The sequence below is a fragment of the Polaribacter sp. genome (genome assembly GCF_049276715.1).
Lineage (GTDB): Bacteria > Bacteroidota > Bacteroidia > Flavobacteriales > Flavobacteriaceae > Polaribacter.
On sequence record NZ_JBASWY010000006.1, the window covers coordinates 1 to 57,671 of the forward strand.

Sequence of the window (57,671 nt, forward strand, 5' to 3'; positions counted from 1 at the left end):
TCTTGTAAAGACCTATAAAAATAATCCCTAAAATTAATAGGGTAGAGGTTAAAAGAATGGCATATAAATTTCTGTTTTTTATGGCTAATTCTTGTGCTAAAAGTTCTTCTTTTTGTTGTGCAATTTCCTTTTCTTTTTCTGTTGTTTGATATTTTATTTCTAATTCAGCAATTTTAGAATTGGTTTCTGTGTTTAAAATACTATCTTTTAAAAGGTTAAATTTTGTTTGATATTCAAAAGCATTTTTATAGTCTTGAAGGTTTTGATAACTTTTATAAATGTATTCTGATGCATATTTTTTAAGAGGAAAATAAGAATTTTTAACTGCCAATTCTTCACCTTTTTTAAAATAGAATATAGCTTTTTTATAGTTTTTTTTAGCATAAAACAAATCACCCAAATACAAATAACTATCAGTTATTCCATAAATATCATTCCTTTTTTTTCTTATTTCTAATGCCGCTATAAAGTATTTTTCTGCAGTACTAAAGTCTTTCTTTTTTACAAAAACTTCACCTATATGCGTTTGTGCAAAAGGAATAGCCAAACTATCATTCTTTTTAAGAGATAAGTCTAACGATTTTTTATGAAAAAGATAAGCACTATCTAGCTCGTTTTTTCGCTGTTTTAAAACGCCATAATTGTTAAAAGCTGCAATTAATTTTGTGGATTCTGTATCGGTTTTTTCTAAAATAGTAATCCCTTTATTCATGTAATAAAGAGCTTTAGATAAATCGTTATTTTTTATCTGCCAGCCCAAAGCAGTATACAAACTTGCCGAATTTTCTGTATTATTTGATTGCTCATAGATTTCTATTGCCTTTAAAGTATACGCTATACTATTTTCATGTTTTGAAGAGAAATGAAGTGCTAAAGATTTAGCAATGTAACTTTTTGCTAGTAGACTTTGATTGTTAATTACAAGAGCTATTTTTTCTGCTTTGTTACATAAAATCAAGTACTTTTTTGTGTCTGTTAAGGCTTTTTCATACTCTATAGTGAGTATAGTGTCTAAAAATTTTTCTTTAGATAATTTAGGTTCCAAAGCTAAAATAGTATCTAAATAATTTTCAGTTTGAAAATAAGAAACAAAAGATATAAAAAGATAAATAAACAGTTTTTTCACAACCTTCCTTTTTTGCTACAATTTACAGTTTTTTTAAGTTAATATTTCTTTCAATGAAAAATTTACATCTAAAACAGCAACTTTTATTTTTTGTAGCTTATTGTGAAAAGAATATTCTAGTTTTTCTATTATTTTGGGTGCATCTTGTAATTCTAATGCTATCCGTTTTTCTAATGCTATTTCTGCATACAAAAGGGCCAATTTTTTAGAATCTACTTCCTTAAACTTTTTAAAAGTGTAATAGAAGTAGACTCCCAAAATAAATAGAAGAGGGATTATAAAATAAGCTGTTTTTGTAATTTGAGTGATCAATAGATTTTAGTTATTTTAGGTAAAATGACATGGAACTTCCGTCTTTTTCTTTCATTAAGAAAAGGCCATTTACATCAAAGCTTGCTCCAGAAGGTGTGTCTTTAAGAGGTTTTAAATTTTTATAAATCCAAAGTAAACCACTTTCGTTATTCTCATTAGAAAATGTGTATTCGTATTTGTCATCTAAAGTAGTAAATGTATTTACTTTTAAATTAAAATTAAAAGTACTTGAAGAAAAGCTAATGGTAAAAGTACCTTCTGTACCAATTTGTAAAGAATTACTATTGATATTTTTTAATGCAACTGTACCAGCTAATTTTTTTACAGCATCACCCACGTAAACATAATCGAAATTCCAAGTTTTGTCATTTACAACAGAAGAGTTTGTGTTTGTTGTGATGGGATTTTCTTTTTTCTCAACTTTTTTTAATTCAACTACAGCTACATTGTCAAAGTTTCCTAATCTGTTTATAAATTGTTCATCAAAATTGGTGCTACCTGTTACGTCTCCATTATCGAAATGAATTTCTCTAAAATAGAAATATTGATATTTACCAGATCTATAATGCTTTTTTATCCAATTATCTTTCTTGTCATATTCATAATCATAGGTGCTTTTAGAATTGGTTGTACCTGAATAATTAGATGCAATTGTATTGCCTTCTTTGTCATATTCGTAAGTTGTTATGGAATTGCCATAGGTGCTTTCAGATTTATAAGATATTAATTTATTGTCTTTAAATATTGATGTGTATGTACCAATTATACTTCCATCTTTGGTACTAAAAGAGGTTCTGTTTTCTGTTTTGTCACCACCATTATAAGAATAATTAATATCAGCTGTTAATTTATTGTCTTTATTGTATTCTTTTTTATTTAGAATTCTCCCTTTTTTATCATTCTTAAAAACACTGTAAAATTTACTACCATCTTTATAAACAGACTCACTTTTTATTAAATAGTCATCTCTATCATAGGTAAATTTATATTCTGTGGAGTAAGCGCCTCTGCTATCGCTAATGTCCTTTGTACTTATTAATAAATCATCAGCATTATAATTGTATAATTTTTTAACAGGTTCGTTATCAGAATATTTACTATTGTAAAGAGAGTAAGTTTCAATTAAATTTTCATCATCATTGTATCTATTAATATCTATAGAAGTTCGAACAAAGCCACCACTTTCATCATCGTATTTGTAATAATGTTCAATAGTTTTTCTAACTTTTTTATGTAAGTTTTGAGAATCTAGGTTATAGTTTTCTGTTTGGCTATATCCTTTAAAAGCTAAGGCCAAAAAAATTAAAATTACAGTTGCTAAATTTTTCATATTTGTTGTTTTAAGGTTTGTTTTTTCATGTTTTAAAGGAGATGGTTGACACTTGATCTAGAAACTGCCAACCATCTGTAACCCTAAAACAATCTTAATATTTTAGTGAAATTGACCATAGAAAGTTTGGCTAAGTGTACCAACATTTATTTCGTTTAATCCACCATTATTTGCAATGGATACAGAATAAATTTGATTGTCTCTGCATGTATCTTTAAATGTAAACTCGTTTAAGTTTCCATTAAAAGTATATGGGTTTTTTAAAAGTAGACATTGTTCTCCATCAATTTCTACGGTTAATTCTTTTGCAGTAATTGTAAACTTTGCTGTTTTACCATCTGCATATTTATAGCCATTTTGAGAGTACTGTAATGTTAAATTGTGAACACCATGTAAAGCTACAGGAACACTACCATCTGTTTCTCCACCTGTAGGAGTGTATGCACAGGTTTCACAACCAGAAGAATCATTACTTGATGAACAAGAAAAGACTATGGTAATGAATAAAAAAAATAATGTAATTTTTTTAAAATTTTTCATGATTTCTGTATTTATGTTATTTAACAAATTTCAAGAAAATAAGAACAAAAAAAAATACGGCAGATGCCGTATTTTCTTCCCTTTCATAGTAATATAATTTAATTTTTTGGAGCAGAAAATGTTCCTTCTGTAACCACTTTATTTGGTGAACCATCATTTACGCCAGTAAAAGAAAATGTTCCTTTAATAGTTGTTGCAGTGTCTTCGGTTATTTGAATGGTTCCTGTACCAATATTAAATGTAGAGATCCAAGTTGCAATAGGATTAACTGTTCCGTAAGAAATTGAGCTGATATTATTAATTGCATTGCCAGTAGAATATGTTCCAACTCCATTGTAGCTCATAATATTTATTCTAATATATTCACCAGCAGAATTAGAACCTTGTATAGCTGCAACACCATTTGTAACAGTTGCACCAACAGCCACTGATAAAGAAGTAAATGTTGCACCATCTACTTTTGCGCTTAAACTACCTTGACCAGAAAGTCCTAAATCTGCATCTGTAGCATCACTGCAAGAAAATAGTACTGCAACAAAAGCAAATAATATTAAGTTTTTTAAAGTTTTCATAAATTTTATTTTAATTATTAATACTACAAATATTTAGAAAAATTAAGAAGTTTGAAATACGGCATTTGCCGTATTTTATTTTTTAGGCTTTAATTTTTTGTATAATAAAAGAATGATCATAAGTGCTAGAATTCCTACTAAAATAGGAATCCCATAAATAGTTAAATAGAACACAAAATTTATTGCACTATTGTCAATTCCGCCAACTTTGTAAGCACTTGGTATTTCTATTTCAGAAAAAGAAAATGAGTTAAAATTACTGTTTGAAAAATTATCCATTTCTTTAAAATAGAAATCACTTTTTTCTGTTATTTTTTTAAAATCAAAATTCTCTAGTTTTTCTTCATAAGTAATTATAAAATTTGCATCTGGTTTTTTTCCATAATCTGATAATGAGAATTTTAGAGTTGATTTATCATCATCAAAAAACAATGTTGATGGAGAGCTAACTTTGGCATTATCAATAGAAATATGATCTTTTAATTGGGTGTAAAAATTGCCTTTTTCGATGGGAGATTTCCAAATAGAGCCTGTTTCAATTAGATATATAAAAGCATTTTTATTCTCTGAATTATAGCCTTCTAAGATTTTTGAATTGTTTGTGTTAACTAAAAAATAAACTGTGAATTCTGTAATTTTATTTGGTGGAAAAGTAATTTCCCAAACGTACCAATTGCTATTTTGGTTATTTGGTTTTTCGTAAATAGGTATTTCTTTCGAGTTTAATAAACCTTTTATTTTATATAAACCATCCACTGAAACTTGGTTCACATATTCATTATAATTTATATTCTCAAAAACATTGTTTATAGGATAACCAACTTTAATTTTTAAGGTATCTTTTCCAGTATTTTTAAAATAATAATTCCCTTTTACAGTAGCAAAACCTTTGTATAATTGAATGAAGATATCTTCAGATTTCATCTGAATTTTTTTGTAAGCCACTGTATCTTCTGGGTATAAAAGAGTAAATGAACCACTGCCACCTGCATTCCAAACTCCAGGTTGTGCTGAGTTAGAGCTTAACAGGAAAATAAGAAATAATAGAAAGAGAAATTTATAAAAGTTTTTCATTTCATTAATGTTTTTAAAACATCACCAAAAGTGATATCTGTTCCATTTGTTTTATGATTAAAATAACTTACAAGACCTTTTGCTTCTTCCATTTTATTTTTAGGAACCAGGACTCGATACTCATCATTTGTGGGTCCTTTTCTAGTGGGCCATTCAATTGTAAACTCTAAAAGTTTTTCCTCTTTTACTTCTATAATTTGTATTGATTTTAGCATTCTAATGTCAGAAAAAAACACTACTTTTTTTGAGTTAATTAGCAAATAATCTCTAAAAATTTTTACTGAAACATTTGATTTTGAGTTTTTTAAAAAAGGATAACTTATTTTCATCCTTAAAAAAGGAATTAAAATTACGAAAACTGTTGCGAACATTAATGCAGCAATAAATGAGGTTTGTCTAAAAACCATTAAAGCAAAAACGCCTACTATAATTATGCCAATTCCAAAATAAATATTGTCTTCTTTTTTATTATCTTTTTCTATGGCTACATATATATTCCATTCTTTAGGACTATATGTCCATTCTGTAATTAAATTTGGGTTATTTTCATCTTTATTCATAGAAGACACCATTAACAAGTCTTCAAAAATCAATTAAAATAAAGGTAAATTCAATACGTCAAATGACGTATTTATTCAGTAAAAATAATAAGTTGCTTTTTCACTTCTTCCTTAGAAGCTTTATCATTGGCAAGTTTTTCAGATAAAAAATCTAAGGTTTTAGAATTTTCTTTAATGGCTTCTAAACACAAGTCTATGAGCAATCTAAAGAAAATTAATAAGATTGCTGCAATGATTCCAGCATTCGAAAAAACAATAAAAAAGAAGGTGATGATTACCACAAATTGCTGAATAAAAATACGGATATAAGGTTTAAACATAATTTCTGAAGCCGTAAATTTTAAATATTTTTTATTGTTTATAAAGTCTGAAATAAACTTACCTAAATGCGTAAAAACAATTGCTGGCAAAGCATATTTTATATCTTCTAAATTTAAAATGATGCTATAATTTTCGAGAATATTAAAAGGTTCTTTTATGGGTGTTGAGCCTTCTATACTAAAAATGGCAAAGGCAAAAATAGACTGAATAGCCACAAAAAAACCATAATGAAATAGAAAAAACAGAATTAATGCATAGCCACCAGATTTGGTAAAAGTGATGCTACAAAACATTTTTAAAGCATTAAAAATACCAATAACAATAGTTTCTAAAAAGTAGACGAAAAGAATGGTAATTGGAGTTGCTTTGCCTAAATATAGTAAGAATAATAAGTAAATAGAACTTAGCCAAACAAAGGCATTTTGAGGAGTAGGATAAAAAATATTTTTCAGCATTTACACATTTTTAGAAAATGTAAATTACTAATAAATTATAAAAACAGGAAATACGACAAATGCCCTATTTTAAAAAACTATATGAGGAAATATTTTTTGAACTTCTCTTTTTTTATTTTCTAATTTTTTTAAAAATTGTTGATGTTCTTCAGAACTTTCATTGAAAGGTTTATGTGAAATTCCTTTTTGGATGGTATCAATTTCTTTCATTATTGCATGTGAATCTTCAGAAAACCAAGTTGCCACAAATTTTTCCCAAATATAGTTGATTGCAGTTTTATTTGGATGAATCATATCTTCTACATAAAAACGATAATCACGTAATTCATCCATCATAATTTCATAAGAAGGAAAATAATGGGTGTTTTGCCTTGCATCTAATACATTATGAATAGCTGCAATTAAATGCGCTTTACTTTGGGAATTTTCTGAAAAACCATCTTTTAAATGTCTTACAGGAGAAACTGTAAAAATGATGTTTACCTCTTTATTTACAGATTTTATTAGGCTAGTGATTGCCTCTAAACTATGGGAAATTTCATCAACAGATAACAACTCTTTTAAGAATTTTTTTTGTGGAATTTTATGACAATTCGCAACAATTTCATCATTTTCAATATATCTATAAACCCAAGAGGTTCCTAAAGTAATTATAATATGACTGGCTATTTCTAAGCTTTTTTGTATTGATAAAATTGCTGAATTTAAACTTTCTACAACATCATTTTTATTTGAAGAACTTAAACTCGAATGTGCATCAAAACAATGCCAACGTTCATTTTGAAAAACTAAATCTTTTTCGGTGTAAACTTTTTCATTAATGGAATTTGTAATCAAATTTTCAATCGCTTTTGGATGAAATAATATTCCAAAAAGATTTTGAGCTGTATGAAACTTAAAATAGTTTAATTTTTCTCCAATATTTTCTGAAAAACAAGAACCTAATAACAAGATTTTAGAATTGTAATCTATAAGATTTCTAGTTTCTTTCTTTATTTTAATATTTGTTTGTAGTATCATTTAAAGCTTAAATTCTTAAGTAAATTTAAGCTAAATTTAATACTTCAACAATTTTTTAGTTTTAGAAATTCCTCTAGTTTGATAATGCACAAAATAATTTCCTTTTGGTAAAGATAGTATATCAACTTTAATGGAATGTTCAATAGAACTATAGGCTTTATTGGTAATTATTTTTACTACTGCACCAATAGAATTATACAACGTAATTTTTATGGGTTCATTTGTGCCAAAGAACTTCATATTTATAAAATCTGAGGTAGGGTTTGGATATACCTTTATTTCAGTTTTATCCAGAAGAAAATCATCGGAAGAAAGTGCAGCAGAACAACCAGATTTAAAGAGTGGAAGTACATCAAATTCTTCAAATAAAACTTTATTTGATTCTTGTTTTGTTGCTCCTAACCAATCTGTTAAAATAGAGCTATATACATTCCTGAAATCAAACTGCATTTGCACACCTTCATTATCATCTACTTGAGTATCAATCTCAGGAGCATCTCCCAAAACTTGATTTTTAGCACAGTTACCAAATAAAAATAATGGAGCTGCAGTTCCATGATCTGTGCCTAAACCAGCATTCGAACGAATTCTTCTTCCAAATTCAGAATACGTCATTCCAAGCACTCTATCATCAATATTTAGAAGTTTTAAATCGTCTTGAAAAGCAGCCATTGCATCAGATAATTCTTTTAATAAATTGGCATGTTTTCCAGTTTTTGTTTCACCTTCTACAACTTGATTATCGTGATTGTCAAAACCACCAATTTGCACAACAAAAACCTTTGTTTTTAATCCACCAGAAATTAATTTTGCTACGGTTTTTAGTTTTTCAGATAAATTTGACGAATTGTATTTAGTTGATAAATTATTTCCAGAACTAGCAGCGTTTTTAATAACATCTGCATAAGCATTTGTTTGTTTTATAGTATTGTTTACAAACTCTAAAACATCTCCATAACAGTTTTCTGGAATAGCGCCAGTATTAGAAACTAAAGCAGTTCCTGGGTTTTCAGGATCTTCTAATGCCATAGAAAAGTTAACACTTGTTCCTTGGCAGGTTTCCGAAACTACTTTGCCAATAGTAATCGCAAATGGATCTGGATTGTTTTCATTAGGGTAATTTTCTGGAAAAGTTGAGTGATTTACATCAAAAAAACGTCCAAGCCAACCTGAAGAAACAAATTCATTTGCATCTGATGCTGAGTTCCAAATATCTGTAGATCTAAAGTGAGAACGATTTTGGTTTGGGTAACCTACATTTTGAATGATTCCTAATTTTTCTTGATCCCAAATTTCTTTTATTCCTGTCATTGATGGATGAAAACGAGTAGCACCATCTATAGTCAATAAATCTGTTTCAGGAATAATTATATTAGAACGAACACTTTGTAAATTATCATATTGGTTTAAGTTGAAAACGGTATTTAGGCCATCATTACCACCTTGTAATTGTATTAAAACGAGTACATTATTATTTTCAGCTAAAAATTGATATTCTTTTGGTTTGTCTTTTGCAAATATTGGAAATCCACTTAACGCAATTGGTAAAGAAGCAGAAGCTATTGTGCTTAATTTTATGAAATCTCTACGATTTAATTTTTTTTGATTTTTCATAATTACATTATTTGAAATTCAGACATTTGAACCATCACAGCAATTAAACTTCGTAATTTTTTATCTACTGATAATGCCAAAGGAATATCTGCAGGATTTGCTAAATGATCAGAATATTCTACAGTCCACTCAAAATCTGGCAAACCAGGAATTAAAATATCTTTTAAACTGGTAATTTGTTCTTGAGTAATTTCGTAATTAAACAACTGATTGGACAATTCTGTTACCAAAATATTAGGGTCTTGTGCATCTTTAATTCCTGCAGTAATTTGCAAAACAGGCACTAAAGGAGGAACTGTATATTTTTTGTTATCGATAATTAAATCTCCACCTGTTACTAAAATTCTACAATAGTCTAATCTTTTTGGAAGTAAATAACTATTTACCCAGCTTTTGTAATATAAAGGAGCTTGATAATAGGCTTTCCAACCAGCAACATCTGGATGATGAAATAAGGATTGGTTCAAGTCTGTACATGCCAAATAAAGTACGAAGGCAAAATCGTATTCTGCTTTTACAGATGTTTTTGGAGCAGATACCATTAGTGATTTAGTTGCTGAAAACATCAAATCAATAGGACTTTTTATCATGCAAAATGTGCTTTCAAAAAAGTGATCAGAAGATAAAAGTGTTTTTAGTGCAGGAGTAATTTCGTAATTATTATCTCTAATAATTTTTGATAAAGGTTCTATAATATTGGTTTCAATTTCTATTGATATTTCTGCATTTACAAACCATATATATAATTGCCTTGTTATAAATCTTGAACACTCATCTTGTTCAAAAATTTTATCAATTAGATCTTTGTATTCTTCAGCACCATTTTCTTGAATTACAGTATTATTAAACCTGTGAGATAAAGTTTTGTTACCTTGTGTATGATTAAAATTTCCAAAATAAGAGTTGTTTGCATCTTGGTGTTGTATACCTCTTGCCTTCCATCCTGTTAATACTTTTGCCATTTGTACAACATCATCTTCTGTGTAGTTGGTATAATCTCCATTACCAATTGCATCTCCTTTTCCAATGGTAAAAAGCTCTAAAAGTTCTCTAGAATAATTTTCATTTGGCGCAGTATTTGTGTTTTGATTTCCACTCAAATAAATGAGCATATTAGGATCTACAGTAATTTTTTTGGTTAGTTCTTTAAAATTACCAAGAGCATTTTTTCTTATGGTATTCATATAGAAATACTCTCTATGCGAATATACATTTTCAGATACAAAATGATTGTGCCAGAATAAAGTCAATTTTTCTATGATAGAAATTCCTGCATCCTGCATTTGCAAAAAAGACCAGGCGTACATAGATCTGTTTCTAGATCTAAATACTCTGTTTCTTTCTTGACTTGTAGGCAAATCAGGATAGATAGGCGCGTTTACCCAAGTTTCTCCATAACTTACATCTGGGTCATTGATGTCCTCATCAAACTCATACTTTAAAGGTGATTCTGGTAAAGGTTTTACTTCAAAAAGTTTTATAATTGTGGCTGATAAGCCTAAAGAAATAACTTCTTCAGTTAGTATTTGCGAAGCTCCAAAAGAAGTTCTTTTAAGTAAGTGTCTTGCTTCTTTTGCAGACCAGTTTCCTGCATAGGTATCTAAATAAGGCATAATTTAGTTTAATAGATGAAAACTAGTATAGAGTTATTTCAAATTTAATTTAATTTCTTTGAAACAACAAAAGTTTAGCTTATGATTATTAGACCTTTATAAGCTTTAAAAGTTTAATTCTAGAACAAAAAAGAGCTAACCTGCCAAATTCCGAAACCAGTAAGAATAAGCATCGCTAATATAACTAGCAGAAAAATGAAGAATGTTAATTTGTTTTTTATTTTTTTCAAATTACCTTAATTTTAAATTAAATAACCTTTTGCTTTTTCTAAAACTTTAGGAATTCCTCCAGGATTTCTTCCTCCAGCAGTTGCAAAGAAAGGTTGGCCACCTCCACCACCATGAATTAGTTTTCCTAATTCTCTAACCACAGTCCCTGCATTATATCCTCTTTTGTCTGCCAATTCTTTAGAGATATAACAGGTAAGAATCGCTTTGTCTTTTTCAGGTACAGAAGCAAATAATAAGAACAGATTTTGATGTTCTTTACCCAAACTAAAAGCTAAGTTTTTAATTCCATTAGCATCTAAATCTACTTTCGTTGCTAAAAATTGAACCCCGTTAATTTCTTGCAATTGATTTTTAATTTCTCCAGATAAATTCGCTGCTTTATCCTTTAGTAATTGTTCTATTTGCTTTTGTAAATCAGCATTTTCGTCTTGTAATTTTTGAACCGCTTTTACAGGATTGTTTGTATTGTTTAAAATTTCTTTAACTTCGGTTAAAACAGTGTTACTTTCAGAATAAAAATCTTTTACAGCATCGTTTGTTATGGCTTCAATTCTTCGAATTCCTGCAGCAACTGCTCCCTCCGATTTTATTTTAAAATGCCAAATATCACTCGTATTTTTAACGTGTGTTCCTCCACAAAGTTCTATTGATTTTCCGAATTTTATAGCTCTTACTGTATCTCCATATTTTTCGCCAAATAAAGCCATTGCTCCATCTGCAATTGCTTTATCCATAGGTATATTTCTGCTTTCTTCTAATGGGAGTTTTCCAGAAATACGAGCATTTACAAAATTTTCTACATCTTGTAATTCATCATTAGTTAATTTAGAAAAGTGAGAAAAATCGAAGCGTAAAGCTTTTGGTTTTACTAAAGATCCTTTTTGTTCTACATGGGTTCCTAAAACTTCTCTCAAAGCTTGGTGTAATAAATGTGTTGCTGTATGATTGCTTGCAGATAAGTTTCTTTGATTTTCATCTACAATAGCTTTAAAACTGCCACTTAAATGTTCTGGAAGATTTTTTGTAAAATGAATAATTACGTTGTTCTCTTTTTTGGTATCTAAAATATAAATAACATCTCCATTAATATCCTCTAAATATCCTGTATCTCCAACTTGACCACCACCTTCTGGATAAAAAGGCGTTAAATTAAAAACCAATTGATACATTTCTCCATCTTTTTTAGAGGTAACTTTTCTGTATCTTGTAATTTTCACGTTTGCCTCTAAAGTATCATAACCTACAAATTCTTCTACATCATCTTTTAATAAAATTGTCCAATCATCTGTAGACATTTCGCTTGCTGCTCTTGATCTATTTTTTTGTTTTTGCAATTCAGCTTCAAAACCTTTTTCGTCTAAAGTGTATCCTTTTTCTGATAAAATTAAAGCAGTTAAATCTATTGGAAAACCAAAAGTATCATACAATTCAAATACTTTATCACCAGAAATTTCTTTTGTTTCTGCTGATGCAATAATGCCATCTAATAAAACCAAACCTTGGTCTAATGTTCTTAAAAAAGAACTTTCTTCTTCTTTAATTACGTTTTCAATTAATTGTTTTTGTGCTTTTAATTCTGGAAAAGCTGTTCCCATTTTATCACTTAAAACGGCTACTAACCTGTAAATAAAAGGTTCTTTTTTATCCAAAAAAGTAAATCCATATCTTAATGCTCTTCTTAATATTCTGCGAATTACATAACCAGCACCTGTATTACTTGGTAACTGACCATCTGCAATAGAAAATGCAACAGCTCTCACATGATCTGAAATTACACGAGTTGCAATATCTTTCTTAGTATTTGAGCCGTATTTTGTGTTGGTAATAGTTTCAATTTCTCTAATTATGGGTGTAAAAACATCTGTATCGTAATTAGATTGTACGTTTTGTAAAACCATACACAAACGCTCAAAACCCATTCCAGTATCTATATGTTTGTTTGGTAAAATTTCTAAAGAACCGTTTGCTTTTCTGTTGTATTGCATAAAAACAAGGTTCCAGATTTCTACCACTTGTGGGTGATCTGCGTTTACCAAAGTTTTACCATCTACTTTGGCTTTTTCTTCTGCAGAACGAATATCAACATGAATTTCAGAACAAGGCCCACAAGGTCCTTGATCGCCCATTTCCCAGAAATTATCTTTTTTATTTCCTTTTAAAATTCTATCTTCAGATATAAATTGTTTCCATAAATCAAAAGCTTCTGTATCCATTTTAAGGTTGTCTTCATCATCAGAACCTTCAAAAATGGTTACATATAAAATGTCTTTATCAATTTTATAAACATCCACTAATAATTCCCAAGCCCAAGCAATTGCTTCTTTTTTAAAATAATCTCCAAAAGACCAATTTCCTAACATTTCAAATAAAGTATGATGATAAGTATCATAACCCACTTCTTCTAAATCGTTATGTTTACCTGAAACACGCAAACATTTTTGAGAATCTGCAATTCTATTTTGCTTCGGAGTTCCATTTCCTAAAAAATACTCTTTAAAAGGTGCCATTCCAGAATTTACAAATAGCAAAGTTGGATCGTCTTTAGTAACCATTGATGCAGATGGAACTATTAAATGATTTTTTTCTTTAAAAAAGTTTAAAAAAGTAGCACGAATATCTTGAGATTTCATAAAAAAAGAAGTTTCCAACTAATTGGATTGTGTTAATTTATTTCTAAAAAAACTACTTAAAAAAAGTAGTTGTAAAACATTTTGTAAATTTGTGAGTTATCTTAAAAGAGTTTCTTTATTGATAAGCAACTTTAAAGAGCAAAAATAGTATATTTAGGTATATGGCAAAAGTAAAATATTATTATGATGAGGATACACTTTCTTACAGGAAAATTGCTGTAAAGAAAAGTGACTATTTCAGACGAATACTATTTAGTTTTTTAGGGGTTTTATTAATTGCTTTTTTTGGATTTATTGGCTTTAGTCAAATTATAATGTCGCCAACAGAAAGAATTCAGAAAAGAGAGTTAGAAAATTTAAAGTTCCATTATGAATTGCTAGATAAAAGAATGGAAGAAAGTTCTAGTATTTTAGGGCAATTACAAGAGAGAGATAATAATATTTATAGAAGTTATTTTGAGGCAAATCCAATTCCAGAAGAACAGCGAAAAGCAGGTTTTGGAGGTGTAAATAGATATAAAAATTTAGAAGGATTTGACAATTCGAGCCTGATAAAAAAATTAACAAAAGAGGTTGATGTTTTATCGAAACAAATGGTGGTTCAGTCCAAGTCTTTAGACGAAATCGTTTCTTTAGCAAAAGAAAAAGAAGATATGTTAGCTTCTATTCCAGCAATTTTACCCATAAAAAAAGGAGATTTTTATGTAGCTTCTGGTTATAAAATGAGAATGCATCCAATTTTAAAAATAAACAAGTTTCATAAGGGAATGGATTTTACAGCTCCAAAAGGAACGCCTGTTTACGCATCTGGTAATGGAAAAGTTATTATTGCACAAAGAAGCAGTACTTTTGGAAATGTTGTATATATAGATCATGGTTATGGATACAAAACCATATATGCACATTTACAGAAATTTGAAACAAGAAAAGGTCAGGAAGTTAAAAGAGGCGATTTAATTGGTTATGTTGGCAACACAGGGCTTTCTGTTGCTGCTCACTTGCATTACGAAGTATTAAAAAACGATGTTTCTTTAAATCCTATTAATTTTTATTACGGAGATTTAACTTTAGAAGAATTTGCAACTTTACAACAAGATTCAGAAGAAAGCCAATCTTATGATTAATATTTTTTTTGAGTTTTAGAAACAGGAAACAGGAGAAAATAAGAAAACACAACTCCTTTGTATCTCTATGTTTTATTTTTTTAATAAGATAAAATAAGATAAGTTAAAATCTAATTTTTTATTTTCGTTTACAAACCACAAACCACAAACCACAAACCACAAACCACAAACCACAAATGCACATAGATTTACCCGAAAAACGATATTACAAAATAGGAGAAGTCGCCAAAGCTTTTTCTGTAAATACTTCGCTAATTCGTTTTTGGGAGAAAGAATTTGATATCATTAAACCCAAAAAAAATGCCAAAGGCAATCGTCTTTTTACCCAGGAAGATGTTTCTAACTTTAAACTTATCTTCAATTTAGTAAAAGAAAGAGGTTTTACTTTAGATGGTGCAAAACAAAAACTAAAGAAAAACCCAGAAGGTATTTTCGGTAATCATGAAATTATTACCAGGTTAGAAGCAGTAAAAGAAGAGCTTTTAAAAATTAAAAATTCACTGTAAATTTTCAATTTTATATTTTTATCTATATTACATTAATTTGTTTTCAATATTTGTTATGCACGCATAGCATTTTTTGTTATATTTGAAAAACAATAGCTGTTTAACAAAATATTTTTAAAAAACTAACTTAAATTTTAATAGTATGTCAAATAAGTATGTAGATATAGAAACACTTAAGTATATACTTTATGATATTCATAAATTAGAAAAATTACTTACTAGAGAAAGATTTCAAGAACACGATTTAGAATCACTAAATATGTTTATAGACTCTGTAAAGGATTTTTCTGACAGAGAATTGTATCCATATTTTAAAGAAATGGATGAAACTCCTGCATATCATAAAGATGGAACTGTAATTGTTCATGAACAAGTACAAAAAGTAATGCATCAAGCAGGAGAAATGGGCATTATTGCTGCTTGTTTTAATTATGATGATGGAGGTTTGCAAATTCCTGTTTCCGTTTTTCAAGCTGCATTATACATTATGGATGCAGCTAATAATCACTTACCTGGTTATCCTAGTTTAACTTTAGGAGCCGCAGAATTAATCATAGAATTTGGAAATCAAACTTTAAAAGATGTCTACACTCCAAAGATGCTTTCTGGAGTTTGGGGAGGCACTATGTGTTTAACAGAACCACAAGCAGGTAGTTCATTGTCTGATATTGTTACCAAAGCAACACCAACAGGAGATGGATTTTATAAAATAACAGGACAAAAAATATTTATTTCTGGAGGCGATTACAAAGATGCAAAAAACATTGTGCATTTAGTTTTAGCAAGAATTGAAGGAGCACCAAAAGGAACCAAAGGAATATCACTTTTTGTAGTTCCTAAAAATAGAGTTAAAGAAGATGGCTCTTTAGAATATAATGATGTAATGACAGTTGCCGATTTTCAAAAAATGGGGCAAAGAGGTTATTGCACAACTCATTTAGGTTTTGGAGATTCTGACGATTGTAGAGGTTGGCTTGTTGGAGAAGAGCATAAAGGTTTAGCGCAAATGTTTTTAATGATGAATGGTGCAAGAATTGCAGTGGGTAGAGGAGCTGCAGCAATTGCAATGGCTGCTTATAGAACGTCTTTACAATATGCAAATGAGCGTCCTCAAGGAAGAAAATTATCTGCAGATGGTAAAAAAAATCCTTCAGAAAAACAGAGTTTAATTATAGAACATCCAGATGTTCGAAGAATGTTATTGTTGCAAAAAGCCATTGTAGAAGGTTCTTTGAGTTTGGTGCTTTTGGCATCAAAATATCACGATATTTTAACCACAGCAACATCAAAAGAAGAAAAAGAAAAATATCATTTGTTGTTAGAAATGATTATTCCGATTGTAAAAACATATCCATCTGAAGCTGGTGCAGAATCTGTAGATAATGGCTTACAAGTTTTGGGAGGTTATGGTTTTTGTACAGATTTTACCTTACAACAATATTACAGAGATATCAGAATTTCTGCTTTGTACGAAGGTACTACAGGGATTCAATCTCAAGATTTATTGGGTAGAAAAGTTCCTATGGAAAATGGAAAAGGGTTAGAATTGTTATCCGCAGAAATTGTAAAAACTATTATTGCTGCCACAAATGATGAAGATTTAAAAGTCTATGCTTCTATTTTAGGTGATAAATTAAAACTTTCTCAAAAAGTAATAGGTCATTTAATGCCTTTTGCCATGAAAGGAAATTATGAGCGTTATTTGGCGGATGCCAATTTATTTATGGAGTATATGAGCATTGTAGTTTTAGGATGGTTGTGGTTAGAAATGGCTGTAGATGCTAAAAAGCAACTCAATAAAGCAGATAAAAAATATTCAGAAACTTTTTATGAAAGTAAAATACATACCATGAAATTTTATTTTAAATACGAAGTACCTAAAACTAATTCTTTGGCAGAATCTTTAATGAATAATGAAGTGGTTACTATTAAAACTGATAAAGAGTACATTATATAATGAACATAATAGAACAATTTAATTTAGAAAATAAAGTAGCCATTATTACAGGTTCTAGCAAAGGAATTGGTAAGGCAATCGCAAAAGGATTGGCAGAACAAGGAGCTCAAGTGGTAATTTCTAGCAGAGATCAAGAAGCTTGTGATGAAGTTGTAAAAGAATTTACAAAAGAAGGATTAAAAGCAATTGGAATTGCTTGTCATATAGGAAAAGAAGAGCAACGTAAAAATTTAGTTGATAAAACTATGGAAGCTTTTGGTAGAATTGATATCCTTGTAAATAATGCAGCCATTAACCCAGTTTTTGGACCTATAGAAGACGTAGATCCTACCATTTTTGATAAAATTATGGAGGTAAACGTAAAGGCTCCTTGGTCTTTATCGAACTTGGTTTTGCCACATTTTAAAACACATAAAAACGGAAGTATTATCAATATTGCTTCTGTAGAAGCATTAACTCCGGGTTTTGGTTTAGGAATTTACAGCACAAGTAAAGCTGCAATTTTAATGCTCACAAAAAATCAAGCAAAAGAATGGGGACAATATGGAGTAAAAGCAAACGCAATTTGCCCAGGATTGATTAAAACAAAATTTAGTGCAGCACTTTGGACAAACGAAAAAATGCTGAATAAATTAGAAAAATCCATCCCATCAGGAAGAATGGGAATGCCAGAAGAAATGGTTGGTTTGGCTTGTTTATTAGCTTCTGATGCTGGGAATTATATGACTGGTGGCGTGTATACTGCAGATGGTGGTTATATGATTGCTGGGTAGTTTAGTATGCAGTGTCAGTTTTCAGTAAAATAAGTATGTCATTTCGAAATGAACCTTTTTAGGAGATTGAGAAATCGCTAAAGTTAAAATTAGAAAACATTATGAAATTCAGAAAAGCAATTAAAAGTGATTTATTAAAAATCGTAGAAATGATTGCTGATGATGAATTGGGTAAAACAAGAGAAAATTTTCAAATACCATTACCACAAGATTATGTAATTGCTTTTGATAACATTATTTCTGATAAAAATCAAGAATTGATTGTTGTAGAAGATGATAATTTAGAAATAGTAGGCACATTACAACTTTCATTTATTCAATATTTGACATATAAAGGTGGAATAAGAGCACAAATAGAAGCCGTTAGAATTAGAAAAGATAAAAGAGGAATTGGATTAGGAAAGCTAATGTTTGAATGGGCTATAGAAAGAGCAAAAGAAAGAAAAGCACATGTTTTGCAATTAACTACTGATAAGAAAAGATTGGTTGCCATAAAATTTTATGAAGATTTAGGATTTAAATCTTCTCACGAGGGAATGAAAATGCATCTATAAAAACTAAAAAATTGGAAGAAAAAAACAATCTTGATGACTATTTAAAAACTCATTATATTCATAGAAGTAATTGGTTAAGAGCAGCAGTTTTAGGTGCAAATGATGGTATTTTATCAACTGCAAGTATAGCTATTGGTGTTGCAGCAGCAAGTACAACAAGAGAACCAATTATTTTAGCAACTTTGGCAGGTTTGGTTGCAGGAGCTTTGTCTATGGCTGCTGGTGAATATGTTTCTGTCAGTTCGCAAACAGATATCGAAAAAGCAGATATTGAAAGAGAAAGACAAGAATTGGAAGAAATGCCAGAAGAAGAACTCCAAATTTTAGCAAAGATCTACGAAAACAGAGGCTTAAAAAAAGAAACAGCTTTAATAGTAGCCAAAGAATTAACAGCACATGATGTTTTAGGAGCACATGTTAGAGATGAATTAGGAATCAACGAAATTTCGAAAGCAAACCCAATTCAAGCAGCATTAGCTTCTGGAGCTTCTTTTGTTTTTGGAGGAGCATTGCCATTGTTGGCGGTATTTCTTCTTCCTTTAGAATCATTAGAATTTTATATTTATGGCTCTTCAATAATTTTCTTGGCTATTTTAGGAGCTGTTGCAGCAAAAACAGGTGGAGCCAAAATAGTTAATTCTGTTGTCAGAATTACGTTTTGGGGAACCATTGCAATGGGTATTACAGCATTAATTGGTTATTTATTTGGTGTAAATCTGTAATTAAAATTTAAAAATTATGAACTTCGAGTACACAAATAAATCAATAGAATTACAACAAAAGTTAACGGCTTTTATAGAAGAATATATTGTTCCAATAGAAGAGGAATTTATTACTTTTCAAAGTGATAAAAACAATCAATGGAAACGTTTTCCAAAGATTGAAGTATTGAAACAGAAAGCAAAAGATGCTGGTTTATGGAATCTTTTTCTGCCAAAAGATTATGGAGATTTAAGTCCGGGTTTAACAAACTTAGAATATGCGCCTTTAGCAGAAATTATGGGAAAGAAAATCTGGATATCAGAAATTTTTAATTGTTCTGCTCCAGATACTGGAAATATGGAAGTATTAGCAAAATATGGAAGTGAAGCTCAAAAAAAAGAATGGCTTAAACCATTAATGAATGGCGAAATAAGATCTGCTTTTTTAATGACAGAACCACAAGTTGCTTCTTCAGATGCTACAAATATTGAAACATCTATTGTTTTAGATGGAGATGAATATGTAATTAATGGAAGAAAATGGTGGTCTTCAGGAGCCATGGATCCTCATTGTAAAGTGGCTATTGTTATGGGTAAAACAGATTTAAATGCCCATAGACATCAACAACAAAGTATGGTTTTAGTGCCTATGAGTTCTAAGGGATTACAAATTGTAAGACCACTTTCTGTTTTAGGTTTTTATGATTCGCCTGAAGGTCATGCAGAAATTCAATTGACAAATGTTCGAGTACCTAAAGAGAATTTAATCTTAGGTGAAGGAAGAGGTTTCGAAATTGCACAAGGACGTTTAGGGCCTGGAAGAATTCATCATTGTATGCGTTTGGTTGGTATGGCACAATATGCTTTAGAAATGATGTCACAAAGAACTTTAGAAAGAGAAACTTTTGGGAAAAAGTTTTATGAGTATAGCAGCATTCGTCATGAAATTGCAAAATCAGCTTGCGAAATTGAACAAGCACGTTTGTTAACACTTTCTGCTGCAGACAAAATGGATAAAGTTGGTAATAAAGAAGCAAAAGATATTATTGCTATGATTAAAATTGTTGCTCCAAATATGGCACAAAAAGTAGTTGATAGAGCCATGCAAATTTTAGGTGGAAAAGGAGTTGGTCCTGACACTTATTTGTCACATTACTTTGCAATTGCTAGAATGTTGCGTTTGGCAGATGGACCAGATGAAGTGCACATGTATCAATTAGGTAAAAGTTGTATCAAAAAATACGGAAGTAATTCATGAGTAATCAAAAAGTAAGAAAAGGAGAGGAGTTACCAGAAATTCCTTTAAAAAAATACTTAAAAGAAATCAATGTAATAGACGCAGTTGAAAGTGATTTATTTGTGCAACAATTTACGCATGGTTATTCTAATTTAACATATTTACTGCAAATAGAAAACAAAGAATTCGTTTTAAGAAAACCACCAAAAGGCGCCATCAAAAGAGGTCATGACATGAGTCGTGAATTTAAAGTGCAAAGTGCTGTCGCTAAAGCATTTGCGAAAGTGCCAAAAATGTTCGGATTTTCTGATGATGAAACTATTTTAGGAAGTGATTTCTACATCATGGAAAAAGTCGATGGAATTATACTAAATTATAGAGAAGCCAAAACTAGAAATATTGATGCAGAAAACTATAAAACAATCGCAAATTCTTGGTTAGATACTTTAGTAGAATTGCATTCTATTGATTATAAATTGATTGGTTTAGAAGATTTAGGCAAACCTGAAGGATATGTAGAAAGGCAAGTTTCAAACTGGGGAAAACAATACTTGAAAGCCAAAACAGATGATTATCCAGAAGCTGAATTAGTGATGAAATGGATGCAAGAACACCAACCTAAAAAATACAATCACTGTTTAATTCATAATGATTTTAAGTACGATAATGTAGTTTTTAAAGACAATTCTTGGCAAGAAATTGCTGCAGTTTTAGATTGGGAAATGGCAACCTTAGGAGATCCTTTAATGGATTTAGGAACTTCTTTGGGCTATTGGACAGTTGCTACAGATCACGATTTTGTGAAACAAGGAATTCCATCACCAACTATTTTTGAAGGTAATCCAATACGAAGTGAAATTGCCAAAATGTATTCAGAAAAATCTGGTAGAGATTTAGATAATCTCGTTTTTTATTATGCTTTTGGCTTGTTTAAAATTGCTGTAATTGCACAGCAAATTTATTTTAGATATGATAAAGGATGGACCACAGATCCACGTTTTGCAAATTTAAACAAAGCATCAGAATTGTGCTGTAAATTGGCTTTAAAAGCAATAAAAACGAAGTCAATTGACTAAAATAGAGTCTTCGACAAGCTCAGACTGACAAATTGAATTTAAATTGAAACTTGGATTTATTTTTAAAATTTTCAAAAATCAATGAATAATAAAAATGTCACACTGAGCTTGTCGAAGTGATTTTGAACAAAAACTTAAATTATGAGCAATAACCTTGATGAAATTAACAAAGAAGGTTTAGCAATTTTAGCCACTTTTAATGAAAACGAACCCGTTTTTATGATGAATTATCTTAATTATAAAGAACAAGTTTCATCTACAGGAAAAACAGGTAAAGAAACTTATAAGGAATATATGAAAGCTGCTTTTCCATTTTTTCAGGAAATTGATGCAGATATTATTTTTAAAGGAAAACCAATGGCAACAATCATTGGTTCATCTAAAGAAAAATTATGGGATGAAGTTTTAATTGTAAAATATGCAAGCAAAAACGAGTTTTTTAAGTTGATGAGCTTTAAAGAATATCCAAGGGACTTAAGAGCATCAGCATTATCAGATTCAAGATTAATTTTTTGTAAATAAAGTTATGTCAGTTCGAGTGATTTTTGAGGTACGAAAAAATTGTATCGAGAACATGTAAAACTTCTCGATACAAAATTCTAAAAAAAGAATTTCACTCGAAGTGACAGATTAAATAAATTTAATATGGAAGTAAAAAATAAAGTAGTAATTGTAACAGGAGCAGGTTCTGGAATTGGAAAAGCAACAGCAATTCATTTTGCAAAACATGGAGCTACTGTAGTGGTATCTGACATTAATTCAGAAAGCGCGCAAAAAGTTGTAGACGAAATTGTAACAAATGATGGAAAAGCGCTACCTATAAAAGCAAACGTTGCAAAGTTTGAAGAAGTAGAACATTTAATTGATAAAACAGTGGCTGAATTTGGCAAACTAGATGTAATTGTAAACAATGCAGGAATTGGCCCTAACTTATTAAGAACGCACGAATCCAGTTTAAAAGATTGGGATAGAGTAATTGCTGTAAATCAAACAGGAGTCTATTATTGTATGAAAGTGGCTTTAACACAGTTTTTAATTCAAGGTTATGGGAATATTGTAAATATTGCTTCTTTAGCAGGTTTAAAAGCATCACCAAATAATATTAGCTATAGTGCAAGTAAATTTGCAGTAGTGGGTATGACAAAGTCAGCAGCAATGGAATATGCAACTAAAAACATTAGAGTAAATGCAGTTTGTCCTGGTTATACAGAATCTGCTTTGTTAACCCAATTAATAAATGCGAAACCAGAAATGGACAGTATTTTAAAAAGTGTTATACCTATGAAACGTTATGGAAAAGCTGATGAAATTGCAGATGCAGTGGTTTGGTTGGCTTCAGATAATACAAAGTTTATTACAGGACAAACGATTACTTTAGATGGAGGAACATCTTTATAAAACCAATAAATATTCGTTAAATTTGTACAATCAAAAAAAATCAACATAAAAATTAAAATTTAGAAATTATGAAAAAATGGTTAATTCCGGTTATAATAATTGCAGTTCTTGGTTTTGCTATTTATAGCTGGGCAAAGGGTTTCAATAACGAAGCTGTAGTTTTGCAAGAAGATGCAAAAACTGAATGGTCTAATGTAGAAAGTGCTTATCAACGTAGAAACGATTTGATAGGGAACTTGGTAAAAACCGTTCAAGGAGCAGCAGATTTTGAAAAAGAAACGTTAACGCAAGTTATAGAAGCACGTTCTAAAGCAACATCAACAACCATTGATGCAAATAATTTATCACCAGAAAATATGGCTCAATTTCAACAAGCCCAGCAAGGTTTAAGTGGAGCATTATCAAAACTTTTATTAGTGGTAGAACGTTATCCAGATCTAAAAGCAAATGCTAATTTTTTAGAATTACAAAGTCAGTTAGAAGGTACAGAAAATAGAATTAATGTTGCTAGAGATCGTTTTAACGAAGATGTCAATAAATACAATAAGCACATTAAAATTTTCCCTAACTCAATGTTAGCAGGTATGTTTAATTTTGATGAAATGTCTCGTTTTAAATCAAATCCTGGTTCAGAAAATGCACCAGACGTAAATTTCGATTTTAACAAGAAAAAAGAATAAATAATGTCTAAAGTAGAAGCATTTCTTACCCAAGAAGAAGAGCAAGAAATTATTTCTGCTATTAGAATTGCAGAGAAAAATACTTCTGGCGAAATTCGGGTTCATATAGAAGCTACGTCTCATAAAGACCCTTATGAACGCTCGTTAGAAGTATTTCATCTCTTAAAAATGAATAACACAAAAGATGAAAATGCAGTGTTAATTTATGTGGCTGTAAAAGATAAAAAATTTGTTATTTATGGCGATAAAGGAATTAATAATGTGGTGCCAAAAGACTTTTGGAATACCACAAAAGATGTGATGCAAAATCATTTTAAAAATGGAAATTTCAAGCAAGGAATTGTTGATGGAATCTTAAAAGCAGGAAAAGAATTACAAGCACATTTTCCATGGAAAATAGATGATGAAAACGAACTTACTAACGAAATTTCTAAAGGATGATAAAATTAGTTGTTAGTTTTTGGTTATTAGTTTTTAGTAGAAAATCGATTTTTCTATTCGTTCTTTTAGTAAGTCAAATTTCTTTTTCTCAAGGATTTGAAATTCCAGAAAAACCCAAATTTCAAACAAGTGTTTACGATTATGTAAACTTACTATCAGCATCTCAAAAAACGAGTTTAGAAAGCAAACTTGTTCGCTATTCAGATACTACATCAACACAAATTGTTATTGCAATTATTGCATCAACAGAGGGAGAAAACATTAATTATTTGGCTGCGAATTGGGGAGAAAAATGGGGAATTGGGGATGCAGAAAAAGACAATGGTGTATTAATTTTATTGGCTAGAGAAGATCGAAAAATTGCCATCCAAAATGGAAAAGGAGTTGAATATTTATTAACCGATTTTCAATCGAAAAGAATTATAGAAAGAGTCATTATACCCGAGTTTAAAAAAGGCAATTATTATGCTGGTTTAGACAAAGGTGCAGACTATATTTTCAGAACTTTACAAGGCGAATTTAAAGGAAGCCGTCAAAAAGAATCTCAAGGTTTTGATTTTGGAATTCTATTTTTTATACTGATAGTTATTGTGCTTTTTATTATTATTTCTCGAGGAAATAAAAACAATAAAGGTGGAGGCAGAAGGTATAGAAGAGGTTCTTTAGCAGATACTATTTTCGAAACTATTATTTTAAGTAACGCTGGTAGAGGGGGAGGAAGTTTTGGTGGCGGATTTGGTGGTTCATCTGGAGGAGGCTCTTTTGGTGGAGGTGGATTTGGTGGCGGTTTTGGAGGAGGCTCTTTTGGTGGTGGAGGTGCTTCTGGAGGTTGGTAAAAAAAAGCTAAAGCCCATCTTAATCTTCCTATTTCGACTTCGCTCAATATAAACTCTGGGAAGAAACACTCTTGTGTTGAATTCACTCTTATAAAATTGTAATTCATAAACTTTTGGAAAATAATTTTTTTAGAACTTTATTTAAAAAAAGTTTAGTAAGAATGTAAATATTATGAAAAAAATCACACTACTTTTAAGGCTATTTTTATTGATAAGTTGCCAAAATTTTGGACAACTAAAAATGTTGGGTAATTTACCTGGTGGCTTAAAAGAAGTTTCTGGCAATGAAATAATTTTAGGATCAGAATTAATTTGGATGCATGAAGATGGTGGAAATAAATCTAAATTATACGCAATAAATAGTAGTGGAAAAATTCAAAAAGAAATTGATATTCAATCTAAAAACACAGATTGGGAAGATTTAACTTCAGATGATTTTGGGAATCTTTACATTGGCAATTTTGGGAATAATTACAGTACTAGAAAGCACTTAAAAATTTTAAAAATTGATAAAAAATATCTAGATAAGAAATCAGCAGAAGTAGAGGAGATTGAGTTTGAATATGAAAATCAATACAAATTTCCACCCAAAAAAGAAGAGCTTTTTTTTGATGCAGAAGCTTTTTTTTATTTTAAAAATAGCTTGTACATTTTTACAAAAAGCAGAGTTAAAGACAATTATGGAAAAACTTTCTTATACAAAATATCAGCAACCAAAGGCAAACATATTGCAAAATTAATGGGAAATTTCGATAATGGAAAAAAAATAGATTCTTGGATTACTTCTGCAGATATCTCATCAGATGGAAAAAATGTGGTCCTTTTATCACAAAAAAACATTTTGATTTTTACCGATTTTAAAGGCGATAATTTCTTATCAGGAAAAGTTAAAAAAATAAAATTAAACCATAAATCTCAGAAAGAAGGCATTTGTTTTAAAGATGATAATACCCTAATTATTACTGATGAAGAATCTGGTAATAAAGGCGGTTTTTTATACGAATTAAAGATTAATTAATCCTTTAGCAGTTCAAAGGCCACTTTCAGCAACTCAATGCTTACTTTTTATAAATAAATTGTAATTTAGACCACAATTTAAAAAGCATTGAAAACATATTTACTCACTTTTTTTTTATTTGTATTTGCTTTTAAAGCTTACACACAACAGCCAGTTTCTATTCATTTAACTGAAAAAGATGGGTTACCAGACACTGAATTTTACGACATTTTAGAAGATGATAATGGCCTTATTTGGTTAGCAGCAGATAAAGGCTTATTTAGTTATAATGGCAGTGAGTACGTTTCTTATACGCATCCAAAACAAGTGGGTTTGTCTGTATTTGCTTTAACTAAAGATAAAGACAATAAAATTTGGTATACCAATTTAGCAAATCAGGTTTTTTATATTGAAAATGGCGAGGTGCATTTGTTTTTAAATATCAAAGAATACTTTAAAGGATATTTAGTGAAGCTGACATTTAAAAATGATCTTTTGATCATGAATTACATAAACCAAGTTTTAATTTGTAATAAAGAAACTGGTGCTATTGTATATCAAACTAAGAATAAAAAGGAAGGGGGAGTTCTTTTTTATTCAAACCCACTTGTAAAAAACGACAGTATTTTTTTTATGAATGAAGCTGGGAAATATACTTTAATTGATAAATTTTATAAATTTAAAAGCTCAATTGAAGACCCTTTATTAGAAAAATATATAATTTCGAGTTTTGGTGATTTAAAAGAAATAAATCATAGAATCGTTGTTTTTTTTAATAGGATTGATGGAACTACTTCACATTACATAGCTGATAAAATAGGTGTTAAAACCAAAATAAAAACAAATTTACCAACGAAACTCAGAATTTATACGTCAATTTTAATCGACGATAAGATATTTTATGCAACAAATAAAGGCGTTTTTATTTGTAATTTAATGAATGATATTTTAAGTGTTGAACAACAATTATTGCCAAATACCCAAGTTTCTGAAATCTTGAAAGATACCCAAGGTAATATATGGCTTACTACTTTAGGCGATGGAATTTATGTAATACCCAATTTAAACTTAAAAACGAATTTTAAAATTAGAAGTGCAAATAGAATTACCAAATTATATAAAGGCAATAGAAATGAACTTTTTCTAATACCTAAAAAACAACATCTGTATAAGTTTACAAGTACCTCTCAAAAAATAGATACGATTGCTTATAAAAATGTTTCTGAATTAAAGTACTTTTTTTACCATCCTAAAACTGAAAGTTATTTTATAAAACGATTAGATAATTTTTTAGGGAGTTATCAATTAAAATCAAATCAATTTATTTTTAAAAAAGAAAATACTACTAGTATTATTAAAGATCATTCTTTTATAAATGACAACGAAATCTTATTAGCTTCAGGTTCTTCAATTGGCAAGTTTTTGATAACTAATGAAAATGAATTAAAAGATGTTTTTGAGAATATTATAAGAAGTTATTCATGTTTTTATAAAGCAACAACTGAAGAAAGTTTTTTTGGTACTGTAGATGGTTTGTTTGTTTACGATAAAAATTTTGATAAAAAAGAAATTAAGTATCAAAATAATTCTATTTATATTAGAGATATTATTAGTATTGATGACGATATTATCTGGTGTTTATCTTTTAAAAACGGTATTTATAAGATAAAAGATCACAAAGTAATTGCACATTACACTCAAGAAAATGGGTTGCTTTCAAACATCAATAGTTACATACAAGGTTTAGATGCTAACATATGGATAGCTGGCGATCATGGTGTACAAGAACTAAATACAGTTACAAATCAATTTAGAAATTTAACGAAGAAAAACGGAGTACCATCTTACAACTTTACTGGTTTAGAAATTATTGATGATGAAATATATCTGAGTACTGATAGCGAATTATTTTCATTCAATGCGAAAACTGTTTTTAATCAGCAACCCAAAAACCAATTACAACCTTATTTTACTTCTATTGCTATTGATGATAAAAAACAAGCCTTTCAAAATGAGTATGTTTTAAAAAATGATAAAAAGAAAATAACCATTAATTACAACACAAATGGTTTTTCATCCAAAGAAAATAGTACCTATCAATATCGTTTATTTGATAAAAATGAAGCTTTACCAGATTGGCAAATAAACACCTCTAACAACAATCAAATAATATACAATCGTTTAGCAGAAGGAGATTATATTTTTCAATTAAAAAATAAAGACGCTACAGAAACCTCAGAAATTAAAGAACTAAACTTTATAGTAGAAGGTGTCTTTTACGAGCAATTATGGTTTTATGGATTGATTTCTTTTGGAGTTATATCATTATTTTTAATGTATAGTTATAACACAAACAAGAGATTAAAAGAAAAACAACGTCTTGAATTAGAAAAGCAAAACAAAGAAATAGAAAATATTTTTTTAAAGTTAGAAAGTTTACGAAGTCAAATGAATCCTCATTTTGTGTTTAATGCCTTAAACTCTATTCAAGATTATATTGTCAACAATCAGAAAAATTTAGCGGCAGATTATTTAGGGAAATTTGCAGATTTAATTCGAAAATATTTAGATCAAAGTTCAAAAAAAGAAATTGCATTATCAGAAGAAATTGAAACCATTGAACGCTATTTGGAATTAGAAAAATTACGTTTTGAAGAAAAATTAAGCTATCAAATTAAGATACAAGAAAATTTAAATATCGATGATATTTTTATACCCACAGTCCTCATTCAGCCTTATGTAGAAAATGCCTTAAAACACGGACTTTTACATAAAAAAGAGAAAGGAAATTTAAGTATAGAAATTTCTATAAACGAGGAAAAATCAACCTTAATAATTACTGTTATAGACAATGGAGTAGGTAGAAAAAAAGCGGCTGCAATAAAAGAGAAACAAATAAGAAGACACGTATCTTTTGCCACAGAAGCTACCAATAAAAGATTGGAACTTTTAAACTATAACAAACAAGATAAAATAGAACTATTAGTAGAAGATTTAGATGTAAATGCGAAAGATGTAGGTACAAAAGTTACCCTTATTATTCCTATTTAGAATTTTGCTTTAGAAACTGAAAAAGGCATTTCAGCAATTAAGAAGATTTTACACATAAAAATAAATCATATTTGCACATAAAGCATAAGGTTATGAAAGCAGTTATTATAGATGATGAAAAAAAAGCACGGAATGTTTTAAGAACAATGTTGTTAGAGAATTGTGCTAAAATTACCCAAATTTTTGAAGCAGAAAATTTAGTATCAGGTGTTTCTTTAATTAAATCAGAAAACCCAAGTCTAATTTTTTTAGATATTGAAATGCCAGAAAACTCTGGTTTAGAAATTTTGAATCATATAAACAAAGAAGATTACAATTTCGAAATTATTTTTGTGACAGCGTATAGTGATTATGCAATACAGGCATTTCAACTTTCTGCCATAGATTATTTATTAAAACCTATTAGACCAACCCAATTAAATGAAGCTGTAGAAAAAGCAATTTCTCAAATAGGCAAATCGCAAATCTCTCTAAAATTAGAAGAGCTAAAGAATAGTTTACAAAGCAATAATTTTAAAAAAATAGGAATTCCTTATGCAGATGGCATCAAATTCGTAAATTTTGAAGACATTATTATGTTTGAGGCAGATGGTATGTACACCAAAGTTTCCATCAAAAATATGGATGCTATTTTAGTAAGCAAACCCCTTCGTTTTTTTGTGGATTTATTTACAACAGCCACTACTTTTTACAAACCACATCGTTCTTTTTTAATCAACTTAATGTTTATAAAAGAGTATATCAAAAAAGATGGAGGCTATATTTTAATGGAAAATGATAAAACAGTTTCCATATCCAAAGATAAAAAAGAAGAATTCTTAACGATTGTACAAAATATATAAGTCGCTTTAGAAACTCAAAACATCATTTCAGAAACTTACTCCAAAAAAAACCACAGGTTGCCACTACTTTTGATTTGTAAAATTAAAAACAAATCAAAATGAAAAAATTAAAAAGGAATAACCGTATTTTATCTTATCTCATCTGTTTTAGCCTTTTGGCATTTGTAAACATCAGTTGTAATGAAAACGACGATTTAGAAATCTTAGAAGAATCAGAAACCAACAAAAAAGAGGCTTTAACTGAGTCTATGGCTAAGAAAGGCATAAAAACTGGCAGAAGTAGAATGAAAAAAAGATCTAATGGTTTATACAGAGCTTCCATTGTGGTGAATAACGACAATAAAGATGAGGTAAGCACCATTGCTTTAGCAATAGAAAAAAAAGAAGGTGTTTTAAACGAAACCAAAACCTATTACTTAGACTATTACACCACTGTAAAAAATGAAAAGTACTATACGTTTGCAGATATAAAGTTTGATGGTAAAGACCTAGAAAACCAAGAAGTAACTATTAAAGTTACTTTATTAGATGCCAATAAAAAACCAATTTCTACTTCTACAGGAACTACTACCATTGCAGGTTTATCGAAAGCAAATATTAAAAGAACTAGATTGAAAGAAAGAAGAAATGGTTTGTATAAAATGTCTGCAGAAATAGAAAATAATGAGGATAATGAGGTTGCAACTATAGCAGTAAAAGTAAATGATTTACAAGGCAATACTACTACTTTTAACACAACGCTTAAAAATAATAATACTATTAATGCAGATTTTTCTTTTGAGAAAGCATCTATATCACAAAAAATGAGTGTTACCTATGTTTTAAAAGATTTTTATGGTGATGAGATTAATACTTTTAAAGAAGAAGTTAGTCTTGAATCTAATTTAAAAGTTGGTAAAGTTTCATTGAATAAAAATTCTAATGGGCTTTATACAACTGTTGTAGCTATAAAAAATGACACCGAAAATGAGATAGAAAAAATTTCCTTAACTATTGAAAAAGAAGAAGGTATTGCAGAAAAAACAATAACGTATGATTTAAAATACTTCAAAACAAAAAAAGGCATCAAATATTACACAAGTCAAAATGTTGCTTTAATTGAAAGTAAAGTTAATATTATCCCTGTAATTGTTACAATTAGTACAAAAACAGATACTGATATCATATATATAAGAGCTCCTAGATACAAAGGCGAAAGAGGATAGATGTAAATTAAATAGGATTGGTTTAACAAAAAAAATATTTAAGATTATAAAATATAGTTAGAAAACTTGTAGAAACACAAAAACCGAGTTCAAACTCAGTTTTTGTGTTTTGCTTATTATATAAATAATTTTCATTTTTTATGACAATACTTATATAAATTACTAAGAAAAATCAAAATCAGTCGCTTTAGAAACTCAAAACGGCATTTCAGAAAGTTGCCTCTAAATTATCATTGATTTAGAGGCATTTTTGTTTTTATAAAAATCAAAATATATATTATTATGAAAACAAGAATACTTTTAATGCTGCTCTTTGTAAGTAGCTTTGCTTTTGCACAAGTACCAAGTGATGAAGTTAGACATTATTCTTTTACAGGTGGTAGTTTAGTCAACACAGCCAACCCTGGAACTGGAGATTTAACACAATCGGGTTCTGCAGCAACATTTGTTGCAGATCATTATGGAAGTGCAGGAAACGCAATAGAATTAAATGGCGATCAATTTAATGGAGGTTCTGTAAGTTCTACTAGTTCTTCTTTATCATTAAGTTTTTGGATAAAACCAACCTCTATAACAACGCATTCAAATTGGGAACGTATTCTTCAAATTTATGCAGGTAGTAAAGGTTTTAGATTAGAACAAAAGTCAGGAAATTTATTTGGATGGTCTGCACAGGCTAGTACATATGTAGGAGGAAGTTCTGGAAGAAGTAGTCAATTAAATAATTTATACGATAATAATTGGCATCATATAGTTTTAAAAATTTATGAACGTGCAGGTTATAATGGTAGAATGTTTTTTGATGTGTATATAGATGGTACAAAAAACGTAGCTTTATCTGGTCATAATGTTTTAGGAACTGGAGGTAATTTTTTAACAAACGGTTCTTTAGTAATTTCGCCTTCATCAGTTACAAATTATAAAAAATCTATAGACGATATTAAGGTTTTTAGTAGAGCACTCTCTGATACAGAAATTTCTGCATTATATAATTTATGCGAAAGCTGTTATTCACTAGTAACAAATGTTACAGGAAATGGAAGTATTGTTTTAAATCCTGCTCCATCATCAGATAATACATATGTATCTGGTACTTCTGTAACATTAACTGCAACTCCAGATACAAGTAATTTATTTAATAATTGGTCTGGTGATGCTTCAGGAACTTCAACATCAACTACTATAGTCATAGATCAAAACAAATCTGTAACTGCTAATTTTATAGAGGCGCCAGTTTATGTAAATATCAATGCAACAGGAAATAATGATGGAACAACTTGGGCAAATGGGTATACAGATTTGCAAACTGCAATTAATAATACTGCTACTTCAAAAGAAATTTGGGTAGCTAAAGGAATATATATACCTTCTGGAAATGGAAGAGCAGCAACATTTAACGCAAGTAAAAAACAGAAAATTTATGGAGGTTTTCAAGGAAATGAAAGCACATTAGGAGATAGAGACATGAGTTTATTGTATACAACTAATGCAACAATTCTTTCTGGAGATTTAAATGGTGATGACAATGCTACAATTTTAGATTCAGAAACTACAAGACAAGATAATGCGTATCATGTTGTAACTATTAAAGGAAACTTTGCTTCTGGAGGAGAATTAAATGGATTTATAATAACAGGAGGTAACTCTAATGGAAGTATAAGCAATAGTTGTTCTACAGCTTCAACTAGCCAATATGATAGAAGAGTTGGTGGTGCAATTTATACAAACCCTGATGGAGAAAATTTTAAGGTTTACACAAAAATTACGAATTGTATTATAGAAAAAAATACAGGAACTTATTATGCAGCACTTGGTAGATTTAGTCCTTGTGGAGATCAAGGAACACAATCTCATGTAGATTTTGAAAGCTGTGTTATAAGAGATAATTACTCAGCAAGCTCAGCAAATATTGCTTATACAGGTAGTCAACAGTACAATATTAGAAGTTATGGTACTATCGTTAATTCATTAATTACTGGAAATAGCAATGGAGCTTCAGATAAATCTTCTGCACTAATCATAAGTAGTGGAGGGGGTTCAGGTAGTAATCCATCTGCATTAGTTAGTGTTATAAATACTACGATTGCAAATAATACTTCTGCAAATAACAAAGCAGTTACAATCAATCTAAAATCTGCAAGTAGCTATCCTGTATATTTTTACAATTCAATTATTTATAATAATGGAGGTAGTAATTCAATAAATATTTTAGGAACAAATGGCTCATCAGCAACTTTTGCAAATAATATTATTGAAGGTGGTGATTATAGTTCAAATGCATCAGATCCTATGTTGCGTGGAGATTTCAAATTATTAACAGGTTCACCTGCAATTGATGCTGGAGATAACTCTAAAATATCTTCTAATATTACAAAAGATTTAGAAGGATCAGATAGAATTCAAAATACAACTATTGATATTGGAGCTTATGAGTTTGGCTCATCACCTTTAAGCACAGAAAATGTTTCTTTTTTAAGTGAAATTAGCATGTACCCAAATCCTGTTACAAATAATTTATTTATAAGAAGCAACCAAGAAATTCAAAAAATAGAAGTTTATAATCTATTAGGTAAAAAGATAATTGAAAAGGAGAATAGTAGTTCAATAAACCTTTCTAATCTAGCATCAAGTATGTATTTAGTTAGAGTTTATTCTCAAAAAGGAATTGTTTCTAAAAGAATTATCAAAAAATAATTTTGAAAGAATTCGTTTTTTAAAATCCTTAGATATTTTTCTAAGGATTTTTTTGTTTATAAAAACTTAAAAAGCAACAACACCCATCCTGCAACTAAAAATAAACCTCCAATTGGTGTAATTGGCTCTAAAAATTTAAGTTTCTTGTTTTTTGCTGATGATAAAACCAAACCATAAATTGAAAAAGAGAAGAGAATTATCCCTATTACAAAAGCATAAATAATATAGGCATTTATGGTTACAGAAATATCTAAATGAAAACCCAAAACAAGCAAAACTATTGCATGATACATTTGATATTTTACCCCTGTTTCAAAACTTTGTAATTGCTCTGTCGTGAGTTTTTTCTTTAATAAATGTGCGCCAAAAGCACCAAGAATAATTGCTGTACATCCAAAAAAACTTCCAAAAATTAATGCTACTTGACCCATTTCTTGAATTAAAATTTAAAGCCTAAACTAATGGCAAGGCGCATTCCATCATCACTAAAAAAAGTTGCAAAATTCGCTCCAATCATTTCTGCAGCATTAAAGAAAACTCCACCTCCATAAGAAGTGTTCCATTCTTTATAAACCAATGTTGGTTGTACTGTTAAGCCTTGTCCTCCCCAAACTCTACCATAATCAAAACCTCCAAAAACACCCATGTTAAGTGGTAGTAAACCAGATTTAACTTTTAATAAATTCCATCTTAAATCTGTGGTTTGATAAAAAGAATTTTTATCGGTAAAACGTTGTCTTCTATAACCTCTTAAACCATCTCTACCACCAATACTAGCTGCTTGATAAAATTCTAAATCGTCCCCAAAATTAAACTGACCTCTTAATTTAGTTGCAAAAACAAGTTTACCACTGTTAATTAATTTATGAGTTACAGATAAAGATGTTTCATTGTAAGCAAAGCTTCTACCTTCGTCTAAATTATTAGTATACCCAAATTTCACATCGAATTCCATGCCAAAAGTAGGAAAAGCTGCGTTGTCTGAATGCTGATAATTATAACTTGCTTCTGTATTAAAAAACTGTTGATTTGTAAAAATTCTGTTATTTGGATTGAATTGTGTTTCTAAAAATCTACCTGGAGTATTTTCTACATTGTAATTTTCGTAATTAAGACCTAATTTAATCATTGCGCCTAAATTGCCTCTCCATTTTACAAAAGATCCTAATTTTAAACGACCAATTTTAACTCTGTTAAAATCTAAATTTTCATCATCTTTTTGTGCTTCAGGATTTGCAGAGTTATTGCCATAACCAAAAAAGTTCATAGCAAAATTTGGACTGTTATAGTTTGCTTCAAGGCCTAAATTCCAACTTTTAAAAATATGAGCAAATTCTCCAGAATAATTTAATTCATATCCTTGTGTAGCAAAGTAATAATAACCAGTTATTAAATGTCTAGATGAAAAAGGATTTCTTTCAAAACCATTAAAGGTAATTGTGTTTTTTAAACCCACTTTTATACCATCATCTGGATTAAACCAAAGAGCAGGCGAAATTAAGTTTGATGAGTTTTTTAGTTTGTTTGCATTGTAGGTATTTGTATCGTAATTATCTGTGAGTTTTTTACTAATTCCTGATGTTTTAAAGGTGTTTTCTTTTGTTTTTTGATCATAAACTTTTACGTTTTGATTATTGTTAATTTCATAAATATCGTTGTTTAACCCTCCAATTATTTTTAATTTAATTGAGGTATTTCCATTGTGTCCGTTAACAATAAATACATCATTATCATCTAAACCATAAATCCAAATTTCTTTTGTTACATCGTATTTATATCTTCTTTCTAGAAGAATATCTGCTTTTTCACCATCTTTTATTCTAGAAACTGTAATTTTTGTATCACCATTTAAAAACCTTTCTATTTCAAACCAATCGTCTTTATTTGTGCCTTTTATCACTTGAAAACTATTCAGGTAAGCATAATAATCATCAGCAATTTTTTGTAGATTTTTTCTTCTTCCTTTCAGTTTGGTTTTAATGGTATTTACAGTTTCGTCTTTTACTTCTTCAGGAAATTTTTCGAAGGCACTATTTATAACCTCATCAGTTATTTGCTCTTGAATCCTTGCAACTTGTTTATCCCAAACCTCTTTGCCAGATTTTTTAATTAAACTCATATCTAAAGGATATGCTGAGTAACTAAACCATTTTGGGCTTTCTAATTCTTCGCTATAAGAGCCCATACCTCTTAAGCCCGGCATTGAACTTGTTAAGAAACCTAATAAAAAGCCATCTCCAAAAATAGAAAAAGCTTGATCTCTGTCTCTTGGTACAGGTTTATAAACAATCTTATCATCTTCTTTAAATTCTGCCCATCTCCATTGATCTTGATGACGATCCCAATCTCCAATTAACATGTCAAATAAACGAGCTCTAATGTAAGTTTCTTCGTCTATAACATATTTTTCGTCTTTGGCAAGATTCTTTCTTAAATCGTCTGTACTTATTAAATTATCAGAATAACCAAAGTTCTTTTTATCTTCATGTCCTTCGCCTGTTCTTTCTTCTATCATGTATAATTCATCACCATAATCTGCATTAAATTCTCCCAATCCTTTTTGCTTAGGTACAAAATATAAGACAGGTTTTGTATGATAAATATCTATGACCTCTGCTAATTTATCGATGGTAAAAGGAGCATAAGGATGTGAGCCTGTAAAAACATCCATTAATAAACTTTCTGTTGTGGTGTTATCAAACTGCCCCTCTATATATTGGTCTTTAAATACAACAGCTTGTAAATATTGGACAGCATTTTTACGCAAAGCTCTCATTACATATTGTCTACCTTTATTATCTTCTAATCGTAAAGATTTAGATTGATGTCCTCCACCTCTTCTAATAGGTTTTAAACCACCAAAAAGTGTATCGATATTTACAGTGGGCGCTAAAACTTTTTTCCCAAAATACTCTCTATATCTTTCACCCCACAAAAATTTGTAAAAGGTACTTTTATCAACTTCCTCATCTGTATATACAGATGCTTTTTTTTCTGTTAATTTTGCATTCGGAAAATCTGTATATTTTCTGAGGCTATCTTTTTTGAAAACATTGGCTTCAAAAACTATTTTACGTTCTTTAGCTGTATAAAAATGAACGGTTGAAGAACCATCATCATAAACATCAAACCTTGCAAAACCTTGAGTTCCATAAGAAAAAACTCCTCCATTTACATTTTTAGTAGCGGTTGTTTTAGAACCAGAACCACTAACAATTTGTGGAATGTTCTCTTTAACTAAATATTGTAAACTATGTTCGTGCCCAGAAACAAAGAGAATTTTTTCGTTCTCTTGAGAAATTGTAATTAACCTTTTTCGCAATTCATTATACTTCTCATTTTGCTGATCTGTATTGGTTAAACCACTGGTTTTACGAAGTATGTTTTTAGCAGTTCCTAAAATAGGAGCAGGCTGCATGTGGCTTTTAAAAGAATAATAACCTCCATGAGGACCATTGGTAAACATAGGATGATGTATGGCTACAATCGTTGTTTTGCCTTGAGATTTTTTAATTAAACCTTCAAATTCATCAAAAAACTTTTCTCTTGTTTTTATTTCACAATCATCATTTATACCTGGATGTTTATCCCAATCAGTTACATACCAATGAGAATCTACTACAATTATATTAATGCCATCATTCACCTCTATTTTTTCTAAAGGACAACCATTTTCTGGAAGAAAAGTGTTTTTTCCTAAGGTTTCTTCTACCAACTTTTCTTGTCTTTTTAAGCCCTTTAAACCACTGTACCAATCGTGATTTCCAGGAATAAATAGTGTTTTACCAGAAAATTTTTTTCCAATATCTGTTTGAACTTTTAAACGATGTTTAGATAACTCGTAAGTTTTAGAGCCTTCTTTTGGCAATCCTTTTTCGTAGATATTGTCTCCTAAAAATATAAGTGTCGAGTTCTTTTTTGCCTTTAAAATTTCTTCATTTAAATACGATAAGGCAGAATCTCTTTTATTTAAATCTGAGTTACCTGCATCTCCAATTAAATAAAAAGAGTGTATAACCTTAGCAGAATCTTTTCTAGATTGAAACTTATGGTCAGCAGACACTTGCATTTCAACACTTGCACAAGCATATAAAAAGATTGCTGTTAAAAAGATTAGAGTATATTTCAATATTTTCATAGACGTAAAAATAATTATTTATTTTAAACTTTTAAATATATCTAAATCTTGTTTTGTGTCGATGTCGATTAAGTTCGTTTTTAGTGTTGGATTAACTATATTTTTTTGGTTCTTTTCCAAGAATTCTTTTGCACCTTTATCTCCATTTATTTCTAATAAACTAGAGAAATAAGTGGCAGGAAACAAAGCAGGAACTCCAAAAAATCCATCATAATTTGAGGCTATTATTTTTGTACCGTTTTTGTGAAATAAATTGATAATATCCTTTAAATAAGAAGTTTCTATAGCTGGTTGATCTGCCAATAATATGAATACACCATCAAAATTTAGATTATTTTTTTTAAAGTGATAAAGGCCAGACACAATACTTGAACTTAAGCCTTTATCAAAATTTTTATTGATGATAAAGTTGGTATTTTTCGAAGTAATTTCTTTTTGTATTTTATCTGCATTTGCGCCTAAAACGCAATAAATATCCTTGGTTTTTAGCTGTTTTGCTTTTTCTAAAGTAATATCTAAAAGTGTTTTTTTATTTACCTTTTCTAGCTGTTTGATACTTTTCATTCGTGACGATTTCCCAGCAGCTAAAACCAAAACAGCAATCTTAGTCATTTAATTTCTATGAATTTTGCCATTGATTTTACGTAAAGAAAAAGGTTCTTTTTTATTCATTACAGATAAGATTTCTGCAAGAATAGAAACTGCAATTTCTTCGGGTGTTTTTGCCCCAATATGCAAACCAGCAGGCGTATAAATACAATCTAAAAATGCTTCTGTGGTTTCTGGTGCAAAGTCAAAAAGTTCATTAAATAAACGTTCTCTCCTTTTTGGTGCACCTAAAATACCAATGTATTTTGGTGCGTATTCAGAGAGTTTAACCACGTATTTTAAATCTTGAACATAGCTATGATTCATAATTACAATCGCACAGTTTTCTGTAATATCTTTAAATTGAATCGTTTCTGGAGAATCGCCAACCACTGAATTTGCACCAGGAAAATCTTTAAGTACTTTGCTATCTTTTGCTGATGTTATTACATCAATTTCCCAACCTAAATTAGCAGCTATATTACACAGTTTTACAGCATCGTGTTCACCGCCAATAATAATCAACTTAAAAGATGGTTTTAGAATCTGAGTAAATAATTCTACATTTTCTACCTTTGGATTGAAAGAGTTCGAAAAAGTAAATTGTGACAGATTTTCGAAGGTAATTATAGAACCAAAATCACCAAAAGCCTCATCCTCTTTGATAAAATAAGCATCTATTTTTATTGCTTCTCTCCTCTTACTGCTATTTAAAAATGCTTCTAAAAAATTATCAGAAATAAAAAAAGGTTCAATTAAAATGTATAAAATACCTTCGCAACCTAATCTGTATCTGCCATCGTAAGTAATAACTTTGGGTTTATCATCTTTAAAAACAGTCTTTGCTCTTTGTATAATTTCCTTTTCTACACAACCACCAGAAACTGCGCCAACAGAATTTAAATCTTCAGAAATTAGCATTCTAACTCCTGGTTTTCTGTAAGATGAACCTTCTAAATAAACTACAGAGGCCAACACATTTTTCAATCCTTTTTTTTGATTGATAACAGCTTGATGAATAATTTCTTTAAGTTCGTGAATCAAAATTTATGAAAGTTTTAAAGGCATTTCTGTCAATCTTTTTCCTGTTAATCTTCTTACTGCATTTCCAATAGCTGCTGCAATTGGACCTAATGGAGGTTCTCCAACAGGCAAAGGTTTGTCTACACCTTGTAATAAAAAAACATTAATTTCTTTGGGCGCATGTTTTATCATAGCCATTTCATAAGGTCCAAAAATAGTGGGTTGTAATTGTCCATCTTCAATATACATTTTTTCATGCATAGCAGCACTCATTGCCATAATCATTGCACCTTCACATTGTGCTTTCACTTGATCTGGGTTTACTGCAATTCCACAATCCATTACGCAAGTAACTTTGTGCACTTTTATTTCATTATCAACAATCGATACTTCAACTACTTGAGCACATGGAGTTCCTGCATCTGTAGAACAGGCAAAACCCATGGCTTTTCCATTTACAACTTTATCAGAATAATTAGATGCTGTTTGTGCTTTATTGATGACATTTTTTAAACGAATGCCTTCTTCATTGTCTTTAATTTGGGCTAAACGCAATTCAATGGGATTTTTATTTCCTCTCAAAGCCAATTCATCAACAAAACTTTCGATAGCAAAAGTATTGGCTAACAAACCCAAACTACGCCACCAACTTGTAGCAAAAGGCAAGGTTTTATGCCATTGAATTGCACGAATATTTTCCATGGCACTGTAATGAATACTTCCACCACGAATTGCACCTAAATCTGCTCCTAAAATTGTGTTGGTAATATCTGGTAATAAAACTGAATCTATGGCAACGTTTCCACTTGCAAAGTGATGTTCTAAATTTTCTATAAGACCTTCTTTGTTCAATTTTCCTTTCATAATATGATGTGTTGGAGGTCGAAACATATCATTTTGAAATTCTTCTTGTCTAGTGAAAAAATATTTTACAGGTTGCCCAACTACTTTAGACATTTGAACAGCTTGTATAGCATGACTCGTATTTAATCTTCTACCAAAACCACCACCCAAATAAGTAGGAATAATATTGATATTTTCGGCATCAATATCCAAAGCTTTTGCAATTTGATTTTGAGTAATCCCTATAACTTGAGTTGATAGAATTACGGTTACTTTGCCATCTTTGTAAGATGCAACAGCCCCATTTGGTTCAATTTGTGCATGTGCACCTAAAGGACTTTTAAATTCAATTTCAACTACTTCTGAATCATCATTTTCTAAAAGATTACCCCTTGTTTGAACCAACATTTCATCTCCACTTCCTACAGAAATTAATGTTCTTATTTCCTCTTCTGTCCATTTTTTTGGAATATTCCATTCAACATCAATTTCCATTTTTGCAGCTAAAGCTTGTGTATAGGTTTTGGCAATAATCCCTAACCAATCATCGATTTGAACCACTTTTACAACTCCAGGCATTTTTTCTGCTTTGCTAAAATTGGCGCTTTTAAAAGTAGCTCCAATATGTTCTGGTCTTGTAACAACTGCATGCAACATATTTTCCATTTCTGCATCCATTCCAAAAATTGGATCTCCAAAAACCTTTGCATTTAAATCGATTCTTGGTAAAGGTTTTCCAATAAATTTATAGTCTTTAATCGATTTTAATTCTGGAGTATCAGGTATTTCCCATTTTAAAACATTTGTAGCAATTTCAGCATACGTCATTTGTTGGTTGTTTCCTGAAACAATGCCATTTTGAGTTGATAAATTTTCAATAGGAATATTTAGTTTTTTGGATGCTTCAATTTTAAGCATTTCACGCATTGTAGCCGCCATTTCTCTTAAAGGTATCCAAAGAGATGCAATAGAGATACTACCTCCAGTGCCTAATCTATCTACGATTCCAGTTTCTGTAGATGCTGCAATGACTTGAATTTGATTAATGTTTATATCTAATTCATCTGCAGCAATTTGCGCTAAACCAGTAAAGGTTCCTTGCCCCATTTCTACTTTTGGAGAAAATAGAATTACGCTATTGTCTTTAGTAATTTCGAACCATAAATTAGGTTCTGTTCCAGAACCAGAGTAAGGCGCAATAAAAGAATCTGTAAAATCGATAATTTGTCTACGAATTGGATTTCTAAAAACATACGTTCCTATAGCCAAAACACCTAAAGTTCCTAAACTGCCTCTTACTAAAAATTTTCTACGTGATATTTTTTTGTTCATCTCCTAAATTTTAGTTTCTCTGGTTAATTCAGCAGCTCTATGTATTGCTTTTCGCATTCTATAATAGGTCGCACATCTGCAAATATTAACGATATTGTTGTCTATATCATCATCTGTAGGGTTTGGATTTTCTTTAAGTAAAGCAGCAGTTGCCATCATAAAACCTGGTTGACAATATCCACATTGTGGCACTACTTCTTCTATCCAAGCTTGTTGCACAGGATGTGGGTTTTCTGCATCACCCAAACCTTCTATAGTAGTTATATTTTTGCCTTCAGCATATTTCACTGCGTAAGAACAAGAACGAACAGCTGCATCATTTACATGCAAAGTACAAGCTCCACAAGCCGCTTTTCCACAGCCGAATTTTGTTCCTTTTAAATCTAATAAATCTCTTACAACCCATAAAAGAGGTGTATTTTCATCTTCTATAGTAACAGAAACGTCTTTGTTATTTATTTTAAAATTGATGTTCATGGTTCTTTTTTTGTGATTAATTTTCAGGCATCCATTATTCTATCCAAATTGACTTTGTTTCTAATTATTTTACTGCTTTTAAATTTAAAGAAATAGACTCAGTTGTTATTTTTTTATAATTAGAATCAAGTAAAAAATTACCTAACAACAATAAAAAATGGATAATCTGGAAATTTTTATTTTTTCATAACTTTTAATTTAGCTAAAGTTACTATAATTTCTTTAAAAATAGCAAAATTGAAATTAAATTCTATTCGTTAAAAACTCAATTTTATTTCATATGATTTGAAAATTCTTTAGATAAAAGGTGCAATTTTGGCTGAATATATTTAACGCAAAAAGGCTTTTGAGGATTCTTTTGATAGTAATTTTGAAAGCAGCTTTTTGAGGGTTTAAAATTATTAAAAGGCAAAATTTGAGTGATAATTTTGTCATTAAAATTGGATTGTAGTTCTTTTATAATAAATTCACTTTCAGATTTTTGTACAGGATGAAAATAGTAAATTGCAGAACGATATTTTGCTCTCATAGAATGATTGCTGGTACTTTTATGCGTTGCTAAATGAATTTCTATTAATGTTTTTAATTCAATTTTATTAGTAAACTCAATAATTACTGCTTCAGAAAATGAACTATTTTTTTCTGTGGATGCAACCCAACCTTGAGAAACTTTTTCAACGCCTTTTAAAGATTCAAAAACAGCTTCTGTGCACCAGTGACAACCACCACCAAAAGCAATTTTGGTTAGTTCCATTTCAACTGTTTTCTTTCTTTCCAGTAAAAATCTGCTGAAGTTTTAAATGATTTTAGCAGTTCGATTTCATCGTTAGAAAGTAAAAATGAGTTGGCTTTTAAGTTTTGATGTAATTGATTTTGATTACTTGCACCGCTTAAAATAGTACTTTTTGGTATGGTTTGTAACACAAATTGTAAAGCAATGGCATCAATCCCAACTTTATATGTTTCTGCTAATTTTTCTAGAGTGGTATATAATGTATTATATTTTGGATAAGACGAATTTCTAAAAACACGACCATTAGCTAATGCTTCTTTAATTACTATCGATTTATTTTGATATGTTAATTCATCAACAATATCTAATAAACTTTGGTCTAAAAAATTGTAGGTTACTTGGAAAACATCAAACAAATAATCACCATTAACTTTAACTTTTAAAGCTTTTTGAATTACTTCTGTTTGGTTTGTTCCTGTTATTGTAATTCCTATTTTTAAATGATGTTCTTTTTTTAAAAAAGCTAATTTTTCTAAAACTTTTGTATTTTCTAAAACTCCAGTTTCTAGAGTTGCAGAATGAATTTGATATACTTTTAAGTAGGGCAGGAGTTGTTTAGAAAATTCCCATTGTTCATTTAATTTGGCTAAACTATGCTCTTTCACTTCATGAACTTTTGCATGTGCATTAAAATTTGCGGTGTAAGTATAGCCCCATTTTGTAGCAACTTCTATGGTTTTATCGTTTTTAGTTTGCAACCATTCTAAAACCAATTCTTCTGCTAAACCATAACCAGGAGCAGTATCAAAATATCGAATTCCTGAATTATAAGCGTCTTCTAAAACTAAAAAACTGTTTTTTTTAAAACTTGTTAAATCAGAATTATTAAAAGTTTCTTGACGAACATTTATATATTGTGGTCTTCCTAAAGCAGCTGTTCCTAAACCTAATTTCATTTTTTTAAATAAAGCTTTCTTTAAATCTTAAAAAGTGGCAAGTATAGCCATTTGGTTTTCTTACCAAATAATCTTGATGCTCAGGTTCTGCAGCCCAAAAAGGGGCAAAAGGTTCGAGAGTTGTTGCCACAGATCCATCCCATTTTTTTGAGGCATTTACAATACTAATCATTTCTTCGGCTATTGTTTTTTCTTCTTCATTTTGATAAAATATAGCAGACCTATAACTAGATCCAATATCATTTCCTTGCCTATTTATTGTAGTTGGATTATGAATTCTAAAGAAAAAATCTAAAATTTCTTGAAATGAGGTTATGTTAGAATCATATGTAATCTCTATTCCTTCTGCATGACCTGGATGATTTTTATAAGTAGGGTTTTCATTTTTACCACCTATATAACCAACTTCTGTATCTAAAATTCCTGGTCTTGCTCTAAAAAGATCTTCCATTCCCCAGAAACATCCACCTGCTATGTAAGCTTTTTTATTTGTTTTCATAATTTTCACTTTATTTAATTGTACGTTTTTTAAAAAATGAATTACCTTTTCTTGCGGCATTTCACAAGGTTTTAAGAATTCGTTTTTTGATGTGATATAATAATTTAAACTGATAAAATCGTTTCCTTTTAATTCTTTTGCAAAGATTTTAAAGGATTTACCATTAATAAAAACTTCTTTAGTGATGCTATATTTTTTGCTGTTGTAAATTCCAAAACAATGTCTTTCTGGAATTTTTAAAATGTATTTTAAAAAATTCATCAAGAACTACAACTTAACATAGAGCATCCTACTTTGTTTTTTGCCCATTCAGGACGTTTTGCAAACCATTTTTCATATTCTAATTGCTCATCATAAGGTTTTTTTAATAATTGAAATAATTCGTTAATTAGAGAATAATCACCTTTATCAGCTGCATCTATGGCTAATTGTGCCATATAATTTCTTAAAACATATTTTGGGTTTACAGCATCCATTTTCTCTTTTCTTTGATGAGGAGTAAACACTTCTTTTTGCAATCTTTTAGAATAGTTTTTAAACCATAAATTCCACTTATTTTTTACTTCCTCAGAAATATTTTCAAAATCATAAAAAGCTTCTTTTATAACTTCAAAATCTTTTTCATTTTTTGTAATGTTGCTTAAATTTCTGAAGAAAATTGTCATATCAGTTTCTACTAATTGTAAATTGTCCTCTAAATTCTGAATTAACTTACTATCATTGTTAATTTCTAAAAACAAACCTAGTTTAGATTTCATCATTAATAAAGATTTCTTTTGAAAATCGATTTTATATTGATCTAAAATTGCCTCTAAAGGTTCGACTTCTTCAATTATTGGATATAATGCATTTGCTAATTTGTACAAATTCCATAAGCCAATATTTGGTTGATTTCCATATCTATAACGTTTATTTTGCCTGTCTGTGGTATTTGGTGTCCAGCCAAAATCGAAACCTTCTAACCAACCATAAGGTCCGTAATCTATGGTTAAACCTAAAATGGACATGTTATCTGTGTTCATTACTCCATGCACAAAACCCACTCTTTGCCAATGAATAATCATTTCTAAAGTTCGTTCTGAAACTTCTTTAAAAAAGTTGATATACGATTCTTTGGATGGTTTTCCTATATGCGAAAAATGATGTTTGATTGTATAATCAGCCAATATTTTTAAATTCTTAATGTCATTTCTTGCTGCAAAAATCTCAAAGTTTCCAAATCTTAAAAAAGAAGGTGAAATTCTAGATACAATTGCGCCTTTTTCATAAGCCGGATTTCCATCGTACATGACATCACGTAAAACATTATCACCAGATAAACTTAGAGATAAAGCACGGGTTGTTGGAATACCTAAATGAAACATTGCTTCACTGCATAAATATTCTCTGATAGATGAGCGTAAAACAGCCAAACCGTCTGCAGTTCTTGAATATGGAGTTTCTCCTGCACCTTTTAATTGTACTTTCCAGTTTTGGTTTTTATGTTCAATTTCGAATAAATTGATGGCTCTACCATCTCCTAATTGTCCTGCCCAATTTCCAAATTGATGACCTCCATAGCACATTGCAAATGGCTTTGTATTCGGGTAAACTTCATTACCAGTAAATACATTTTTAAAAAAATCAGATTTTGTTTCTTCTTCAGAAATTCCGAGTTCAGCAATCATTTCATCTGAAACATGCAGTACTTTTGGATTTGCAGTTTTTTTAGGTTTTACATAAGAAAAAACTGCGCCTTCTACTGGTCTTCTTGAGTTTTCTAAAACAGCATCTGCTGGTAATTCTTTAGTAAAAGTTTCAATCAAGTTTAGTTTCATCATAATTTATCAATCCATTTTTGAAGATCTCTATCAAGAAGGATTTCTCAACTTTTTATAATTAATTGTTATTGCAGAAAAATTTAATTTTCTATTCTTATACAAATTTCTTAATTCGTCCATATTTTCATGGTTTTTTCTACATCTAAAAACAAGTATTTTAAATTAGGCGTTTCTAAAATTGTTTTATGTCATCTTTCTGTATCAAATAATTTAATCATTTACAAGCCCTTTTTCTAATTGCATGGATTCAGAATTTATGCAATAACGCAATCCACTTGGTTCTGGTCCATCAGGAAAAATGTGTCCTAAATGAGCATCGCAAGTATTGCATAAAACTTCAACTCTTATCATACCCAAAGTTGTGTCTTTATGATATTTTATGGCATTTTCTTTGATCGGCTGCGTAAAACTTGGCCAACCAGAACTCGATTCGTATTTTATAGTAGAATCAAAAAGAGGCGTGTTACAACAAACACAATTGTATTGGCCTTCATCATAAATACTGCATAATTCTCCTGAATGTGGTCTCTCAGTTCCTTTTTTTCTGGTTATTCTAAATTGCTCATCAGTTAGCAGAGCTTTCCATTCTTTTTCAGATTTTTCAACTCTTTTATTTGGAGTTGGGTTTCCTTTTGTTGCGTAATTAATAATATCTTTCCAAGTTAACATTCTTTGTATTTTGTTCTATAGTCGCATAAAGCAGCATAAATTTACAATTAATAAACAGAATAAAAAGTTGTTTTTATTGCTTACTTTTGGTTTATAAAATTTTTTAGAATGAGTAAATTAGTTTCTGACGCAGAGATTTATGTGTTAAATTTCTTGAACAAAAATTTAGAAAAAAACTATGTATATCATAATATTTCTCACACTCAGAGAGTTGTAAAAAACACAAAAGAAATTTGCGAAAATATAACCAGTACTGAGCAAGAAAAAGAAGATGTAATTTTAGCTTCTTGGTTTCATGATACAGGTTTTATAAAAGGAGCTATTGGTCATGAAGCAGAAAGTGTAAGTATAGCAAGAAATTGGTTAGAATCACAAAACGTTGATGCTAGTAGAATTGAAGCTATTAGCAAAATTATTATGGCTACCAAAATGGGTTCTAAACCAACTAGTAAATTAGAAGAAATTATAAGCGATGCAGATTGTGCACATTTGGCTTCAAAGAAATTTTTCGATTATACAGCTCTTCTTAGAAAAGAGTGGGAGTTAACAGGATTTAAAAAGGTTTCTGATGCAGATTGGATTAAGGAAAATATTGAATTTTTTACGCTAACGCAGAAATTTTATACAGATTATGCTTTAAAAAATTGGAGTGAGGATAAGTCTAAAAACTTGGTAAAATTAATTAAAGATCAAAATAAATTATTAGAAAATAATAAGAAATTTGACCAAAAACAAGAAGCACTAGAGCTTAAAAAAAACAAAGGAGATGTGCCAGAAAGAGGTGTTGAAACCATGTTTAGAGTAGCCTTAAGGAACCATATTACTTTAAGTGATATTGCAGATACTAAAGCAAATATTTTACTTTCTGTAAATGCCATTATTATTTCGATGTCTTTCTCTACTTTAATACCAAAATTAGACAATCCTTCTAACGATTATTTATTGATACCTTCTTTAATTTTTGTAACCTTTACAGTAGTTTGCATGATTTTATCAATTTTGGCAACAAGACCAAATGTAACACAAGGTAAGTTTACCAAGGAAGATGTTGCTAACAAAAAAGTAAACTTATTATTTTTTGGTAATTTTCATAAAATGAAGTTAGATGATTTTGAATGGGGAATTAAAGAAATGATGCAAGACAGAGATTATTTGTATGGTTCTTTAACTAAAGATTTGTACTTTTTAGGATTGGTGCTTAACAGAAAATACGGTCTTTTAAGAATAACATATACCGTTTTTATGATTGGTATTATTGTGAGCGCTATTGCTTTTGTTGCAGCATTTGTTATCCAAGCAAGAGGTTAGATTCTTTTAAACTTCTATTTGTTTTATTAAATCATTAAATGTAATGATATCTTTTTCATTGAAATCTTTTTGGTAATTTACCTCTACTCTTAAAGCTTTTAGACCAGAAACACCTTGCAAATCTTCTAATTCTAGGAACTCTAATTTACCTAATTGCTTTCGAGATTGTAAGAAATTGATATATTTTATATACTCTAAAGCATCTTTATCTTGTGAGTATACAATTGCTATTTTCCCAGGAACTGTTATTCTTTCAGAAGTGTTTTTTATATGTGCTTTGTCAATTCTTTTCTTAATAATTTCGTAACGGATATTGTAAGCGCCATCAACATCAAATTGCTTTTCGTCCATTCTAAATTTAATGGCCATTGGATTGCTATGCACTAAAATAAGAGATGCTATTTTTAAATCTGCATCCATATTTTCACGTTCGTTAAAAGCAATATTTTCCATTTCGCACATTACTTGTAATTGCCATAAACGTAAATTGTATAAATAAATAGCATCAAAAGAGTTTTCTTTCGTAATAGATTCACCTATATACATATTAAATTCTACACCATCTGTTTTGTATCTTTCGAAATAGTGAGGGTACATTTTTTGAGCTTCTTTCTGTTTTAAATCGATATAGTCAGAAAGTTTTTCGTTTATGTGTTCTACGCTTTTTTCATACTCTTTTCTTCTTTCGTAAACCAAACCTAAATTTTTGTCTAAACGATTCATGTAAATGGAAACATTTTTAGAAAGTTCGCTATCTATCTCTTTAATATGATTAAATACAGGATAAATTTCACGACTTAAAAATTCTACTATATTTATTTCATCGCCTGCGTTTAAATCTTTTTTAACATCTTTTAAATAGGTAGAGACACGAAACATAAGCTCCTTGTAAATTGGTAAAGATTCTTTTTTACAAGCCTCTTCTAATACATTAATTGCTAAGGTTAGCTGGGTTACTAAATCTTCTTTAATAGCATTATTTCTAGCAGCAGAAGAACCTTTAATATCGCTCTGACCATATAAAGGATAGACATTATCGAATATAATTTCGTCTAATTTTGCATTTTCGTTTATTTGTGATTCTTGATAAAATTTTTCTGCGGCTTCATAAAAACGCCACTTTACTGAGCTATGAATAGAGGTGTAATTTTCTTGTATGGTTGCTTCTAAAATATTTTGATGTTCTTCTGATGTTCTTTTAACTGCAGCCTCAAAAACAGGAATAATATCTTTTAATTTATTAACATTTACGGAATTTAAATCATAAGCTTTTGGAGATGCAATTTCTAATAATGCCAAATCTCCATTGATGGTAGCTTGAATGGGAATGATTATAATACTCTGAATACCAGATTTATATAAGGTTTTATAAAAAGGATTGTAATTCGTTTCTAAACCATATCTTTCGATATCAGAAATAATAAATGTTTCGTGTTTAATAAAAACTTTCTGCATTATTCCATTGCAAAAATAGCTGTTGTTACATGCTATTTCTTCTTTATTATTTAAAATTAGGCTATTTGATTTCTTAACGATGGTTTCGCAAATTTTTGAATTAATATTATCGAAAATGGAATAACCCAAACGCAAGTCTTTAATACTGTAAAAATCTCTTAAATTATTTTGAAGCTTGTATATCAGTTCATCTCCACCTGCCAATAAATTTGCTTTTATAGAAGAAATCATTTCTTCTGAAGTAACATCAAACAAATTTATAATTCCAAAACCTTTAAAAACATAGCTGTTTGGTGGGAATTTTTCTTTCCAAAAATCGATATTCTCAAAATTATTTAGTAGCTCTCTAAAATCTTCGCTGTTTAATTCTGGTGCATTTTCTGTAGGCGTAATTTCTGAAAAATCTGCATTTAAGGCTGCTCTGTAATATTTCATAGTGCCAGAATTTTTATCTGGAATATCGAAATAAAAAGGTCTTTTCATATCAATTTTAAAATTATAAACAAATCCTAAAATAAATGTACAAGCCAAAATGTACATGCTATCGTCTTCAAAATTTCGAACTTTTAACTCATAATTATCGCCAGCATTTTCAAGAATATTTTCAAAGCGATCTGTAAATTTAAAAGAAGTAAAAGAGAAAGGAATACTTGCAGCTTTAATTTCATTTGATTGCAAAGCTTCTGGAAATAAAGGTTCTAATAAAAGATCTATTTGTTTATTGTAAGTTTTTAATAGATTAAGATTAGAAAAACCATTGATTAGCTCTGGATGATTTTTAAATAAAGTAACCATTTTTTTAGCAGATTCATGATAAGGATGCTCATTAAATTCTTTATGAGCATATTTTTCGAACATTACAAAAACTTTTCTAAAAGAGATGTTTAATTGAAGAGGTAGTTCTGTTTCAATGGCCTTATTAGATGTAACTATATTCATGATTATACGTTGAAAATGTATATACTTAGACGAAAAATATTTAGAAAGTTACAAAAAAATATAGAACTTGTTTTGATTTGGAATAAGTAATGATGAATTAGATAGAAGATTTTTATTAAAAAATAAAGACAGTAATTTATTTTACTGCCTTTATCTTATAATTGTTATTGATGAAAAAATAATAAATAGCTACTCTGAAACAGGTTCTTTAATACTTGCAGGCCATTTATTTAATTCATTTTTTATAGCTGTTGTTACTTCTGTGTCATCTTTAATATACCAACTTACATTTTTGTAAGTAGTAGAACCATCACTTGAATAATGGAAAAACACAATAGAAGTTACATAAGGATATTTTGTATAAAAATCATTAAAAGTATCTGCAAACCATTTTGCCCTACTTCCACCAGGTTTTAAAGATCCAAATTCTGCAATCATTATTGGTTTGTAAAAAGACTCCAATTGTTTGTAATAATTTCCAAAAATTTGTTCAAATGTCCACCAATCACTCCAACTTGTGCTTGTTCCGTAATTTAATGCTCCTGTAGCAACAACATCTACATAGTCTGTTCCTGGATAATATTCTTGAAATTTTCCATAGGTTAAATGTGGGCTCCAAACCCAAATCATATTTGTAGCTCCTACAGATTCAAAAACATCTCTAATGTGTTTAAAAGCAGCAACATATTCAGACGGATCGTTATTTTGAGGTCCCCATGGATAACGATATGGATCATTCATTTCATGGCCAACTCTTAAATAAATTGGATATTCTACTTTTTTTGCTTCCAATGCCCATTCTTTTATATAAGCATCATAATTACCATTCGCTACAGAGGTTAAACCATGTCTGTCTCTTAATTCTGGAGGTCCAATCTTAGGAAAATTATCTTCAGAGAATTTTCCAAACCAAGGTTCCCAAGTAATCATTGGTACAGAACCTATTCTATTGATTGCATTTACTTCATTTACAGGGAAATCGTATTCCTGACCTTCACCCCAAGCTTTGTAAATATGAATAATTGGAAAAGTTAAAGCTAAAGAATCTTCTAAATTGATAATGTTTTCGTACGATTCTCCTTTACTATCATCAGAGGCCCCAAAAAGAATATATTTAGTTTTTAAAAGAGCATACTTATTTTTTCTTTGCGCATCGAACCATTTTAATTTTTTCTCTCTATTCTTTTCTCTTTTACCTAGAATATTATCGCGCTCAAAATTCTGAACCATATTGCTTAAATTTTCTAGAAATCCTCCTAAAGGTCCTTTAGAGCTTTTACTTACGGCTGCTAAACCATAAATAACAAAATAACCTAACACTAAAGCAAGTAATACGTTAAAAAGTCTTTTAGATGTTTTTTTGAATGACATAATTATGATTTATTTATAACGATTTCCATGCCTTTATCGATACTGATTTTTGGCTCAAAACCTGTAATTTTTTTAATTTTTGAATTGTCTCCTATCATTTCCCAAACCTCATTATTTCTATAAGGAATTGCTCCTAACAAAATTTTAGCTTTGGTATTCATTGTGCTATTTACTGCTGTTGCTAATTCGCTTAATTTAGTTCCTTTACCACTACAAATATTCATAGTTTCGCCATAAGAATCTGTTGTTTTGGCTACCGAAATTAGTGCATCTACAACATCTCCTACATATAAAAAATCTCTTACTTGTTCTCCTTTGGTCATCAAAAAATCTTCACCCTTTTTTAGTGATAGAATCATTTGAGGAATAAAGAAACTCTCTGGCATATGTTCTCCATAAAAGTTAAATACACGTAGGTTGGTAAACTTTTTATTGTATTGGTTACAATAGGTTTGAATTAATAGCTCTGCATTTATTTTGGTTAAAGAATAGGGAGATACTGGCTTTGGTACTTGATTTTCGTGAAAAGGTGATGTGTTATTTCCATAAACTTCACTAGTAGAAGTAAATAAAAAATGTGCATCAATATTTTCTAAAGATTTTAAAACATTTAATGTTCCTTGTACGTTCACTGCAGACATTTTTTGGTAAATAGAAAAATCTCTATCTCTACTAATGTTCGCAGCTAAATGATAAACAAAATCTGGTTTTATCTTTTGAATTACTTTATAGGTTTCATCAAAATTAGTAATATCAACAATAAATTCAGTATCAGTTTCTTTACAGTTGCTAGAAACAATAAAAACTGAGGCTTCAATTTTTTTTAGTGCTTTTACTAAAAAGCTACCCAAATAGCCATTTCCACCAACAACCAATACTTTTTTATTTTTCATGTTTATATTGCCCATAAAATATTTGCTGCTTTTGCATCGGATATATATTCCTCTAAATCATTATGAGATAAAATTTTATTGTTTTCGTAATATTCTTTATACCAACTTATAGTTTTATCAATCGTTTTATCAATTCCCCAAACAGCCTTCCATTTTAATTTCTTATTTGCTTTTGAGCAATCTAACATCAATAAATTTGCTTCATGATGTTCATCTGTATTTTTACTGATTTCAATTTGGATATTATTCCAATATTCATGAGATAATTTTACAATATCACCCACTTGTAAATTACTATTATTATCTGGGCCAAAATTCCAACCTTCAGCAGCAGAAACTTCTTTTTTAAGTAATTTCCAACCTAACGTTAAATACCCACTTAAAGGTTCTAAAACATGTTGCCAAGGTCTTGTTGCTAAAGGGTTTCTAATTAAAACAGCTTCATTTTTTGCAGTTGCTTTTATAATATCTGGAATTAGTCTATCTACAGCCCAATCACCACCACCAATTACATTTCCAGCACGTCCGCTTGCTAATAATACTTCGTGTTTATTACCAAAATCTTTAGGATTAAAATAAGAGTTTCTATAAGATGATGTTAGTAATTCTGAGCATCCTTTAGAAGCACTGTAAGGATCATAACCACCCATGGGTTCATTTTCTCTGTAGCCCCATTCCCATTCCTTATTTTCGTAACATTTATCTGTGGTAACATTTATAATAGCTTTTACAGAAGATGTTTTTCTGCAAGCTTCAAAAATATTTAAAGTGCCCATTACATTTGTAGAAAATGTTTCTACAGGATCATCATAAGATTTTCTTACCAAAGCTTGTGCTGCTAAATGAAAAACGATGTCTGGCTGAACTTCTTGGAAATATTTTTCCAAAACATCCGCATTTCTAATGTCGTTTATCTTTTCTTCTATACCAAGGTTTAATAAACTTAAATGATTGATTTCATCTTCATTTTTTAATGAAAACCCATAGACCTTTGCACCCATTTTTTCTAGCCAAAGTGCTAGCCAAGGTCCTTTAAAACCTGTGTGACCAGTTAAAAGAACTTTTTTATCTTTATAAACTCCTTCAAATAGGGATTCGAAATTTACCATGTTTTCCAAGGTGCTTTATTTTCTGCCCATTTAGACTCCAACTCATTTTTATCCCTTAAAGTATCCATAGGTTTCCAGAAACCTGTATGTTTATATGCTGCTAATAAGTTGTCGTTTGCAATATTTTCTAAAGGGCTTCTTTCGAAAATTGTAGTATCATTTTCAAGATAATTGAAAACTATTGGGTCACAAACAAAGAAACCTCCATTAATCCAAGCTCCATCTCCTTTAGGTTTTTCCATAAAGCTATTAATTACGTTGGTATCAGCATTAATATCTACAGCACCAAATCTACCTTCTGGTTGCACACAAGTCATGGTTACTTTTTGCGAATGACTTTTATGAAAATCTACAAGTTCCCTAATATTTACATTACTCACACCATCCCCATAGGTTAACATAAATGGTTCATTTAAATATTTTGCAGCTCTTTTAATTCTCCCACCAGTCATAGTATGCAAACCAGTGTCTAATACTGTTACTTTCCAGTCTTCTGTTTTAGAATCTAATGTTGTCATTTTGTTATTTGTCATATCAAACTCAACATCTGATTGATGCAAGTAATAATTTGCAAAATATTCTTTAATAACGTAAGATTTATATCCTCCTAAAATTACAAAATCATTAAAACCATAACTAGAATAATGTTTCATGATGTGCCAAATAATTGGTTTATCACCAATTTTTACCATCGGTTTTGGAATCGAGGCTGTTTCCTCACTTAACCTAGTACCAAATCCACCTGCTAAAATTACTACTTTCATACTTTTAGTTATTTTTGGTTATTTTTTTATTTTTATTTTTTTATCAGTCGTAACAACAACTCTGCTCCAAGCATTTTCTGCTGTAATATACAAAGATTTAAAAGCGGCTCCAATACCTCCTAAAAATTGAATAAAGGCAATCATAGCAAAACCTATCATAGCCCAAGTTTTTTCGGCTGTAAGAATTAATTCGCTCTCTGGAATGTAATATCTTCTCTCAATGTAAATACCTACCAACATTAGCAAAAACACAATACAATAAAGTATTAACGGTTTTACAAAAGGATTTAAAAAACCTTTTACAGCTATTTTGGCAGTAGGAATATAAGGAATTTTTTTATTAATTAAGGTTAAATAAAAAGCATATGTAAACACAGGCCAACAAGAATATTTTAAAACCATACCTCTCCAATGAATTCCTTTTTCTGTTTTTTTATCACACAAAAACCTTTGTGCATAAGCGTAAATTAATATTGATACGAGCAGAATGGGTGCTCCCAATATAATAAACTCAGTAAAATCCATACTTGCAGGACTTATTTTTGTTGTAAAGAACAATAAAGGTATAAAAATAAAAAAGGCAGTTATAGGGCCAAATAAGTAATAAGTTCCAATAGATAAATAAGATAATTTTTGCCAGAAAGTTAAATGTTTTAAAGTGCCTGGAATTTCATCAAAAAGTAATTCAAAAACTCCTCTTGCCCATTTTAATTGTTGTTTACAAAATGATGTAAAGTCTTCTGGTACCAAGCCACGACTTACAATTACAGGATTGTAAACAGATTTCCATCCTTTCGCATGAATTCTAATAGAAGTTTGTAGGTCTTCTGCTAAACCTTGAGCATGACCTCCAATACTTTCTAAAGCGGTTCTTCTAAACGTACAATTAGCACCAATTGCAACTGCTCCTCCATAACCATATAAACCCATTTGAGTTGGCCCATAAAATGTGTAAGTTTGTTCTGCAGCCCCCTTTGCTGTAAAAGATCGATACATATTGTAATAACCTTGACTTACTTGAACAAAACCAATTTTATCATCTTGAAAAAACCCTAATGTTTGATCTAAAAAATTAGGAAAAACAATATGATCTGGGTCTAAAATAAGTATAAACTCTTCTTTTGTTCGTTTCAATGTTTCGTTAATTTTACCTGCTTTTGCGCCAGGTAAATTTGCCAAATCTAACCAAACAACATCGTGTTTTTCTGCTAATTCTTTAAAGGCAATATCTTCTGTACTATCTAATAAATAAGTGGTATGTGGGTAGTTTAAGTTTTTTAGTGCTTTAAACGTGTTTTCGAACATGGATAAAGGTTCTCCAGGTGCAGAGGTTGTAAAAACGGCAACACTTAAGTTTTTTTCTGGAACAGGAACTTCTTTAGGTTTTTGAATTCGCAGATAATTTACCCATACCAAAGCAACTCTTAGAATACCATATAAAAAGAAAAGACTTAAAATAATGAATAAAAAAAGATTAGAAATATGCTCGCCTTTAAACCACCATTCAACCAGGTTAAAGATGCTTAATAAACCTGCTAAAGTTAGACCTAAGAACACAGCTTTATCTAAGCCTGTTACTTTTTTAGCCTCTTTAAATTCCCATAAATCGTTTCGTAATTTCGAATTCATTAAAAAGTATAATTCAACTCTAAGTTAAAATTGTTTCTATTGTAAAAAAATGTTTCTTGATTAATGTAATTCGCACTCATTCTAAAATTATTTGAGAAAGTGTAATTAATTGATCCTTCTATTTCAGTGTATTTAAAATTTTCATCATAAAAACCTCCAATTTCAAAATTGTTTGGAGTTACTTCAATTGGATATGGGTTCTGAACAGTAGCCTGAATTCCATAATTAACTTTAGCCTGAAGATTTAATTTTTTTGTTGGATTGTAATTTGCTATGAATAATGCAGAGTGAATTTCCTGCTCTCTTGGTGTAAAGTAAGGATTGTAAACGCCTAGACCATTATTATCGTAAATAAATAAGATGTCTTTTGAATCAGAAAAATTGTAACCATATCCTGCTTGAAAATTAAAATTTCTGATATTGATAGGTTGAGAAACTAGCCAACCTCCAATTAATTTTATCTCATTTCCGTCTTTGTAAAATTGTTGGTTATAACCTCCATGTAGAATAATCCATTTATTAAAATAATCTAATTCTCCAAATGCATCTTGTCTTGTTAAATTAAATGTGGTACTCACTATTGTACCAAGCACTTCTTTTTTAGAATATCCTAAGTTTACAGAAATATTTTTGATGATATCTTTATGAAGACTAACACCACCAATCCAATCTGATTTATCGGATAAATTGATGTAAACACCCCCATGTATATTCACTTTTAATTTTAACTTATAAAAGCGAATTTGATTGCTTAAAGTTACAATTGAAGCTAGGTCTTTTTCGGGTGAAAAATGATACGTTGATATTGCTATTTCTGGGTTGAAATATTTTGAAATGTACTGACCAGCAGCTAAATGATGTGCAAAATATTGCAAAGGTTGAGAGTCTGATTGATACTCAAAATTTACGTTTACACGCGCAGAAATTAATTCGTTTATCTGTTCTTCTAAGCTTTTTGTAATGGCTGTATTTGGATATATTTCTTTAATTCTTGCAATTTTTGCTTCAGAACTTTTAACATCACCATTCCAAAAATTAAGATATGCTTGTATTAATAGAAATTCGGCATCCTTTGAATTTTCATCAATAATTCTATCTAAAATAGATTCTACCTTTTTAATTTCACCCATTTCATAAAGAAACCTGGCATAATCTTTTTCAAGATTTAAAGTATTAGGAGCAATAGAAATTGCTTTTTTAAATTTAATTTCTGCTTCTTTTTTATTATTATTTATTGATAAAAGGTGAGCATAAAGCCAGTTTACATTTAAACTCTCAGAAAAGCGGCTATAATTTTTTGATATAATTAACTCCGCTTTTACATATTCTTTTGTGGCAACGCAATCATTAGCTATTTTCAATAATTCATTTTCAGTAATTTCTGTAGATAAATTATTTGTTTTGGAGCTTGATTCAATAGGTTTATTTTGGGAGAAAACAGCTGTATTTAAAAACATTAAAAAGCATAAAATGCTATTTTTAAGTAACTTAAAAGTAGTGTCTACCTTTAATAAGTTCATCATTTTCTTTTGGAAGTTTTTTTATTTATAATTTATATATGAAAAAAACCATTTTAAGTATTCCTTCATTGTTTAATAAAACTCAAATATATTAATTTTTATCAAAATAACTCCTTAATTTATAAAGAGTTTCTT

Annotated in this window: 49 protein-coding genes; 19 read left to right on the forward strand and 30 right to left on the reverse strand. The window is 29.7% G+C overall.

From position 1 onward, the window contains the following. The 12 genes from WAO74_RS01165 to alaS all read right to left on the reverse strand — a co-directional run. The coding region (locus WAO74_RS01165) for a tetratricopeptide repeat protein (RefSeq protein WP_422158979.1) at positions 1 to 1,126 on the reverse strand (1,126 nt) is incomplete at its 3' end. A gap of 33 nt (positions 1,127 to 1,159) precedes the next feature. Continuing rightward, positions 1,160 to 1,438: a hypothetical protein gene (locus WAO74_RS01170; protein WP_422158981.1), complete on the reverse strand. Its 279-nt coding sequence runs from the start codon at positions 1,436 to 1,438 to the stop codon at positions 1,160 to 1,162. 10 nt (positions 1,439 to 1,448) lie between these two features. Further along, positions 1,449 to 2,768: a hypothetical protein gene (locus WAO74_RS01175; protein WP_422158982.1), complete on the reverse strand. Its 1,320-nt coding sequence runs from the start codon at positions 2,766 to 2,768 to the stop codon at positions 1,449 to 1,451. A 102-nt stretch (positions 2,769 to 2,870) separates the two neighbouring features. After that, positions 2,871 to 3,308: a hypothetical protein gene (locus WAO74_RS01180; protein ID WP_422158984.1), complete on the reverse strand. Its 438-nt coding sequence runs from the start codon at positions 3,306 to 3,308 to the stop codon at positions 2,871 to 2,873. A gap of 98 nt (positions 3,309 to 3,406) precedes the next feature. Further along, the gene (locus WAO74_RS01185; protein ID WP_422158986.1) at positions 3,407 to 3,880 is read right to left on the reverse strand and encodes a DUF6252 family protein; all 474 of its coding nucleotides are present in this window, start codon (positions 3,878 to 3,880) and stop codon (positions 3,407 to 3,409) included. Between the two features lie 75 nt (positions 3,881 to 3,955). Further along, positions 3,956 to 4,954, reverse strand: a complete 999-nt coding sequence (locus tag WAO74_RS01190) for a hypothetical protein (protein WP_422158987.1) — start codon at positions 4,952 to 4,954, stop codon at positions 3,956 to 3,958. After that, a complete protein-coding gene (locus WAO74_RS01195) occupies positions 4,951 to 5,514 on the reverse strand; it encodes a hypothetical protein (protein WP_422158988.1) in 564 nt (187 codons plus the stop codon). Before WAO74_RS01195 ends, WAO74_RS01190 begins: the two co-directional genes overlap by 4 nt. Before the next feature lie 71 nt (positions 5,515 to 5,585). After that, positions 5,586 to 6,290 (reverse strand): DUF6498-containing protein, encoded by a 705-nt coding sequence (locus WAO74_RS01200; RefSeq protein WP_422158990.1) that lies wholly within the window; start codon positions 6,288 to 6,290, stop codon positions 5,586 to 5,588. Positions 6,291 to 6,359: 69 nt separating this feature from the next. Continuing rightward, positions 6,360 to 7,310 carry a GSCFA domain-containing protein gene (locus WAO74_RS01205; protein ID WP_422158992.1) on the reverse strand — a complete coding sequence of 317 codons (951 nt, stop codon included), beginning with the start codon at positions 7,308 to 7,310 and terminating at the stop codon, positions 6,360 to 6,362. Positions 7,311 to 7,346: 36 nt separating this feature from the next. Beyond that, a complete protein-coding gene (locus WAO74_RS01210) occupies positions 7,347 to 8,924 on the reverse strand; it encodes a DUF1501 domain-containing protein (RefSeq protein ID WP_422158994.1) in 1,578 nt (525 codons plus the stop codon). 2 nt (positions 8,925 to 8,926) lie between these two features. Next, complete coding sequence (locus WAO74_RS01215; protein WP_422158996.1) at positions 8,927 to 10,537, reverse strand: DUF1800 domain-containing protein; 1,611 nt, start codon at positions 10,535 to 10,537, stop codon at positions 8,927 to 8,929. A gap of 242 nt (positions 10,538 to 10,779) precedes the next feature. Beyond that, positions 10,780 to 13,398 (reverse strand): alanine--tRNA ligase, encoded by a 2,619-nt coding sequence (gene alaS, locus WAO74_RS01220; protein ID WP_422158998.1) that lies wholly within the window; start codon positions 13,396 to 13,398, stop codon positions 10,780 to 10,782. Positions 13,399 to 13,559: 161 nt separating this feature from the next. On the opposite strand from alaS, the gene WAO74_RS01225 reads away from it, so the two are divergent. From WAO74_RS01225 to WAO74_RS01310, 18 genes are all read left to right on the forward strand, one after another. Beyond that, positions 13,560 to 14,522, forward strand: a complete 963-nt coding sequence (locus WAO74_RS01225) for a M23 family metallopeptidase (RefSeq protein WP_422158999.1) — start codon at positions 13,560 to 13,562, stop codon at positions 14,520 to 14,522. 176 nt (positions 14,523 to 14,698) lie between these two features. Then, a complete protein-coding gene (locus WAO74_RS01230) occupies positions 14,699 to 15,028 on the forward strand; it encodes a MerR family transcriptional regulator (protein WP_422159001.1) in 330 nt (109 codons plus the stop codon). 142 nt (positions 15,029 to 15,170) lie between these two features. After that, positions 15,171 to 16,985: an acyl-CoA dehydrogenase gene (locus WAO74_RS01235; protein ID WP_422159003.1), complete on the forward strand. Its 1,815-nt coding sequence runs from the start codon at positions 15,171 to 15,173 to the stop codon at positions 16,983 to 16,985. After that, entirely contained in the window at positions 16,985 to 17,758 is a 774-nt protein-coding gene (locus WAO74_RS01240) for an SDR family NAD(P)-dependent oxidoreductase (RefSeq protein WP_422159004.1), read from the forward strand. The genes WAO74_RS01235 and WAO74_RS01240 overlap by 1 nt, the downstream gene beginning before the upstream one ends. A 101-nt stretch (positions 17,759 to 17,859) precedes the next feature. Beyond that, positions 17,860 to 18,312, forward strand: a complete 453-nt coding sequence (locus WAO74_RS01245; protein ID WP_422159007.1) for a GNAT family N-acetyltransferase — start codon at positions 17,860 to 17,862, stop codon at positions 18,310 to 18,312. Positions 18,313 to 18,323: 11 nt separating this feature from the next. Beyond that, positions 18,324 to 19,034, forward strand: a complete 711-nt coding sequence (locus tag WAO74_RS01250; RefSeq protein ID WP_422159009.1) for a VIT1/CCC1 transporter family protein — start codon at positions 18,324 to 18,326, stop codon at positions 19,032 to 19,034. A gap of 16 nt (positions 19,035 to 19,050) precedes the next feature. Continuing rightward, positions 19,051 to 20,271: an acyl-CoA dehydrogenase family protein gene (locus WAO74_RS01255; protein ID WP_422159010.1), complete on the forward strand. Its 1,221-nt coding sequence runs from the start codon at positions 19,051 to 19,053 to the stop codon at positions 20,269 to 20,271. Then, a complete protein-coding gene (locus WAO74_RS01260; RefSeq protein WP_422159012.1) occupies positions 20,268 to 21,326 on the forward strand; it encodes a phosphotransferase family protein in 1,059 nt (352 codons plus the stop codon). The genes WAO74_RS01255 and WAO74_RS01260 overlap by 4 nt, the downstream gene beginning before the upstream one ends. A gap of 141 nt (positions 21,327 to 21,467) precedes the next feature. Further along, on the forward strand, positions 21,468 to 21,848 hold the full coding sequence (locus WAO74_RS01265; protein ID WP_422159014.1) for a hypothetical protein: 381 nt from the start codon (positions 21,468 to 21,470) through the stop codon (positions 21,846 to 21,848). Positions 21,849 to 21,971: 123 nt separating this feature from the next. Next, positions 21,972 to 22,724, forward strand: a complete 753-nt coding sequence (locus WAO74_RS01270; protein WP_422159016.1) for an SDR family NAD(P)-dependent oxidoreductase — start codon at positions 21,972 to 21,974, stop codon at positions 22,722 to 22,724. A 68-nt stretch (positions 22,725 to 22,792) separates the two neighbouring features. Continuing rightward, positions 22,793 to 23,404: a LemA family protein gene (locus tag WAO74_RS01275; RefSeq protein WP_422159017.1), complete on the forward strand. Its 612-nt coding sequence runs from the start codon at positions 22,793 to 22,795 to the stop codon at positions 23,402 to 23,404. A gap of 3 nt (positions 23,405 to 23,407) precedes the next feature. Next, complete coding sequence (locus WAO74_RS01280; protein ID WP_422159019.1) at positions 23,408 to 23,845, forward strand: TPM domain-containing protein; 438 nt, start codon at positions 23,408 to 23,410, stop codon at positions 23,843 to 23,845. Then, positions 23,842 to 24,681 (forward strand): TPM domain-containing protein, encoded by an 840-nt coding sequence (locus tag WAO74_RS01285; RefSeq protein ID WP_422159020.1) that lies wholly within the window; start codon positions 23,842 to 23,844, stop codon positions 24,679 to 24,681. The genes WAO74_RS01280 and WAO74_RS01285 overlap by 4 nt, the downstream gene beginning before the upstream one ends. A gap of 172 nt (positions 24,682 to 24,853) precedes the next feature. Then, on the forward strand, positions 24,854 to 25,699 hold the full coding sequence (locus WAO74_RS01290) for a hypothetical protein (protein ID WP_422159022.1): 846 nt from the start codon (positions 24,854 to 24,856) through the stop codon (positions 25,697 to 25,699). Between the two features lie 87 nt (positions 25,700 to 25,786). Then, entirely contained in the window at positions 25,787 to 28,729 is a 2,943-nt protein-coding gene (locus tag WAO74_RS01295; RefSeq protein WP_422159024.1) for a histidine kinase, read from the forward strand. Between the two features lie 92 nt (positions 28,730 to 28,821). Further along, positions 28,822 to 29,571 (forward strand): LytR/AlgR family response regulator transcription factor, encoded by a 750-nt coding sequence (locus WAO74_RS01300; RefSeq protein WP_422159025.1) that lies wholly within the window; start codon positions 28,822 to 28,824, stop codon positions 29,569 to 29,571. 98 nt (positions 29,572 to 29,669) lie between these two features. Beyond that, the gene (locus tag WAO74_RS01305; RefSeq protein ID WP_422159026.1) at positions 29,670 to 30,776 is read left to right on the forward strand and encodes a hypothetical protein; all 1,107 of its coding nucleotides are present in this window, start codon (positions 29,670 to 29,672) and stop codon (positions 30,774 to 30,776) included. A 282-nt stretch (positions 30,777 to 31,058) separates the two neighbouring features. Next, positions 31,059 to 33,470 (forward strand): T9SS type A sorting domain-containing protein, encoded by a 2,412-nt coding sequence (locus tag WAO74_RS01310; RefSeq protein WP_422159027.1) that lies wholly within the window; start codon positions 31,059 to 31,061, stop codon positions 33,468 to 33,470. 56 nt (positions 33,471 to 33,526) lie between these two features. On the opposite strand, the gene WAO74_RS01315 is transcribed toward WAO74_RS01310, so the two are convergent. From WAO74_RS01315 to msrB, 11 genes are all read right to left on the reverse strand, one after another. Next, the gene (locus WAO74_RS01315) at positions 33,527 to 33,901 is read right to left on the reverse strand and encodes a DUF423 domain-containing protein (RefSeq protein WP_422159028.1); all 375 of its coding nucleotides are present in this window, start codon (positions 33,899 to 33,901) and stop codon (positions 33,527 to 33,529) included. A gap of 8 nt (positions 33,902 to 33,909) precedes the next feature. Then, complete coding sequence (locus WAO74_RS01320) at positions 33,910 to 37,608, reverse strand: metallophosphoesterase (RefSeq protein ID WP_422159029.1); 3,699 nt, start codon at positions 37,606 to 37,608, stop codon at positions 33,910 to 33,912. A gap of 18 nt (positions 37,609 to 37,626) precedes the next feature. Continuing rightward, on the reverse strand, positions 37,627 to 38,220 hold the full coding sequence (locus WAO74_RS01325) for a nucleotidyltransferase family protein (protein WP_422159031.1): 594 nt from the start codon (positions 38,218 to 38,220) through the stop codon (positions 37,627 to 37,629). Continuing rightward, complete coding sequence (locus WAO74_RS01330; protein ID WP_422159033.1) at positions 38,221 to 39,240, reverse strand: XdhC family protein; 1,020 nt, start codon at positions 39,238 to 39,240, stop codon at positions 38,221 to 38,223. It lies immediately after the preceding gene. A 3-nt stretch (positions 39,241 to 39,243) separates the two neighbouring features. Continuing rightward, positions 39,244 to 41,394, reverse strand: coding sequence for a molybdopterin cofactor-binding domain-containing protein (locus tag WAO74_RS01335; protein ID WP_422159035.1), 2,151 nt, complete (start codon positions 41,392 to 41,394; stop codon positions 39,244 to 39,246). 3 nt (positions 41,395 to 41,397) lie between these two features. Next, complete coding sequence (locus WAO74_RS01340; protein ID WP_422159037.1) at positions 41,398 to 41,871, reverse strand: (2Fe-2S)-binding protein; 474 nt, start codon at positions 41,869 to 41,871, stop codon at positions 41,398 to 41,400. Positions 41,872 to 42,142: 271 nt separating this feature from the next. Next, positions 42,143 to 42,625, reverse strand: coding sequence for a peptide-methionine (S)-S-oxide reductase (locus WAO74_RS01345; protein ID WP_422159039.1), 483 nt, complete (start codon positions 42,623 to 42,625; stop codon positions 42,143 to 42,145). Continuing rightward, positions 42,616 to 43,560, reverse strand: a complete 945-nt coding sequence (locus WAO74_RS01350; RefSeq protein ID WP_422159040.1) for an aldo/keto reductase — start codon at positions 43,558 to 43,560, stop codon at positions 42,616 to 42,618. Before WAO74_RS01350 ends, WAO74_RS01345 begins: the two co-directional genes overlap by 10 nt. A 4-nt stretch (positions 43,561 to 43,564) precedes the next feature. Further along, positions 43,565 to 44,059: a peptide-methionine (S)-S-oxide reductase MsrA gene (gene msrA, locus WAO74_RS01355; RefSeq protein ID WP_422159081.1), complete on the reverse strand. Its 495-nt coding sequence runs from the start codon at positions 44,057 to 44,059 to the stop codon at positions 43,565 to 43,567. Positions 44,060 to 44,319: 260 nt separating this feature from the next. Beyond that, positions 44,320 to 45,876: a protein adenylyltransferase SelO gene (locus WAO74_RS01360; RefSeq protein WP_422159082.1), complete on the reverse strand. Its 1,557-nt coding sequence runs from the start codon at positions 45,874 to 45,876 to the stop codon at positions 44,320 to 44,322. Positions 45,877 to 46,089: 213 nt separating this feature from the next. Next, positions 46,090 to 46,548 (reverse strand): peptide-methionine (R)-S-oxide reductase MsrB, encoded by a 459-nt coding sequence (gene msrB / locus WAO74_RS01365; RefSeq protein ID WP_422159041.1) that lies wholly within the window; start codon positions 46,546 to 46,548, stop codon positions 46,090 to 46,092. Positions 46,549 to 46,656: 108 nt separating this feature from the next. Here msrB and WAO74_RS01370 point away from each other — a divergent pair, with 108 nt between their 5' ends. After that, positions 46,657 to 47,856, forward strand: a complete 1,200-nt coding sequence (locus WAO74_RS01370; protein ID WP_422159042.1) for a Pycsar system effector family protein — start codon at positions 46,657 to 46,659, stop codon at positions 47,854 to 47,856. Between the two features lie 6 nt (positions 47,857 to 47,862). On the opposite strand, the gene WAO74_RS01375 is transcribed toward WAO74_RS01370, so the two are convergent. From WAO74_RS01375 to WAO74_RS01405, 7 genes are all read right to left on the reverse strand, one after another. Continuing rightward, entirely contained in the window at positions 47,863 to 50,250 is a 2,388-nt protein-coding gene (locus tag WAO74_RS01375; RefSeq protein ID WP_422159043.1) for a GAF domain-containing protein, read from the reverse strand. Between the two features lie 189 nt (positions 50,251 to 50,439). Beyond that, entirely contained in the window at positions 50,440 to 51,621 is a 1,182-nt protein-coding gene (locus WAO74_RS01380) for a glycoside hydrolase family 26 protein (protein WP_422159044.1), read from the reverse strand. A gap of 2 nt (positions 51,622 to 51,623) precedes the next feature. After that, the gene (locus tag WAO74_RS01385; RefSeq protein WP_422159046.1) at positions 51,624 to 52,514 is read right to left on the reverse strand and encodes an NAD-dependent epimerase/dehydratase family protein; all 891 of its coding nucleotides are present in this window, start codon (positions 52,512 to 52,514) and stop codon (positions 51,624 to 51,626) included. A gap of 2 nt (positions 52,515 to 52,516) precedes the next feature. Further along, a complete protein-coding gene (gene rfbG, locus WAO74_RS01390; protein WP_422159048.1) occupies positions 52,517 to 53,623 on the reverse strand; it encodes a CDP-glucose 4,6-dehydratase in 1,107 nt (368 codons plus the stop codon). Then, positions 53,617 to 54,387 (reverse strand): glucose-1-phosphate cytidylyltransferase, encoded by a 771-nt coding sequence (rfbF, locus tag WAO74_RS01395; RefSeq protein WP_422159050.1) that lies wholly within the window; start codon positions 54,385 to 54,387, stop codon positions 53,617 to 53,619. Before rfbF ends, rfbG begins: the two co-directional genes overlap by 7 nt. Before the next feature lie 18 nt (positions 54,388 to 54,405). Further along, positions 54,406 to 56,016 (reverse strand): glycosyltransferase family 2 protein, encoded by a 1,611-nt coding sequence (locus WAO74_RS01400; protein ID WP_422159052.1) that lies wholly within the window; start codon positions 56,014 to 56,016, stop codon positions 54,406 to 54,408. After that, complete coding sequence (locus WAO74_RS01405; RefSeq protein ID WP_422159054.1) at positions 56,016 to 57,539, reverse strand: hypothetical protein; 1,524 nt, start codon at positions 57,537 to 57,539, stop codon at positions 56,016 to 56,018. The genes WAO74_RS01400 and WAO74_RS01405 overlap by 1 nt, the downstream gene beginning before the upstream one ends. Between the last annotated feature and the right edge of the window lie 132 nt (positions 57,540 to 57,671).

What these genes read in the sequence shown, in the direction of transcription:
- WAO74_RS01175 (WP_422158982.1), bottom strand. Translation starts at nt 2,768, where the DNA reads ATGAAAAATTTAGCAACTGTAATTTTAATTTTTTTGGCCTTAGCTTTT.
- WAO74_RS01180 (WP_422158984.1), bottom strand. Translation starts at nt 3,308, where the DNA reads ATGAAAAATTTTAAAAAAATTACATTATTTTTTTTATTCATTACCATA.
- WAO74_RS01185 (WP_422158986.1), bottom strand. Translation starts at nt 3,880, where the DNA reads ATGAAAACTTTAAAAAACTTAATATTATTTGCTTTTGTTGCAGTACTA.
- WAO74_RS01190 (WP_422158987.1), bottom strand. Translation starts at nt 4,954, where the DNA reads ATGAAAAACTTTTATAAATTTCTCTTTCTATTATTTCTTATTTTCCTG.
- WAO74_RS01195 (WP_422158988.1), bottom strand. Translation starts at nt 5,514, where the DNA reads ATGAATAAAGATGAAAATAACCCAAATTTAATTACAGAATGGACATAT.
- WAO74_RS01200 (WP_422158990.1), bottom strand. Translation starts at nt 6,290, where the DNA reads ATGCTGAAAAATATTTTTTATCCTACTCCTCAAAATGCCTTTGTTTGG.
- WAO74_RS01205 (WP_422158992.1), bottom strand. Translation starts at nt 7,310, where the DNA reads ATGATACTACAAACAAATATTAAAATAAAGAAAGAAACTAGAAATCTT.
- WAO74_RS01210 (WP_422158994.1), bottom strand. Translation starts at nt 8,924, where the DNA reads ATGAAAAATCAAAAAAAATTAAATCGTAGAGATTTCATAAAATTAAGC.
- WAO74_RS01215 (WP_422158996.1), bottom strand. Translation starts at nt 10,537, where the DNA reads ATGCCTTATTTAGATACCTATGCAGGAAACTGGTCTGCAAAAGAAGCA.
- alaS (WP_422158998.1), bottom strand. Translation starts at nt 13,398, where the DNA reads ATGAAATCTCAAGATATTCGTGCTACTTTTTTAAACTTTTTTAAAGAA.
- WAO74_RS01225 (WP_422158999.1), top strand. Translation starts at nt 13,560, where the DNA reads ATGGCAAAAGTAAAATATTATTATGATGAGGATACACTTTCTTACAGG.
- WAO74_RS01230 (WP_422159001.1), top strand. Translation starts at nt 14,699, where the DNA reads ATGCACATAGATTTACCCGAAAAACGATATTACAAAATAGGAGAAGTC.
- WAO74_RS01235 (WP_422159003.1), top strand. Translation starts at nt 15,171, where the DNA reads ATGTCAAATAAGTATGTAGATATAGAAACACTTAAGTATATACTTTAT.
- WAO74_RS01240 (WP_422159004.1), top strand. Translation starts at nt 16,985, where the DNA reads ATGAACATAATAGAACAATTTAATTTAGAAAATAAAGTAGCCATTATT.
- WAO74_RS01245 (WP_422159007.1), top strand. Translation starts at nt 17,860, where the DNA reads ATGAAATTCAGAAAAGCAATTAAAAGTGATTTATTAAAAATCGTAGAA.
- WAO74_RS01255 (WP_422159010.1), top strand. Translation starts at nt 19,051, where the DNA reads ATGAACTTCGAGTACACAAATAAATCAATAGAATTACAACAAAAGTTA.
- WAO74_RS01260 (WP_422159012.1), top strand. Translation starts at nt 20,268, where the DNA reads ATGAGTAATCAAAAAGTAAGAAAAGGAGAGGAGTTACCAGAAATTCCT.
- WAO74_RS01265 (WP_422159014.1), top strand. Translation starts at nt 21,468, where the DNA reads ATGAGCAATAACCTTGATGAAATTAACAAAGAAGGTTTAGCAATTTTA.
- WAO74_RS01270 (WP_422159016.1), top strand. Translation starts at nt 21,972, where the DNA reads ATGGAAGTAAAAAATAAAGTAGTAATTGTAACAGGAGCAGGTTCTGGA.
- WAO74_RS01275 (WP_422159017.1), top strand. Translation starts at nt 22,793, where the DNA reads ATGAAAAAATGGTTAATTCCGGTTATAATAATTGCAGTTCTTGGTTTT.
- WAO74_RS01280 (WP_422159019.1), top strand. Translation starts at nt 23,408, where the DNA reads ATGTCTAAAGTAGAAGCATTTCTTACCCAAGAAGAAGAGCAAGAAATT.
- WAO74_RS01285 (WP_422159020.1), top strand. Translation starts at nt 23,842, where the DNA reads ATGATAAAATTAGTTGTTAGTTTTTGGTTATTAGTTTTTAGTAGAAAA.
- WAO74_RS01290 (WP_422159022.1), top strand. Translation starts at nt 24,854, where the DNA reads ATGAAAAAAATCACACTACTTTTAAGGCTATTTTTATTGATAAGTTGC.
- WAO74_RS01300 (WP_422159025.1), top strand. Translation starts at nt 28,822, where the DNA reads ATGAAAGCAGTTATTATAGATGATGAAAAAAAAGCACGGAATGTTTTA.
- WAO74_RS01305 (WP_422159026.1), top strand. Translation starts at nt 29,670, where the DNA reads ATGAAAAAATTAAAAAGGAATAACCGTATTTTATCTTATCTCATCTGT.
- WAO74_RS01310 (WP_422159027.1), top strand. Translation starts at nt 31,059, where the DNA reads ATGAAAACAAGAATACTTTTAATGCTGCTCTTTGTAAGTAGCTTTGCT.
- WAO74_RS01315 (WP_422159028.1), bottom strand. Translation starts at nt 33,901, where the DNA reads ATGGGTCAAGTAGCATTAATTTTTGGAAGTTTTTTTGGATGTACAGCA.
- WAO74_RS01320 (WP_422159029.1), bottom strand. Translation starts at nt 37,608, where the DNA reads ATGAAAATATTGAAATATACTCTAATCTTTTTAACAGCAATCTTTTTA.
- WAO74_RS01325 (WP_422159031.1), bottom strand. Translation starts at nt 38,220, where the DNA reads ATGACTAAGATTGCTGTTTTGGTTTTAGCTGCTGGGAAATCGTCACGA.
- WAO74_RS01335 (WP_422159035.1), bottom strand. Translation starts at nt 41,394, where the DNA reads ATGAACAAAAAAATATCACGTAGAAAATTTTTAGTAAGAGGCAGTTTA.
- WAO74_RS01340 (WP_422159037.1), bottom strand. Translation starts at nt 41,871, where the DNA reads ATGAACATCAATTTTAAAATAAATAACAAAGACGTTTCTGTTACTATA.
- WAO74_RS01345 (WP_422159039.1), bottom strand. Translation starts at nt 42,625, where the DNA reads ATGGAACTAACCAAAATTGCTTTTGGTGGTGGTTGTCACTGGTGCACA.
- WAO74_RS01350 (WP_422159040.1), bottom strand. Translation starts at nt 43,560, where the DNA reads ATGAAATTAGGTTTAGGAACAGCTGCTTTAGGAAGACCACAATATATA.
- msrA (WP_422159081.1), bottom strand. Translation starts at nt 44,059, where the DNA reads ATGAAAACAAATAAAAAAGCTTACATAGCAGGTGGATGTTTCTGGGGA.
- WAO74_RS01360 (WP_422159082.1), bottom strand. Translation starts at nt 45,876, where the DNA reads ATGAAACTAAACTTGATTGAAACTTTTACTAAAGAATTACCAGCAGAT.
- msrB (WP_422159041.1), bottom strand. Translation starts at nt 46,548, where the DNA reads ATGTTAACTTGGAAAGATATTATTAATTACGCAACAAAAGGAAACCCA.
- WAO74_RS01370 (WP_422159042.1), top strand. Translation starts at nt 46,657, where the DNA reads ATGAGTAAATTAGTTTCTGACGCAGAGATTTATGTGTTAAATTTCTTG.
- WAO74_RS01375 (WP_422159043.1), bottom strand. Translation starts at nt 50,250, where the DNA reads ATGAATATAGTTACATCTAATAAGGCCATTGAAACAGAACTACCTCTT.
- WAO74_RS01380 (WP_422159044.1), bottom strand. Translation starts at nt 51,621, where the DNA reads ATGTCATTCAAAAAAACATCTAAAAGACTTTTTAACGTATTACTTGCT.
- WAO74_RS01385 (WP_422159046.1), bottom strand. Translation starts at nt 52,514, where the DNA reads ATGAAAAATAAAAAAGTATTGGTTGTTGGTGGAAATGGCTATTTGGGT.
- rfbG (WP_422159048.1), bottom strand. Translation starts at nt 53,623, where the DNA reads ATGGTAAATTTCGAATCCCTATTTGAAGGAGTTTATAAAGATAAAAAA.
- rfbF (WP_422159050.1), bottom strand. Translation starts at nt 54,387, where the DNA reads ATGAAAGTAGTAATTTTAGCAGGTGGATTTGGTACTAGGTTAAGTGAG.
- WAO74_RS01400 (WP_422159052.1), bottom strand. Translation starts at nt 56,016, where the DNA reads ATGAATTCGAAATTACGAAACGATTTATGGGAATTTAAAGAGGCTAAA.
- WAO74_RS01405 (WP_422159054.1), bottom strand. Translation starts at nt 57,539, where the DNA reads ATGATGAACTTATTAAAGGTAGACACTACTTTTAAGTTACTTAAAAAT.